This is a genomic window from Mucilaginibacter aquariorum, assembly GCF_024498135.1.
Lineage (GTDB): Bacteria > Bacteroidota > Bacteroidia > Sphingobacteriales > Sphingobacteriaceae > Mucilaginibacter > Mucilaginibacter aquariorum.
The window spans coordinates 57,672-115,342 of the sequence record NZ_JANHOH010000009.1 but is presented as its reverse complement, the minus strand read 5'-3'; the positions used below and the strand labels follow the sequence as shown (position 1 = coordinate 115,342).

38 protein-coding genes (2 of these 38 cut by a window edge) are annotated in these 57,671 nt (G+C 42.8%); 24 read left to right on the top strand and 14 right to left on the bottom strand.

Annotated elements, in window-relative coordinates:
- From NPE20_RS22325 to NPE20_RS22225, 21 genes are all read left to right on the top strand, one after another.
- Positions 1-2,154, top strand: the 3' portion of a protein-coding gene (locus NPE20_RS22325) for a SusC/RagA family TonB-linked outer membrane protein (RefSeq protein WP_256540933.1). 867 nt of this gene lie to the left of the window's left edge; only the last 2,154 of its 3,021 coding nucleotides appear in the window; its start codon lies off the left edge, out of view; its stop codon occupies positions 2,152-2,154.
- 21 nt (positions 2,155-2,175) lie between these two features.
- Positions 2,176-3,915, top strand: coding sequence for a RagB/SusD family nutrient uptake outer membrane protein (locus tag NPE20_RS22320; protein ID WP_256540932.1), 1,740 nt, complete (start codon positions 2,176-2,178; stop codon positions 3,913-3,915).
- Between the two features lie 67 nt (positions 3,916-3,982).
- Positions 3,983-6,175, top strand: coding sequence for a glycoside hydrolase family 32 protein (locus tag NPE20_RS22315; RefSeq protein ID WP_256540931.1), 2,193 nt, complete (start codon positions 3,983-3,985; stop codon positions 6,173-6,175).
- An 8-nt stretch (positions 6,176-6,183) separates the two neighbouring features.
- Positions 6,184-7,401 (top strand): glycosyl hydrolase family 28-related protein, encoded by a 1,218-nt coding sequence (locus tag NPE20_RS22310; RefSeq protein WP_256540930.1) that lies wholly within the window; start codon positions 6,184-6,186, stop codon positions 7,399-7,401.
- A gap of 51 nt (positions 7,402-7,452) precedes the next feature.
- Complete coding sequence (locus NPE20_RS22305; RefSeq protein WP_256540929.1) at positions 7,453-9,456, top strand: glycoside hydrolase family 32 protein; 2,004 nt, start codon at positions 7,453-7,455, stop codon at positions 9,454-9,456.
- Between the two features lie 473 nt (positions 9,457-9,929).
- Positions 9,930-10,523 (top strand): RNA polymerase sigma factor, encoded by a 594-nt coding sequence (locus NPE20_RS22300; protein WP_256540928.1) that lies wholly within the window; start codon positions 9,930-9,932, stop codon positions 10,521-10,523.
- Positions 10,520-10,975 (top strand): hypothetical protein, encoded by a 456-nt coding sequence (locus NPE20_RS22295; protein WP_256540927.1) that lies wholly within the window; start codon positions 10,520-10,522, stop codon positions 10,973-10,975. The genes NPE20_RS22300 and NPE20_RS22295 overlap by 4 nt, the downstream gene beginning before the upstream one ends.
- A gap of 45 nt (positions 10,976-11,020) precedes the next feature.
- The gene (locus NPE20_RS22290; protein WP_256540926.1) at positions 11,021-11,452 is read left to right on the top strand and encodes a hypothetical protein; all 432 of its coding nucleotides are present in this window, start codon (positions 11,021-11,023) and stop codon (positions 11,450-11,452) included.
- 84 nt (positions 11,453-11,536) lie between these two features.
- Positions 11,537-11,881 (top strand): hypothetical protein, encoded by a 345-nt coding sequence (locus NPE20_RS22285; RefSeq protein WP_256540925.1) that lies wholly within the window; start codon positions 11,537-11,539, stop codon positions 11,879-11,881.
- 34 nt (positions 11,882-11,915) lie between these two features.
- The gene (locus NPE20_RS22280) at positions 11,916-14,366 is read left to right on the top strand and encodes a TonB-dependent receptor (protein ID WP_256540924.1); all 2,451 of its coding nucleotides are present in this window, start codon (positions 11,916-11,918) and stop codon (positions 14,364-14,366) included.
- Positions 14,367-14,572: 206 nt separating this feature from the next.
- Positions 14,573-15,124: a hypothetical protein gene (locus NPE20_RS22275; protein ID WP_256540923.1), complete on the top strand. Its 552-nt coding sequence runs from the start codon at positions 14,573-14,575 to the stop codon at positions 15,122-15,124.
- Positions 15,125-15,269: 145 nt separating this feature from the next.
- The gene (locus NPE20_RS22270) at positions 15,270-15,830 is read left to right on the top strand and encodes a carboxymuconolactone decarboxylase family protein (protein WP_256540922.1); all 561 of its coding nucleotides are present in this window, start codon (positions 15,270-15,272) and stop codon (positions 15,828-15,830) included.
- A 30-nt stretch (positions 15,831-15,860) separates the two neighbouring features.
- Positions 15,861-18,626 carry a TonB-dependent receptor gene (locus tag NPE20_RS22265; protein ID WP_256540921.1) on the top strand — a complete coding sequence of 922 codons (2,766 nt, stop codon included), beginning with the start codon at positions 15,861-15,863 and terminating at the stop codon, positions 18,624-18,626.
- An 8-nt stretch (positions 18,627-18,634) separates the two neighbouring features.
- Positions 18,635-19,915, top strand: coding sequence for an MFS transporter (locus NPE20_RS22260; protein WP_256540920.1), 1,281 nt, complete (start codon positions 18,635-18,637; stop codon positions 19,913-19,915).
- A gap of 10 nt (positions 19,916-19,925) precedes the next feature.
- Complete coding sequence (locus tag NPE20_RS22255) at positions 19,926-20,468, top strand: carboxymuconolactone decarboxylase family protein (RefSeq protein WP_256540919.1); 543 nt, start codon at positions 19,926-19,928, stop codon at positions 20,466-20,468.
- A 3-nt stretch (positions 20,469-20,471) separates the two neighbouring features.
- A complete protein-coding gene (locus NPE20_RS22250) occupies positions 20,472-21,020 on the top strand; it encodes a carboxymuconolactone decarboxylase family protein (RefSeq protein ID WP_256540918.1) in 549 nt (182 codons plus the stop codon).
- A gap of 28 nt (positions 21,021-21,048) precedes the next feature.
- On the top strand, positions 21,049-23,286 hold the full coding sequence (locus NPE20_RS22245) for an FG-GAP-like repeat-containing protein (RefSeq protein ID WP_256540917.1): 2,238 nt from the start codon (positions 21,049-21,051) through the stop codon (positions 23,284-23,286).
- Positions 23,287-23,327: 41 nt separating this feature from the next.
- The gene (locus NPE20_RS22240; protein ID WP_256540916.1) at positions 23,328-23,705 is read left to right on the top strand and encodes a hypothetical protein; all 378 of its coding nucleotides are present in this window, start codon (positions 23,328-23,330) and stop codon (positions 23,703-23,705) included.
- Between the two features lie 165 nt (positions 23,706-23,870).
- Positions 23,871-25,088 carry a DUF3179 domain-containing (seleno)protein gene (locus NPE20_RS22235; protein ID WP_256540915.1) on the top strand — a complete coding sequence of 406 codons (1,218 nt, stop codon included), beginning with the start codon at positions 23,871-23,873 and terminating at the stop codon, positions 25,086-25,088.
- Between the two features lie 533 nt (positions 25,089-25,621).
- On the top strand, positions 25,622-27,739 hold the full coding sequence (locus NPE20_RS22230) for an alpha-L-arabinofuranosidase family protein (protein ID WP_256540914.1): 2,118 nt from the start codon (positions 25,622-25,624) through the stop codon (positions 27,737-27,739).
- A gap of 42 nt (positions 27,740-27,781) precedes the next feature.
- Complete coding sequence (locus tag NPE20_RS22225) at positions 27,782-29,356, top strand: glycoside hydrolase family 43 protein (RefSeq protein WP_256540913.1); 1,575 nt, start codon at positions 27,782-27,784, stop codon at positions 29,354-29,356.
- Between the two features lie 168 nt (positions 29,357-29,524).
- Here NPE20_RS22225 and NPE20_RS22220 read toward each other — a convergent pair whose 3' ends face one another.
- The 10 genes from NPE20_RS22220 to NPE20_RS22175 all read right to left on the bottom strand — a co-directional run bounded on the left by NPE20_RS22220 (position 29,525) and on the right by NPE20_RS22175 (position 50,178).
- A complete protein-coding gene (locus NPE20_RS22220) occupies positions 29,525-29,944 on the bottom strand; it encodes a glycoside hydrolase family 3 N-terminal domain-containing protein (RefSeq protein ID WP_256540912.1) in 420 nt (139 codons plus the stop codon).
- Positions 29,941-30,441, bottom strand: coding sequence for a glycoside hydrolase family 3 protein (locus NPE20_RS22215; protein WP_256540911.1), 501 nt, complete (start codon positions 30,439-30,441; stop codon positions 29,941-29,943). The genes NPE20_RS22220 and NPE20_RS22215 overlap by 4 nt, the downstream gene beginning before the upstream one ends.
- Complete coding sequence (galA, locus tag NPE20_RS22210; RefSeq protein WP_256540910.1) at positions 30,441-33,320, bottom strand: beta-galactosidase GalA; 2,880 nt, start codon at positions 33,318-33,320, stop codon at positions 30,441-30,443. Before galA ends, NPE20_RS22215 begins: the two co-directional genes overlap by 1 nt.
- 52 nt (positions 33,321-33,372) lie before the next feature.
- A complete protein-coding gene (locus tag NPE20_RS22205) occupies positions 33,373-34,569 on the bottom strand; it encodes a glycoside hydrolase family 5 protein (protein WP_256540909.1) in 1,197 nt (398 codons plus the stop codon).
- A 235-nt stretch (positions 34,570-34,804) separates the two neighbouring features.
- Positions 34,805-36,274: a cellulase family glycosylhydrolase gene (locus tag NPE20_RS22200; protein WP_256540908.1), complete on the bottom strand. Its 1,470-nt coding sequence runs from the start codon at positions 36,272-36,274 to the stop codon at positions 34,805-34,807.
- Between the two features lie 68 nt (positions 36,275-36,342).
- Positions 36,343-37,821, bottom strand: a complete 1,479-nt coding sequence (locus NPE20_RS22195) for a glycan-binding surface protein (protein WP_256540907.1) — start codon at positions 37,819-37,821, stop codon at positions 36,343-36,345.
- A gap of 25 nt (positions 37,822-37,846) precedes the next feature.
- A complete protein-coding gene (locus NPE20_RS22190; RefSeq protein WP_256540906.1) occupies positions 37,847-39,436 on the bottom strand; it encodes a RagB/SusD family nutrient uptake outer membrane protein in 1,590 nt (529 codons plus the stop codon).
- A 31-nt stretch (positions 39,437-39,467) separates the two neighbouring features.
- A complete protein-coding gene (locus NPE20_RS22185; protein WP_256540905.1) occupies positions 39,468-42,635 on the bottom strand; it encodes a SusC/RagA family TonB-linked outer membrane protein in 3,168 nt (1,055 codons plus the stop codon).
- Between the two features lie 662 nt (positions 42,636-43,297).
- Positions 43,298-47,497, bottom strand: a complete 4,200-nt coding sequence (locus tag NPE20_RS22180; RefSeq protein WP_256540904.1) for a hybrid sensor histidine kinase/response regulator transcription factor — start codon at positions 47,495-47,497, stop codon at positions 43,298-43,300.
- Positions 47,498-47,754: 257 nt separating this feature from the next.
- Positions 47,755-50,178 carry a glycoside hydrolase family 31 protein gene (locus NPE20_RS22175; RefSeq protein WP_256540903.1) on the bottom strand — a complete coding sequence of 808 codons (2,424 nt, stop codon included), beginning with the start codon at positions 50,176-50,178 and terminating at the stop codon, positions 47,755-47,757.
- Between the two features lie 385 nt (positions 50,179-50,563).
- On the opposite strand from NPE20_RS22175, the gene NPE20_RS22170 reads away from it, so the two are divergent.
- Positions 50,564-51,778, top strand: a complete 1,215-nt coding sequence (locus tag NPE20_RS22170; RefSeq protein ID WP_256540902.1) for an alpha/beta hydrolase-fold protein — start codon at positions 50,564-50,566, stop codon at positions 51,776-51,778.
- 118 nt (positions 51,779-51,896) lie between these two features.
- On the opposite strand, the gene NPE20_RS22165 is transcribed toward NPE20_RS22170, so the two are convergent.
- Positions 51,897-52,484 carry a hypothetical protein gene (locus tag NPE20_RS22165; protein ID WP_256540901.1) on the bottom strand — a complete coding sequence of 196 codons (588 nt, stop codon included), beginning with the start codon at positions 52,482-52,484 and terminating at the stop codon, positions 51,897-51,899.
- Positions 52,485-52,678: 194 nt separating this feature from the next.
- On the opposite strand from NPE20_RS22165, the gene NPE20_RS22160 reads away from it, so the two are divergent.
- A complete protein-coding gene (locus tag NPE20_RS22160) occupies positions 52,679-53,278 on the top strand; it encodes a Crp/Fnr family transcriptional regulator (protein WP_256540900.1) in 600 nt (199 codons plus the stop codon).
- A gap of 34 nt (positions 53,279-53,312) precedes the next feature.
- On the opposite strand, the gene NPE20_RS22155 is transcribed toward NPE20_RS22160, so the two are convergent.
- Complete coding sequence (locus tag NPE20_RS22155) at positions 53,313-53,615, bottom strand: hypothetical protein (protein WP_256540899.1); 303 nt, start codon at positions 53,613-53,615, stop codon at positions 53,313-53,315.
- A gap of 107 nt (positions 53,616-53,722) precedes the next feature.
- On the opposite strand from NPE20_RS22155, the gene NPE20_RS22150 reads away from it, so the two are divergent.
- Positions 53,723-54,307 carry a 2OG-Fe(II) oxygenase gene (locus NPE20_RS22150; RefSeq protein ID WP_256540898.1) on the top strand — a complete coding sequence of 195 codons (585 nt, stop codon included), beginning with the start codon at positions 53,723-53,725 and terminating at the stop codon, positions 54,305-54,307.
- 70 nt (positions 54,308-54,377) lie between these two features.
- Here the strand turns inward: NPE20_RS22150 and NPE20_RS22145 are convergent, their stop codons facing one another.
- Together NPE20_RS22145 and NPE20_RS22140 are read right to left on the bottom strand one after the other, a co-directional pair.
- Positions 54,378-55,826, bottom strand: coding sequence for a SusD/RagB family nutrient-binding outer membrane lipoprotein (locus NPE20_RS22145; RefSeq protein WP_256540897.1), 1,449 nt, complete (start codon positions 55,824-55,826; stop codon positions 54,378-54,380).
- A 4-nt stretch (positions 55,827-55,830) separates the two neighbouring features.
- A protein-coding gene (locus NPE20_RS22140) for a SusC/RagA family TonB-linked outer membrane protein (protein ID WP_256540896.1) crosses the window boundary here: on the bottom strand, positions 55,831-57,671 show its 3' portion. It continues 1,372 nt past the right edge of the window; only the last 1,841 of its 3,213 coding nucleotides appear in the window; its start codon lies off the right edge, out of view; its stop codon occupies positions 55,831-55,833.

The window sequence follows — 57,671 nt, the reverse complement described above, 5'->3', positions numbered from 1 at the left end:
ATTAACGCTGCCAAGACGATCAGGTCAGGCAACACCGACTGGGCAAAAGAGGTATATAACCGTGCCACGTTACAGGATTATAACGTAACCGTTGCAAAAGGTTCCGAAAATGGAAGTTCTATATTCTCACTTAATTATTTTGACCAGGATGGTTTGGTAAAATATACCAATTTTAAAAGGGTTAATGTAAGGGCGAATACAGATTACAGTTTTTTAAGCAACAGGCTGCGGATCGGTGAGAACGTCAATATCACCAACTGGCAGGAAAAACTAAAACCGGCCGGGATAGAAGAACTAACCATAGCGCAGCATCCCCTGATCCCGGTATATGACATTAACGGTGGCTACGCCGGCCCGACACAGGGCGTTGGTGATAAACCTAATCCTGTGCGCCTGCTTGATCAGCAGAAACAAAACCGGGCAAACCAATGGCGCATTTTCGGCAATATGTATATCGAAGCTGAACCGATAAAGAACCTTGTACTCCGTTCCAATTACAGTATTAACTACCGCAACGGATTCTTTTCCACGTTTGAACCCAAATGGCATGAAGGTGACAGAACCGTGGACGTGAATGCTGTAACCGCTGAAAATAACTATGACAGACAATGGATCTGGACCAACCAGGCAAGTTATCAGGTGAAGATCGGTAAACATTCCATTAACGGCTTGGCCGGCACGGAAGCAAAGGAAAACTACAATGAGTTTCTGAACGCCAGAAGGGAAAACTACCTGATCCAGGACCTGGACTACAGGTATATCAGTGCGGGTGATGGTAAACAAACTAACGGCGGTTTGGCATCGCGTACCGCTATAGAATCTTACTTCGGAAAACTAAATTATGCATTTGATGACAAATACCTGATCTCGGGTACCGTCCGCAGAGATGCATCATCACGATTTGGCAGAAACAATAACGCAGGTGTATTTCCGGGCGTTTCCGGTGCATGGCGTATTAGCCAGGAACAATTCCTGAAGAAATTCTCATTTATAAACGACTTGAAACTTCGCGCCAGCTGGGGCCAAAACGGTAACGACCTGTTGGATAACGAAGCCACCTACACCAAATATTCTACAAACCTTACTATGGGCGGTTACGATATAGGTGGTATTAACCGTGGGATCATACCCAATGGTATCATCAAGGATCGCAGCGGTAACCCGAACGTTAAGTGGGAAGTATCGACTCAGACAAACTTTGGTTTCGACCTGAGCGCGATGAACAACAAGCTGCAGGTTACCCTGGATTATTTTATTAAAGATACGAAAGACATGCTGATAGACAGGCCCTATATCGCCATCATTGGTGAAGGTGGTTCCATTGCCTATAACGGCGCGTCGCTGAATAACAAAGGTTTTGAAGGTTTGATCAGCTGGAGAGATAATGTAGGTAAGGATTTTAATTATAATATAACCTTAACCGGTTCTGTTTATAAAAACCGGGTAACAGATGTGCCTGCCGATATCTATTATACGTTCGGCGGTGGTAACGGAAGCGACAAGTCGATTGTCGGTCAGCCGCTGGGATCATGGTTGGGTTACCGTACAAATGGTCTTTACACCAGTGCAGATCAATTGAATGACGGGATTAACCAGCCGGGTAAAGGCCTGGGGAGGATCCGTTATGTTGATGTAAACGGCGATAAGGTTATCAATGACAAGGACAGGGAATGGCTGGGTTCAGATCAACCAAAATTCTTTGGAGGTTTAAATGTTTCGATGACCTACAAAGCTTTTGACTTCTCATTCTTTGTGAACGGTATGGTTCGCGATGCTTATAATAACTCGAAATTCTATACCGATTTCTTCCAGTTATGGACCGGTAACCATGGAGACAGGCTGCTTAATGCATGGACCCCATCAAATTCCAGCTCTACTATACCGGCGTTAACAGCAGTGAACCTGAACGATGAAGGCAGACTGTCGCAGTACTTTATTGAGAATGGCTCGTACTTAAAGCTGAAGAATATCCAGCTTGGTTATACTTTACCCGCTGTGGTGGCAAACAGGTTAAAATTAAGGAACCTGCGCGTTTACCTGCAGGGGCAGGACCTGATTACTATAACCGGCTACAAAGGCGCCGATCCTGAAGGACTGGGATATCCGTACCCACTGCCACGCATATTCACTGCCGGATTAAACTTTGGATTTTAATTACCACTAAAGATAATAACGATGAAAATTAAATATATATTTCTTGCGGCAGTACTATCACTAACCGCTTGTAAAAAAGACTTCCTCGACAGCAAACCACAGGGTAAGCTGAGTGATGCTGTATTGGGCTCTCCTGAAGGTATTGAAGCGCTGACTATTTCTGCATACGCCGCGCTTGCCGGTCCCGAAGGCAGTGATGGTACTTTCCTTTCTCCTACCACTAATTGGGTGTATGGCGACGTACGTGCAGAGACTGCCTATAAAGGCGGTGGCGGCATTGGTGATATTAGCGAATTCAACGCTTTTGAAACATTTCAGGGCGTGTTTTCTACAAATGGTTTATTAGACCGCAAATGGTTTAACCTGTACCGCAGCGTACAGCGCGCGAACAGTGCAATTCAGCAACTGAACAAAGTTACTGTAGAGCAGGTGCCATTAAAGAATGTCCGTTTAGGTGAGATGAAATTTCTTCGTGCGCATTTCTTTTTTGAACTGAGCAGGTTGTACAACAAGATCCCGTACTTCGACGAAAATGTGGAGCTCGAAAACTATCCTAAGATTTCCAACACGGAGTTTACCCGCGACCAGATCCTGGAGAAGATAGCCGCAGAATTCGCAGCAGCAGCCGACTTATTACCGGCGACACAACCTGAACCGGGCCGCGCTACAAAATTTGCAGCGAAAGCCTATCAGGCAAAGGTTACCCTGTACCGTGCTTATAAACAAAACAATGACAATACAGTAGCAAGCATAGATAACGGCCTGCTCAATAATGTGGTAACGCTATGTGATGAAGTGATCAACAACGGCGGCTACCAGTTATTGCCCGATTTTCAGCAATTGTCGGAAGCTGAACACGATAACAGCAAAGAATCGGTTTTCGCGGTACAATACTCGATCGCGGATGGTACTAATGCCGGACGGATCAACTGGAGCAACTTGTTAAACGCACCGAGGGGACCATATAGCGGCGACGGATTTTTCCAGCCAAGCCAGAATTTGATCAACTCTTATAAAACCGATGCAAACGGGCTTCCGCAGTTTGATACCTATAACAACTCGAACCTGATGACCGTAGCGGACGGGTTTGCAACAAATGTAGATCCCCGCCTTGACTTTTCAGTAGGCAGGTTAGGCGTTAGATGGAAAAATTACACAGGATCGCCATACCAGGAAAATTGGGCACGTGAACCGGCCACTTACGGTTATTATATGAATAAAAAAGCGCTGGTTTCGCCGGAGTCGCCATTTATGGTAAAAGGCTTTCCATGGGGAGGTTCTGCGCTTAACTTTCATATCATAAGATATGCTGATGTGCTGCTTTGGAAAGCTGAAGCGCTGATAGAACTGGGCCGGGAGATCGAGGCAGTTCCGTTGATCAACCAGGTAAGGGCCAGAACCAAACAGAGCAGCTATGTGCTTAAATGGCAAAATACCTCGTCAACCGATTATGCAGCGAAATACGATATAGCATTATATCAGCCAGGCGTAAATTGCAACTGGACCGGAGATTACGCGAGGAAGGCATTACGTTTTGAGCGTAAGCTGGAGTTTGCACTTGAAGGCGAACGCTTTTTCGACCTTGTTCGCTGGGGCGTCGCAGAAGATGTATTGAACGGGTATTTTCAAAAGGAGAAAACGCTTCGCACGTATCTGCAAAACGCAAGCTTCAAAAAGGGGAGGGACGAATATTTCCCGATCCCGCAAGCGCAGATCAATTTTTCCGGCGGATTATATAAGCAGAATCCAGGCTATTTATAACAGATAACCAATATGGCAGGCGTGGTTTTCCACGTCTGCCTTTTTTAACCTAGCATAATACTTTTCCATGAACAGAATTTACCTGGTGTTATTAAGCGTTTTATTATTGGGATCCAGCGTTGATGCATTTGCACAGCACCTTTTCCGCTTCGGGGACGCAAAGTTGAAAGACGGAATAAAAAAAGGTGCGCCTTTGACCGTACATTATCGTGCACGCAAAAGTGTACCCGAAATGGTACCTGGCCTCGCCGGCAAGGGGCTAAGAACTGATGGTTACTCAACGTCGGTTTCAATCGGGCTGTCCCCCGGGTTTTCGCATGCACCATCCGTCGCGGGATATTTCGCGTTGGAAACCTTCCCGACTGATACAGCAGGTTTTTTTTCAGTTTCCAATAAGGCTGGTGATGAATGGATAAGTGCCTGTATTGACCGCTTTGGGACACCGATGATCGGAATAGGGGCCGATGGTAAAACCAATTATTTCGCGGCTGAAAAGCGGCTTTCACGCTTCCGGTGGCTTCACATCGCATTAAACGTTCTTGAGACGAAAGCGCAGTTATGGGTGAACGGTAAACTGGTGAAAGAAACGCCTATCGCGAAGCCGGCTTACCTGATACGGGATACCGTATTTATAGGCCGGAGCAACAATGCGAAGACAATTAATATTTTCCCTGTTAACAGGATCAACGGAATAATCGACGAAGTAACGATCTCGCCGGCACCGTTTGCTTCCGGCGCTATAGTTAAGGCACAGGTAAAGGAAATGTCGACCGCGCCCAGCCTTGCAGTTTCATCTGAACGTTTCCGGGGAGATTTTAACAGGCCTAAATACCATTTGTTACCTGCCGCAAACTGGACGAATGAAACCCACGGCCTTTTTTTACACAACGGTATCTATCATATTTTCAATCAAAAAAACGGGAATAATCTTTTCCTTGGCCAGATCAACTGGGGGCATTTTACGAGCAAAGATCTGGTTACCTGGACCGAGCAGATACCTGCCATCACACCTGATAAGGATTATGACCAGAATGGTATCTGGTCAGGTCACGCCGTTAAAGACAAAGATGGCAAGCCCGTACTTATTTATACCGGCGGGGGTAAAGACGCATTCACCATTGGCCTGGCTTATCCGGCTGACAGCTCGCTGTTAAACTGGGAGAAATACAGTGGCAACCCGGTTGTCAGTTCCTCACCCGCCGGTTTTGAACGAAAGGATCTGCACGACCCCTATGTTTGGCGAGAAGGTGAAAACTGGTACATGATCATCGGTTTTGGCGAAGTGGAAGGTAAGAAGCTAAAAGGATTATTGTTGCTTTACAAATCGCCGGACCTAAAAAAATGGCAATACCTGCATCCCTTGTTTACCGGTGACCCTGATAAGGACGATTCGGGCGTGTTTTGGGAGATGCCCGTTTTCTGGAAAATGAACGGAAAGTACATTTTACTGGTGAATAAAGTTCCGCACAACCGGCGGCCCGCGGTCGCTTTATACTGGACAGGAGACTTCAAAAATGAAAAGTTTGTCCCGGATAATCCGGTACCTAAACGATTGGAGATCATCAACCGCCTTTTATCACCATCTGTAAACTTAGATGCCGACAGAAGAACAACAGCGATCGCGATCATCCCGGATGAGACAAGTGCAAAAGCAACAGAATTGGCCGGCTGGACGCATCTTTTCAGCATACCCAGGGTTTGGGAACTGAAAAATGACAGTATTTATCAATCGCCGCATCCTGCACTGGAAAAACTACGGGGCAAGCTGGACCAGCCCAAAGGCCGCAGGATCGCTGCCGGGGAAACACTTCAGCTCAGCGCTAAAAAGCATCAGCTGGAGATCAATGTGGACCTAACCCCTGAAACAGCGCGCCGTTTTGGCTTCATCGTCGGTAAAAATGCCGATGGCACTGAATTCAGCAAGATCTATTTCGATCTGGATAATAATCAGCTTGTCGTGGACCAGAGCAAATCGACTAAACGGAAGTTCTATCCGCTTCAGATACGGAAAGGGGACTATACGGCAACGCCCGGGAAGAAGATCAATTTGCACCTTTTTATTGATGGCTCTGTCATAGAGGGCTTCATCGATAACAAGGATGCTTTTACAACCCGCTTGTTCCCGATGGATGAAGCGAGCAGCATTGTAGAACTTTTTGCTGAAGAAGGTTCCTTAAAAGTCGATGATATCAAGGTTTGGGAATTAAAGTCCAGCCTCAACCAAACCAATTTAACCCTTTCCCCGTCAGGGAAACCTTAATATAAAACATGAAAAAGATCCGTCTGTACTTGCTGATCCTTGCCGTTGTACTATCGGCCGTTAGCTGTAAAAAGATTATACAAGAAAAAATTTATGTTACGGAGGATAACGAATCCAACGGTACAACGCTTCCTGAATATGTAATTACCAACTATGGGGCAAAGGGAGACGGCAAAACCGATTGCTCCGCGGTAATTAATGACCTGATCAGTAAATTACCCGCCTCCGGGGGTACGATAGTAATTCCGGAAGGTGATTTTCTGCTGAACAGTCCCATTGTGGTGAGTCGCAGTTTTGTTACCATCAGAGGCCAGAATGCCGGTATTCGCAGTAATGTGGATGTGCCGCCATCAGGCGTGATCCCTCCTGGGGGAGGCAGTAAATTGCTGCTGGGAACAGCGTCATCCGCTATAAGCGTGCCGGCAATACCGGATGTTAATGGCCGTAAAAACCGAATATCAGGTTTGATCATTAAAAACCTGCTGATTTCCGGGGGATCAGCTACCAAAGGCACTGGTATTAATATCGTTCAGGATAATGACGGTGTCCGTATTGAAGATTTTATAGGCATCAACCTGGTTACCGGTATTTTTCTGAATGCAGCCGATGCGGCGATCATCCGGTACTGCTGGATCTCGGAATGCCGTAACAGCATTGACATGCCCAACGGTATTCAGAATATGATAAGTAACTGCCAGTTAGGCGCGCAGCCCGGAGGGATCACGGTGAAGCTGACGAATCAGGAGAACTTCATCTTTAGCAGCAATCATGTTTATCCGGATGGCGATGTTAACCTGCAGGTCAATAACTCCCGCTATGGAAACATCTCTTTGAATAACTTTCAGAGTTATTATGTCGGCGTCATTGAACTTAACAATAGCGATAACAACCTTTTGAACGGGAACCTGACATGGATGAGGCTTCCGGGTGAGCAAAGCAGGCAATTGCGGGGCAAGGACAAAAACTACGGCGTCGTTAGGATAGGCGGAAACTTTAATTCGGTCAGTAACAATACCATCAACTGCGACTGGTCGGCCGCCAATAGTGATGCGGTCACCGTGCGTGCAGAATCGGGGACGAATAACAGCTTCAACAATGTCAGGATCAGTGATACCAGGAGCCCGCGTGTTTTCCTTGTCAATGCAAATTGTGAAATAGTCAATTCTGTGCCTGCATCGAAGGTTTCGGTGGAAGGTGATCCGCTGACCGTGTATATCAAATATTAACCGATGCGCAGAAGATTTTGATGATCATAAACAATAAACCCAAATAAACCTATGAAGAAAGAATTCATTATCACACTTGGCGTCTGTCTGTTATCCCTGCCGGGATTCAATTCATTATGTCAGGATCGTCCGGTTAGCGCGGCTGATACCGCGAACCTTTTCCTCGAGCCCTACAGGCCGCAATACCATTTAACCGCAAAAGCGGGCGCATTATTTGACCCTACGGACCTCATCTATTACAAAGGCGCCTATCATGTTAACAATGGAATGGCCGTAAGTACGGATTTGGTTCACTGGCGCTTGGGAAAACGTGCACGTTTATCGACGGATAAAGAAACGCAGATGTCTGGTTCGGCAGTTTATGACAAGGATAATACGAGCGGCTTTGGCAAGGATGGAAAAGGGCCTTTGGTTGCGATCTACTCCGGCTTGCAAAGAAGTAACCGCACGCAATATCAGTGTATCGCCCACTCTAATGATGACGGCAAGAGCTGGCAAATATATGAAGGCAATCCTGTCATTGACTTTAATTCAACAGAATTCCGTGACCCCCAGGTATTCTGGCATAAAGAATCAAAAAAATGGGTGATGGCGGTTGCATTGGCTGCACAGCAAAAAATCAGTTTTTACGGCTCACCTGACCTGAAACATTGGGAACACCTGAGTGATTTCGGCCCTGTCGGCGCGGTGAAAGGGGTTTGGGAATGCCCCGATCTTTTTCCATTGTTTGTTGACGGAAATAGGAAGCAAAAAAAATGGGTACTCGCCGTATCCGTTCAACCCCTGGCCGGGCAGTATTTTGTCGGTGAGTTCGACGGCAGAACATTCCGTCTGGATGATAATTTTGAACAAGATTTGGTAAAATTAAAAAGCGGGGAGGTGAAAAACACCGGGCAGGTACTGTTTGATTTTGAAAACGGTTATGCGGGCTGGAAGATAGAAGGGGATGCTTTTTCGGACAGGCCGGAAACGGGACCGGTAAATTTGCAGGGCCCGGTCATTGGTTTTGAAGGAAAGAAGTTTGTTAACAGCTTTCATAATAGCGATAAAGGGGCAGGTACCCTTATCTCTCCAGAGTTTACGATTACCAAAAAGTATATGAATTTTCTATTAGGCGGAGGAGCATATCCCCAGGACCTGCACATGGACCTGTTGGTTGACGGGAAAGCAGTGCGTACCATGAGTGGCTTAAATACGGAGGTATTATACTGGAAAACGTGGGATGTGTCCGAGTTTGCCGGTAAAAAAGCGACCGTTCAAATAGTTGATAAAGGAGATGGCGATTTTCGGCATATCCTGGTTGATCAGATCATGCTTGCAGATCAGCCTGCTGATGCCGCCTGGGAGAAGGCCCGGTGGATCGATTACGGACCGGACTTTTATGCCGTACGTTCATGGATTGATACGCCCGAAGATACCTTAACTAGAACCTGGGTGGCCTGGATAGGAAGCTGGTTATATGCACGTGAGATCCCGACGACCCCGTGGAAAGGCGGTCATACTTTTCCGCGCACAGTTTCCCTAAGCTCATTTCCAGAGGGTGTTAAATTGGTACAGCAGCCGGTCGAAGCAATAAAAGAACTGCGCACAACGCATTTTCAGCTGACGAATAAAAAGGTTTCGGGTGTATTGCCCTTGCCCAAAGCAACTGCGTTTAATAATACTTACGAACTGATAGCCGAGATCGACCTGGGTACAGCGACAGAGGCCGGGTTTACGATAGCCGGTAACGGTGATGAAAAAACAGTGCTCTCCTATGACGTAAAAAGCGGCCGACTGACGGTTGACCGTTCAAACTCCGGAAACGTTTCCTTCAGTCCTGCATTCCCGGGCAGTTATTCGGCAGATTTAAATATGGAAAACAAAAAACTAAAGCTGCATCTCCTGCTCGACAGGTCGGTGGTAGAGCTGTTCGGCAACAGGGGAGAGGTGGCTATTACCTGTCAGATATTTCCCTCTGTACAAAGCAAAGCCCTCTCATTTTATGCAAAAAACGGTAAGGCTGTTTTAACCAAATTGGATGTCTGGCAATTGAAATCGATCTGGACAAAATAAGGAAGGCTCAGCACGGGTAAGTTCAGTGTAATGGCCCGGTGTTGAACATTCTGCATAAAATATAAAAATATGAAGTCGCTGACGCCCCCTGATAACGCCTGTTGCAGGGCCGGTATAGCGCAGACTTCCTCCCTAGTAATTGGTAAGGTAATAGCTTCTGCCCATCAGAAGCATTACCTATTTTTAATAGGTCCTGAAGTATCGTCTACAGCTTTAAATCAAATTGCCGATTGATTACGCAGTATCTGTTGTCAAGTCAGCATCATCAGTAAAAATTTAAAGATTTTCAGCCAGTCCCTTTTTCCATTCTGCCAACGTGGGCAAGCCCGGCTTAAATAGGTCCAGTCTGGGATGAAAACTCTTTTACAGTTCCTGCCTAATAATAGTTTCATAGACATTTGGCGTGTAATTATCGCTGCTATGTGTTTTAAAATAATTTGCAACATAAAGTACGTTAGCCGGTCTAATCAACAGTGAGTAACCAAAAGGATGAAAAATTGAGCGACCAACGTTTGGTAACAGCGGTATTAAACGGTGATCGATATACTTTTGGTTTGATCATTAAAAAGACGGAGGGACTGGTTGCGCAAATGACCTTTAAAATGATAAGCAACCCCGGCGACCGAAAAGACATTGCCCAGGATGTTTACCTGAAGGCTTTCAAAAATCTTAGTGGCTTTAAGTTTCAATCCAAATTATCTACCTGGATCGGTCAGATCGCTTATAATACCTGCCTCCATTATCTGGAGAAAAAGAAGCTGGTGCTCATAGACAATTTTGGGGAAGACGGCGAAATTTCCGAAAACAGCTTTAACAACGATGTGAGGAATGACACTGAAGAAAAGCTGTTTAGCAAAGAACTGGCCGAGATGCTTCATACGGAGATAGAACAGCTTAAGCCACTTTACAAAACACTTATTTCCTTATATCACCAGGAGGAACTAAGCTACGCAGAGATCGCTGAGATTACTTCTCTACCGGAAGGCACAGTTAAAAATTATATTTTCAGGGCAAGAAAAACACTAAAGGAAAACATCTTATTAAAACATAAAAGGAACGAGTTATGATAACAGCACATCTTACCGATGCGGAGATACAGCTTTATGTAGCTGAACCGGAAGTGACCAGCGAACAACTGAAAATACATATCCACGACTGCGTAAACTGCCAAACGAGGGCTGCCAACTACCGGTTGCTTTTTAATGGTATTCAAGACCAGGCAAAACCACAGTTTGATTTTGACCTATCAAATCTTGTCCTGAAACAATTACCGGAGCCAAAGCGTGCATTCCCATGGACTGCAATATTAATATCAGTATTCTCTGTATCACTAATTGCCTTTTTAACGATGTTCTTCTGGTCATACATGGAGGCGGTTATTACGGGTGCATCAATGGTGCTAATGGTAACGGCAATTACCGCAGCAGTCATTATCTTAATTTTTCAGGCTGTTGAAATGGTTAAAACCCATCAAAAGCAGCTACACACACTTTTAAATGTAAAAAAATTGCAACTATAAGTTGGGTAACCGGTCTCATCAGGTATAAAAGCAAATCAAAAAACAATGAAAAAGATATTTATAACCCTTCTATTACTCCCGGGTGCTTTGGTTGCACACGCGGAGAGTAATACCAGCTTAATGAGCGACAGAGCTACTTTCGAGGAGTTTGTTCGCAATATCGTTATCCTGCTGATGATCTTTATGGTTACCAGTTTCATCCTTACGATGATCAGGCTCTTCCTGGATAATGGTCTTAAGAAGAAGATGGTAGAGATGGGCACTCCGGAAACCGTAGTTTCACAGTTGATGGCAACAGGTAAAAATGAGGTCAGGAATAGCCTCAAATGGTTTTGCGCACTTTGCGGTATTGCTGCCGGGCTTGGCATAATCGGCTGTTATCATCTCTCAGATATCTATGCACTCATGGTCATTGCATTTTGTTTATCAATAAGCTTCCTTGGTCATTTCCTCCTGGCCAGTCGACTGGATAAATAATAACACTCGTTCTGTTCAAAAAATAAAAACTCTGAAGGGTATGGGAATGCTATGCCTGCTTTGGAAACATTAACAAATCAAAAAATGAAGAAATTTATCCCGACAATTATAACCGCCCTGTTATTGATATGCTTTTGTTTTGCATTTTTTCTTCAAAATAAACGCAAGGGCGAAACGCTTCTTTCCATCAAAGACGCAAAATCCGGTTATACGTTTAAGGCTTCCTTTTACTCGGGATCGACGCCTGAAGTAACCAGGTATATGGATAGTTGCACCGCCATACTCAGAAAAGAAAATGCAAACTTCCATATAAAAATCTCAGAAGGAGATTTAACTATTACGGCAGATAAGCGATCTAACTCTGCTATCGCGACAGCTCATATTAAAAAGATGTGCCGGGGCATCAGTGATATTCTTATTCAATATTAATTCAATCCAATCCTCTATTAATTAAAACACTTTTATGAAATTATTAATCATGGCATTCTTGGCCATAGGGCTTTGCTTTGCCCCAGATTTTCTATTTGCCCAAACAATCAGCGGCAAAATATCAGGGAAAGTTGCAGATGAAAATGGCCGACCTGTTGAAGGTGCCGCGATATCCCTCATGCGGTTGAGCGATTCAATACCTGTAAAGTATGAACTTACACTTGCAGGCGGGAGTTTTAACATTGGTATAAGCAGTACCGGCTCCTTTTATTTAAAAGTTGCTTCCGTTGGCAAAATGCCTTTTCAAAGCGGCCAAATTGCAGTTGATGCCCAGCACCTGCTAATCAGTTTAAACCCGATCATCATGCAAACATCTGTCAAAAGTCTGCAAGAAGTAGTGATCACATCCAAAAAGGCATTCCTCGAGCAAAAGATCGATCGCACGGTCGTCAATGTAGATGCACTGATCAGCAATGCAGGTACGACTGCGCTGGAGGTGCTGGAGAAGTCGCCTGGAGTAAATATCGACCAGGCCGGACAGATTAGTTTTCATGGGAAATCCGGCGTAGCGATCTATATAGATGATAAACCTACTTATCTTTCAGGTAGCGATCTGGAAAACTATTTGCGCTCGATGCCCTCATCAACCTTATCGCAGATCGAACTGATGACCAATCCGCCTGCCAAATACGATGCAGCCGGAACCGCCGGTATCATCAATATCAAAACAAAGAAAACGAAAGTAAAAGGGTTTAACCTGGGGATGAGCTTTGGTTTGCGTCAAAGCCGGTACACAGCGACGAATAACAGCATGGATTTTAACTATCGGAAAGACAAGATAAATGTGTTTGGCACCTTTGCTTACACATTCAGCAATGGCTTTAACGATATAGACATTAACCGCAGCTACTTTTATAACGCGGGGCAGCCATCGGGCGCGCTTACCCAGAATTCTTACATCCGCACCAAAAGCAGCGGATACAATGCGAAACTGGGTATGGACTTGTATTCATCTGAAAATACCACCATTGGCGTGCTGTTCAACGGCATCATTCGTTTGCCGGATCAATTCAATAACAGCAAAGGTCAGTTATTTAATGTTGCCGGCCAGCCGGATTCATCCATTATATCAAAAAACAAGGAGCAGGGTAAGTTCAAAAATAGCAGTGTTAATCTAAATTACAAGCATACCTTTAAAAAAGATGGACCTGAGCTTACCGCCAATCTGGATTACCTGGCTTTTGCGACGGATAATAATCAAACTTTTTTAAACCAAAGCCAAGCAACAACCGGTTCTGTATCTGTGGATCAGCTTAATGGCAACCTTCCTGCCGATATTCATATCTATTCGGCCAAGGCGGACTACAGTCAGCCATTGGCCGGTGGCTGGAAACTGGAATCCGGTGTAAAAAGCAGCTATACCAATACTAATAATCAAGCTAATTATTTCAACATAGTAAACGGAAGTGCAATTACGGACAATGACAAGACCAACCACTTTTTATACAAGGAAGCCATCAACGCTGGTTATGTCAATTTAAATAAGGATTTTAAAAGATTAAGCATACAGGCCGGTCTCCGCATAGAAAATACAGATTCCCGTGGACACCAGTTGGGCAACACACAAAAGCCCGACTCTGCTTTTAACCGGAATTATACAGGATTGTTCCCAACTCTTTATCTTCTGTATAAATTGGATACACTGGGTGATCACCAGGTAAAAATGACCTACGGACGCCGGATTGAGCGGCCTTACTATCAGGACTTAAATCCCTTTATTTCTCCGCTGGATAAATATACCTTCTATATCGGTAACCCTTACCTGCTGCCCTCTTATTCGGGGAACGTTGAGTTAGGTTATATTTATAAAGATAGGATTTCAGTAACCATAACCTATACTGACATCCGCGATAGGTCGACAGAAACTATAGAAATCCGTAACGGCTATTATTATAGCCGCCCGGGAAATATTGGTAGCACAAAATTGTATGCTTTGAATGCAGATGCAAGTTTCGATCCGGCCAGCTGGTTCAGCCTGGAGTTAAGCGGGGACTTATGGCAGCTTCGACAGTCAAGCGATTTTTATACAGGTACCTTAAAAAGCCACAGCACCAGTTTCTCGGGGCAGGCAATGCTGCAGTTCAAGCTCAATAAAGGATGGACTTTGCAAACCGACGGTAAGTATCAAAGCAAACAGACCGATGCCCAGTTTACGTTGGCTGCTAAAGGCCGCCTGAATATAGCGGTCTCTAAGACGCTGTCTCCACGCGCTACGCTTAAACTCAGTGTCAATGATATTTTAAATACGAACATTAACCAGGGTGCCATCAACAATCTGTATCAAACGAATGCCAGCTTTCGAACACTGAAAGATTCACGTGCCGTATTGCTTACCTTGAGCATGCGCTTCGGAAAAGCAGTAAAGGATCAGCGTAAGCATAATCAAACAGGTGCAGGCGAGGAAAGCGACCGGGTGAAAAACTAAGTTGTCAATCCGGTTCAAAAAATACACTTATGATATTATTAAGATACTTTCCGACCGCTTTTAAATTATTGTAGGCGGTTGCAATTTAATATAGAATCTAATAAAGTTGAGGTCGATAACTATTTTAGATTAACAAATATTAATTTGGTTTTGGATGTTAAACTATTATTCTTTAGGTTTATACATCCAATTATAATACCCCTAACTTGAAAAAAGTTTGTGCAATAGCTATGCTTGCTGTGCTCATGTTTAACATGGGTGGGTATATGTTATTGTTTCAATATTTCATCAACGAGTCTGACCAGTTTGCAAACGAACAGATAGGCAAGGGGTATTATAAGCCCGAAGAACTGGTAGAGATCAAAATCCCTGTGCGCATGCCTTATGTGCAGGAACAACGCCAGTACGAGAACATTTCCGGCCAGATTCAGCTAAAGGGTAATTGCTACAACTACGTTGCCCTAAAAATGACCCGCGATACCATGTATGTGAAGTGTATACCTAACTATACCAAAACCAAACTGGTTAACGATAACGTTATCACCGCTAAAGAAATAAGTGATAGTCCGCTGGCTAAAAAAAACCATACCCCACCCGTTAAGAAAACCGGGATAGATAACGAATACAATTACACAATTGCTTTATTTGACCTTGCAGTACCCGCCAGGGCATTGCATACATCATTTATATACAAAGCATCTATGATGCCTAATATTTACCTTTCTGCTTTAGGCCAACCGCCCGATCTTACTGCATAACATTTAATCATAATTCACGGAGGATGTAATTGGGCATGGGCTTAAGCCCGCGCTTTAATTTATTTCTGCAATTTCCGGCTCCATGTTTGGCCGGCAACTGCTTATATCCTATCCTTCTATCCGTTTTATTTATTGAATATTTTTTATGCCTTACATAGCACTTGAAGATCATTTGCCGGGCATTACCGGCCTGTTAGAATACAGCAAAGGTACTGCACAACCTATCCGCGATCTGACACAATTTTTATTGCGCGGCCCTTCCACGCTTACCGAAGCCGAGCGCGAACTTATTGCCACCGTTGTATCGTATGGTAACGAATGCACATTTTGCACAACCGCCCATACTGCAGCCGCCGATCTGTTATCAGGCGAAAGCCAAACGGCCGAGAAGGTAAAACAGAATATCGATACCGCCCCTGTTAGCAAAAAAATGAAAGCATTATTAACTATTGCTTCGCTTACCAGGCAAAGCGGTAAAAGTGTAACAAGCGATATCGTTCAGAAAGCGAAAGATGCCGGCGCAACCGATATCGAGATACATGATACCGTATTAATTGCCGCGCTGTTTTGCCTATACAACAGGTATGTTGATGGCTTGGGCACCGCTTTACCTGCCGATCCGGCTTACTACAACGTTTTGGCCGATAGGCTTGTTAACCATGGCTACACCCGCTTACCGCAGGGCTATAACCATTTAAAGAAATAAAAATCCCCTAACAATCAAACTCAACTCACAGTGAAAAAACTTATACTAATCATCCTATTGCTGGCATCCGTGCATGTATTTGCGCAGGATGTTAGAATATCTGGCACGGTAAAAGATGCCGACGGTAACCCGGTTAGCAATGCCAACGTTAACGTTAAAAATAAAAATGTGGGTACAACCACAAACTCAAGCGGATTGTTCACATTACACGCTAAAAACCTGCGACTGCCTTTTACTATCGTGATATCGGGCATAGGTTACGAGCAGCAGGAAGTACAAATTACTTCCGCGTCGCAAACCGTTAATGCGTCGTTGCCGGTAAAAACCACCATGCTAAACGAAGTGGTTACATCGGCAACCCGTGTAAGTCAAAGCAGTCTGCAATCGCCGGTGAGTGTCGAAAAAATGGGCCAAAGGGCAATAAAGGAAAACCCCTCGTTCACATTTTACGATGGCTTGCAAAGCCTTAAAGGCATGGAGGCCGTTACCAGCAGTTTAACCTACAAACAGGTAAATACCCGCGGCTTTAACAGCACAGGTAATTCCCGCTTTTTACAACTGGTTGATGGCGTAGATAACCAAACCCCGGGATTGAACTTTTCCGTTGGTAACCTTTTTGGTGCTTCAGATCTGGACATCGAGTCGGCCGAGGTTATACCCGGTGCCGCGTCGGCGCTTTATGGCCCGGTTGCTTTTAACGGGTTGTTATCTATCAAAACAAAAGATCCCTTTAAATACCAGGGCTTAGCCGTTCAGCTAAAAACAGGTATAAACCACGTTGGCGAAACAGGCAGCAGCGCTAAAAGCTTGAGTGATTTTGCCCTGCGTTACGCCAAATCCTTTAACAACCGTTTTGCCTTTAAACTGAATGCATCATACTTAACAGGTACAGACTGGTACGCTAATGATTATACCGATATAAGTGCGTCGACCCCGGTTGGCCAGCGTGGTCCCAATAACCCGGGCCGCGATGCGCTAAACATTTACGGCGATGAGGTTTCAAAACCATTACCCGGCATTGGCCTGGTATCGCGTACCGGCTACGAAGAAAAAGACCTGATGAACTACGATGTTTACAGTCTGAAATTAAACGGCGCTTTACATTACAAGATAAATAATGATATTGAGGCTATTTACCAATACAATTACGGCCGCGGTACTGCCAGCTATACCGGCAGCAGCAGGTTCGATCTGAATAATTTTGTACTGCAAACGCACCGCTTAGAGTTAAAAGGCAGCAACTTTTTTGTCCGCAGTTATGTGGTTGGCGAAAACTCGCACGACTCTTACAACACCCGTTCGCTGGCACAATTTATTAACCGCGATTGGGTACAGGATTTGAACGGAAATGTTGTTTCACCGGCTGATGCCGATGCAACCTGGTTTAACCGTTATTCGGCAGCATTTAATGGTACTGTTAACGGTGTTACACCCAACAGTGCTACAGCTGCCCGCACATTTGCAGATCAGGGCAGATTTTTGCCGGGCACAGCAGCGTTCGATAAGGCTAAAGATGCATCTATCCATAATTATGGTTTAAGTGGCGCAGGTGTATTCAGCAACAGTAAATTTTACCATACCGATGGCCAGTACGATTTTACAAAAGCCATAAAGGTGTTTGAGTTGCTGGCTGGTGGTAGTTTCCGTAAATATTCCATGTTTACCAACGGCAGCTTGTTTGATGATAAAACCAGCAAGATAAAAATTAATGAGTACGGCACCTTTTTACAGGCTGGTAAAAAACTACTTGATGATAACCTTAAACTAACCGCCTCTATCCGTTACGATAAAAACGAAAATTTTAAAGGCAGTTTTACCCCACGTTTCTCGGCAGTATATACAGTAGCTCAAACTCACAACTTTAGGGCATCGTACCAAACAGGTTTCCGTAACCCAACCCCTGTTGATCAGTTTATTCACCTGAATGTTGGGCCAATTACCATACTGGGTGGAGCCCCTAAAAATAGCGCTGATCTAAATGTGTATCAAAACTCATTTACATCAGCATCAGCTAATGCATTTCAGGCAGCTGTTGGAACTGCCATTGCCGGCGGTACACCGCCACCTACGGCAATCGCACAAAATAAAGACATCCTTATAAAATCAAATGTGCCTTACATTAAGCCTGAGCAGCAAAAAGCGTTTGAGTTAGGTTATAAAAGCCTGATAAATGATAAGCTTTTGGTTGATGTAAACTACTATTACAGCAGCTATACCAATTTTATATTAAATACAGTTGTGTTAAATCCTCAAAGCCCTGTGTTAGGGGCTGATGGTAAAGTGAACCCTGCAGCAGCCGGTGATCTTGGTGCAGGTAATTTCCATTTGTACCAATTATACACCAACGCTACTGATAAAGTATCTGCACAGGGTGCAAGTATGGGCTTAACTTATTTGTTAAGCAGAGGTTACATAGCAGGCGCCAACGGAACACTATCTGTGTTTAATTTGGGTACGGCAAACATTAACAACATTGCCCAGTACAACACTCCAAAATGGAGCACCAACGCAACTTTTGGCAATCCCAACGTATCTAAAGGCTTTGGTTTTAATGTAGCATGGCACTGGCAAAGCGCTTTTGACTGGTATGGTACCTTCAACGGTGTAAGGCCTGGTCGTATCAATGCCTACTCTATGGTTGATGCGCAGATCAACAAGAAACTGCCGCGTGCCAATACCACTATTAAATTGGGTGGCAGCAACATATTTAACAAATACATTTCACAAGCATACGGCTCACCGGCCGTGGGCGCTATTTATTACGTAGCCCTTGTGTTTGATAGTCCATTAAAATAACATATACCATGAGCACAATAACAGTTGACAACCAGATGGTATCAATACAAAAAACAAGCACTACCTACCTTACATTGCTATTTATATTATGCTTTGTTAGCAGCGTATTTGGCGGGGCAGTTTCAACGCTTATGTCGGTTTATCTCCCTGTAGTAGTAAAAGAACTACAGGGGGATATTGCACCCGACCAGGTTAACTATGTAAGCGGATATATCAATGCCCTGTTTATATTTGGCTGGGCCATTGGCGGGTTTAGCTGGGGTCTTATAAGTGATAAAATTGGGCGTAAAAAGGCGCTGCTTTACTCAATTGCCTGCTATGGCATATTTACCGTTTTAACGGGTGTAATGCCGCAGTGGCCTGGTATAATGCTATGCCGTTTTATGAGCGGCTTTGGTGTTGGCGGCGAGCTGGTAATAGCATTTACTCTTATCAGCGAGGTTTGGCCTGCAAAAAGTAAAGCGGTTGTTACCGGTATCCTTTCTATTGCCTTCCCTGTCGGGATCTTTTCGGCAGGGGCTATCAACTACATCGTTTCATCATGGCGCGAGGGTTTTTTTGTGGGCATTGTGCCTATAGCAATGGCTATAACAGGCATGTTCATTGTCAAAGAATCAGGGATATGGATCAATCATCGCCAAAACAAAACGGCCGACAGATCTAATGCATTATTCTCACCGCACACCCGCCGCGAGGTTATTGTAGGCTCCTTAATGTTTGGCACCATGCTGATAGGCCTTTGGGCAATATTCTCGTGGATGCCTACCTGGATCCAAAGCCTCATAGCTACCGATGCGCCAAAACAACGTGGTTTAAGTATGATGTTTTTGGGTATGGGTGGGTTAACAGGCGGCTTCTTTTCGGGCTGGTTGGTAAACCTGATGGGCTTAAGAAAATCCATGCTTTTATGCTTTGCGGTTTGCACGGTAATGTCTTTTGTGCTGTTTAAAACCAACGGTACATTTTCTCCTGTAATTTATGCTGAAATAGCCATCATGGCTTTGTTTTTTGGGGCGAGCCAGGGCGTGTTATCAGCCTATATCCCGCAATTATTCCACACAAGCATCAGGGCAACGGCAACAGGCTTTTGTTTCAATGTAGGTCGTTTATTTACCGCGACAGCAGTGCTGTTTATAGGTGTGCTGGTATCAACATTAGGTGGTTATGGCAATGCCATATTCATTTTTTCGCTGGTGTTTGTAGTAGGGTTGATAGTGGTTTTGGTTACAGGCGATAAAAAAGGAAAAGCTGCGGTAAGTGAAGTTAATATTTTATCAGATAATAATTAAAAACTAAGATATGGCACATATAAATGTTCCCGAAGGCGTACCCGGTATCCGGTCGCTGGTCATGTTCAGGCCCGAAACAGGTAAGTATCTTTATGAGCTTGCCGAGGTTTTATTGCGTGGCGAATCCCCTTTATCGCAAGCCGACCGGGAGCTGATAGCGGCTTATGTATCATTGCGTAACGATTGCATGTTTTGCATGAGCAGCCATGCTGCTGCTGCGCGCTGCCTTTATGGTGAAGACGATACTACGGTTGATGATGTTTTAAAAGACATGAACCAAGCCAGCATCAGCCCCAAAATGAAAGCCTTGTTAAACATTGCCGGCAAGGTGCAAATATTAGGTAAAGAGGTAAAAACTGAAGATATTGAAGCTGCCCGTGCCGAAGGTGCAACAGATAAGGAGTTACACGACACGGTATTGATAGCGGCATCATTCAGCATGTTTAACCGCTATGTAGACGGGCTGGCCAGTTTAACCCCAACAGATCCGGAAGCTTACAAAGAAATGGGGAAACGTATGGTGCAGGGTTATGCTTTACCTAAAACACAATAAAATATGGCACATATTGAATTAAATAACGACCTGCCCGGCATACGCGGCCTAATGGCCTACCGGCCAGAAACAGAAAAGGCGCTAAATGCATTAGCCGATGTGCTTTTGCGCGATGATAATAACACACTTACCCGTGGCGAGCGCGAGTTAATAGGTACTTACGTATCCTATTTAAACGATTGCTTTTTTTGCCAGAATGTACACGGCGCTTTAGCCGGCCACTATTTAAGCTGCGATATCGACCAGATAGATGCCATAAAAAATGATTTCTACACGGCCGATCTATCGCCAAAAATGAAGGGCCTGCTGGCTATTGCAGCAAGCGTACAAAAGGGCGGTAAAAATGTAACAACCGGGCAAATAGAAGCAGCCCGGAACGCAGGTGCAACGGATACCGAGATACATGATGCCGTGTTAATAGCCGCAGCCTTTTGCATGTTTAACCGCTATGTGGATGGACTAAACACATGGGCACCGCAAGACAGACAGTTTTATGTTAATCGCGCACCGCAGCGCGCGCAGGAAGGCTATCAGTCGAGCGTGTATAAATAAATTATCTACCTATGAAAACAATACTACCATGAAATTAAAAATCATCATCCTTACGCTTGTGGTGTTTGCAGCGCTTGGGTTTACGCTGGCAATAAACAGGCAATCATCTTCTCATAAAGATATGATTGCCATACTGAAAGCGATCAACCAAAAAAATACCAATATGCAAAACCCGTTTAATGCCGAACCTAAAATTGCATACCTGGATTCGTTTGTAAAAGCAAATCCTTCGTCGCAGGATCGGGATCTGCTCTCTATAAAAGGTTCATTGCTGTTAGAGGTCGGTAAAGAACAGGAAGCTGTAAAGCAATTCGAGAAGATCATGAATGAGATAGACTTTATGACCACCGACGAGGTGTTGGATAAGGCGGCCATTGCTTACATGCGTTTAGGCGAACGCAGCAACTGTATGCTAAATCACACCAGCTCGTCATGTATATTCCCCATAAAGGATGACGGGGTGCATATGATCAAAACCGGCTCGAGCAAAGCTATTGAAGCATATAAAACGCTTTTAAAGATAAACCCGGATGACCTGGAATCGCGATGGCTGATCAACATCGCTTATATGACGCTGGGGCAATACCCCCAAAATGTACCCGCTGAGGTTTTACTCCCCGGGCTTAATGAAACGAATGTGACGGACGTTAAGCCTTTTAAAGATGTAGCCAAAAGTTTGGGGCTTAATGTTAACGGCAGGGCAGGCGGCGTTGTTGTTGATGATTTTAATAATGACGGATACCTGGATATTATAACCTCGGCATGGGACCTGAGCGACCCGATGCATTTTTTTGAGAATAACAGGAACGGCACGTTTAGTGATGTTACCGGACGAAGCAACTTAACGGGCATTAAGGGTGGATTAAATATCCAGCAAACAGATTATAACAACGATGGCAATATAGATCTGTTTGTGCTGCGCGGTGCATGGCTTGATAAAGGTTTTGGCGATCAGCCAAGCTCTTTGCTGCGCAATAACGGCGATGGAACTTTCAGGGATGTTACCAAAGAAAGTGGCCTGCTGTATTTTCATCCGACACAGGCAGCCACCTGGGCCGATTTTAATAATGATGGCTGGCTGGATGTTTTTATAGGTACAGAAAGCTCTAATGGCAATATAAATACCTCCCCATCATACTGCATGCTGTACCTCAACAACCACAATGGTACATTTACCGATGTTGCAAAGGCTGCACATTGTGATATAAGCGCCTTTGTAAAAGGTATTACATCAGCCGATTATGATAACGATGGCTGGATGGATGTATTTATATCTACCATGAATGGCAAAAAGTACCTGCTAAAAAATAAAGGTAAAAAAGGGACGGCTATTGATTTTGAAGATGTGACTGAGCTGGCGGGTATAGCTACAAATACCGAACGCACCTTCACTACATGGTTTTATGATTATAACAATGACGGCTGGCAGGATATAGTTGTATGCGATTATAAATTTGAGCATGCCCTGTCATACTACACCGCTGCAGAAGCTTTAGGAAAACCCGTACCCGACGCGGGCAATGTATTTTTATATAGAAATGATCATAACGGGAAATTTACCAACGTAACCAGAGAGGCCGGCCTTGATAAAGTGGTTTACAGCATGGGGGGCAATTTTGGCGATATTGATAATGATGGCTATCTGGATATGTATTTTGGTACAGGTAACCCCGATTTTAAATCATTGGTGCCTAATAAATTCTTTAAAAATATAGAAGGCAAAAGGTTTGAGGATATTACCACGGCATCGCGTATGGGTAACCTGCAAAAGGGGCATGGGGTTGCTTTTGCCGACCTGAGGAATAATGGCAGGCAAGATATATTTATTGAAATGGGTGGTGCGTATATCGGCGACTCATACACCAGCTCGTTGTATTTAAACCCCAACAATAACAACAACAATTGGATAAGCCTGAAGCTGGAGGGTGTAAAAGCAAATAAAGCGGCAATTGGCAGCCATATAAAATTAACATTTACAGAGAACGGCGTAAAAAGATCTGTTTATAAGGATGTTAATTCGGGCGGGAGCTTTGGGTCATCGCCATTAAAACAGGAAATGGGTATTGGCAAAGCCACCGTTATTGACGAAATTGAGATAAAATGGGCCGGTAGCAATGCCGTACAGCGTTTTAGAAATGTATTGCCTAATCGGTTCCTGCAAATAACAGAGGGTAATAACAACTATAAAGTAAACAAATTAGCTAAATTAACTTTCATAGATAAGCAAGATCCGCTTTGTATACCTATGGCTGCAAATCTTAAATAAAATCAGTACATTTAAATATCTAACAATCAAACAACTAAAGCATGAAAAAACTAATGATGTTATGCGGCCTTATCATAGGCTTTGCAGCAGCGGTAAGTGCCCAAACAGCTACCGTTAAATCTTCAGAAAAAGCAAAAGAATTGCAAAAACAATTAAAACTCACCGATAAACAAACAGAAAAAATATCGGCCATCTATCAGGAATCAACACAAAAATTTGAAAAGATAAAAAAAGATGAACACGGCGATAATGCAAAAATGATGGTTGCCATAAAGCCATTGCGTACCGAAACCATCAAAAAAATAAAAGCGGAGTTAACCCCCGTGCAAAAAGCTAAATATGATAAGCTTTTAACAAATAAAGCTAAACCGGGCGGTCTTGCCTGGGGCGAAGGCTGGAGCTCACCCGCGTCAGAATAAGTAATCAATTTTAGGTAGTAACACAGCCCGGTTAACGGCATGTTACTACTTAATTATAATCCTTAATTTACAGCAATACCAATTTTGCCGTAAATTTTAACTATTGTAACCTGTATTATGATCTCAATGCAAAATGAACCTGTACCTGGGGTAAAAAGTCTATACGTGAAAAATACTTTGAGTAAAAGCCTTGCGGTGTCGTATCTTTTTTGGGGAGGTGTTATCTTATTATTATTACCCGGTTTGGTTCATGCTTACCTACTGATGCCTTTCCCCGGAAGCCAGAACTTAAACGCCATTACCGTATCTTATTATCTTGAAAAAGTAGTAACACCTTTACGCATTGTAGGGGCGCTGTTAATTGTTTGGTATGCGATTTTTTATTTCAACAACAACTCCCGCCGAGGTAAGATAGTAAAAGCCTCTTTGTTAGGGCTCGGATTTATCAGCCTTTATTTTACCGATTTTAAATTCCAGGCCGAGAGGATGTTTGAAGAGCCACAAACCATTAAATTCGCCAATTTTATAAACAACAGCGTACCCGAAAGTACGGTGATCATAGGTGTAGTAAGCAATGGGGTAGCAAAGGCTTATCCGTTAAATTATTTGGGCTATCATCATAAAATACAGGATAATGTGGGCACCCAACCAGTATTGGTTACTTATTGCACCATGTGCCGCAGCGGCAGGGTATATAATCCGGTTGTTAACGGCATAAGGCAAAACTTCAGGTTGGTGGGGGCAAGGCACTATAATGCTGTAATTGAAGATGAAACAACAAAAACGTGGTGGTACCAGGCTAATGGCAAAGCGGCTGTTGGCCAATTAAAAGGGAGCCAGTTGGATGAGATTCCTTATGAACAATCTACTTTGGCTGCGTGGATAAATAAGCATCCCGGCTCGCTTATATTACAGCCCGATCATCATTACCTGAGCGACTATAACGATCTTAAAAATTACGACAAGATCCAGGCCGTAGATAAAGACAGCACACTGAAGAACAAAGACTCCCTGATGCGCAAAAGCTGGGTAGTTGGCCTTGTTATAAACGGGCAGGCAAAAGCTTACGATTGGAGGCGCTTGTTTAAAAAACGCTTCGTAAACGACAGCTTTAACCAAACAAACCTATTGCTTACTTTAGAGAAGGATAGCCTTACTTATCACAGCTTTAACACTAACGTAAACGGGAAGGTATTGCATTTTAACCTGGATAAATCTGGTCAGCTAACCGATGTGGAGACCGCCTCACTATGGGATTGGGATGGCCTTTCAATATCAGGAGTGCTTAAAGGTAGCAGGTTAGTTAAAATACAGTCGTATCAGGAGTACTGGCATTCCTGGAAACATTTTCATCCAAATACTTTGATCTGGAAAGAGCTTTGATAAGGCAGAAAGTTAACCTGCGTCGCTAACAAACACCAAATATGTAGATTGTGGATAGGATGGTTAAACTCTCAATGATTTTGGCGTGATAACGTTGTGTTTTCGAATATTTATAATGATCGCTAAGTTCCTTTTTAAGTCGTTCCAATCGCTTAATCGATCCTATAAAAAGAAGGTTCGAGATTTACCCAACCTCCGTTTCATCAAACATCTTCAATTCGCTTAAAACGTACATTTGTTCGATGAATCGGTTCGAATTCTGCCCAGCCTGGGGAGCCATAATGGGCAAGCACGAAAAATCGGTTGCTTGTCCGTCTTTTTTACATTGTAACATACTGTTAGTCTGATAGAATAAGTTGGAACAAAAAGTCAACCTTAGCGGTTCGATGTTGTAGCTTTTCAAACGAGCATGGTATTTTAAACATTTGTACCCTATTAGTTAACATTTGTACCCGTTGATTTAATTCTAACTTCTATAATTTTACCCCTCAAAATAAGTGTAAAAAAAACAATTAATAATATAAACTTTCACGATGAGAAAATTATTAGCCATTTCAAGTTTGTGCCTGTATCTTTTTACTGCAACAAGCCTGAAAGCGCAAAACCCTAAGCTTACGCTTGATTTAACTAGACCCGGCGCAAACGTAAGTCCGCAACTGTATGGGTTGATGACCGAAGAGATCAACCATTCGTACGATGGAGGTTTATACGCCGAACTGATCAGGAACAGGATATTTAAGGACAACCCAAATACGCCCGAAGCATGGAGCGTGATCAGGGAAGGTGGCGCGAAAGCCACAATTCAATTAGTTGCCGCAAACCCCAACCATGTACCGGCAGATGAGCGGCGCCATGCAATTAATGGCGCGTTAAGCACTTGTTTAAGATTATTAGTTGATACCAGCGGTGTTAGGGCTGGTATTGCCAATGAAGGTTATTGGGGCATACCTGTTTTACCGAATACAACTTATAAGGCCTCTTTTTATATTAAGGGTGCGGAAAGCAAGCCAATGCCCCCTGAGCAGTGGGCCCCCGCGCCTACAACTCCTGTTCCGGTAATTGCTGATAACACTGCCGGGCCTATAACCGTAAGTATAGAAAGCAATGACGGTAAAACGGTATACGCTTCGGGGACTGTTAATTTAGTAAAAAGCGCCTTTTGGAAAAAATATGAACTTAAATTAACAACAAGCGCTAATGTTAAACCAACATCTAACGCCCGTTTTGTTATTTCAACAAACCGTACCGGGGTTTATTATTTTAACCTCGTCTCTTTATTCCCGCCAACTTATCATAACCGCCCAAATGGGAACCGGATAGATATAATGAAGTTATTGGCTGATATGAAACCCCGTTTTTTACGCTTTCCCGGCGGGAATTTCCTTGAAGGCCCAAAATTGACCGATGCATTTCCGTGGAAGACTACTTTGGGACCGCTTGAGGGGCGCCCCGGCCATACCGGCTCATGGGGTTACCGTCCCACTGACGGGATGGGCTTACTTGAATTTTTAGAGTGGTGCGAAGACCTTAAAATGGAACCGCTGCTTGCCGTTCATGCCGGCTATTCACTTGACGGCGACCATGTAGACGCAGGCCCGCTTTTAAAGCCATTTGTAGATGATGCGCTGGATGAAATTGAATATGTTATGGGCGATGTACATACGTACTGGGGTGCTAAGCGTGCGGCAGATGGACACCCGGCGCCTTTTAAACTTAGCTATGTGGAGATTGGTAACGAAGACGGATTTGACGCGTCTGGCAGTTACGACGGACGTTTTGCCCAATTTTATGATGGCATTAAAGCCAAATACCCTAACCTTCACTGTATTGCAACTATTGGCGGTAAGGATTGGCTTGGGACAAGGGGTAAATTAACAATCCGCAAGCCCGAAATTGTAGATGAACATTATTACCGCAATGCTTGGGAAATGGAAGAAGATGCGGCACATTATGATAACTACGACCGCAAAGGATATAAAGTGTTTGTAGGTGAGTGGGCAACGCGTGAAGGCGAACCCACCACCAATTTGAATGCTGCCCTGGGCGATGCTGCATGGATGACGGGCATGGAACGAAATTCAGACGTGGTCATCTTATCGTGTTACGCGCCATTATTTGTAAATGTAAATAAAGCCACGGCAACTGCGCCAAAGGCCTGGCAATGGGACTCGGACCTGATAGGTTACGATGCTTTAAAAAGCTTTGGTTCACCATCGTATTATGTGCAAAAGATGTTTAACAGCTATATTGGTAATAAGGTGGTTCCTATGACAGGCACCAATATCCCTACCCAAACCAGGCCTGCTACCAAGCAGGACAGCGCGGCGAACAAAATGCCCCAACCTATACCAGCCATGTTTTATGTAGCTACCCGGGACACCAAAACCGGAAAACTATTTCTTAAAGTAGTAAACGCAACAGGAAAGCCGCAGCAGGTTGATATTGATTTAAAGGGGGCTGGAAAGCTTTCTCCCGAAGGTACTATCGTGGTAATAAAGGGCGATAAACCCGAAGACACGAATACGATCAGCGATCCGGTAAAAATAGTTCCGGTTACCTCTAAAATAAAGGTGGCCAGCGCTAAATTTACAAGGACTTTCGACCCATATTCAGTAAGCGTGCTTCAAATAAGTACGTTACTAAATAATTAAAACCGGTTAAGAATACCAGTACAAAAAAAACCAAATGTGAATATGAGAAATGCGATTTACAGGTTATGGATGACGGCCTTAATTATCACGCTTATAGCGCCGTGTTTATACGCACAAAAAGCCACTAATCCCATTATTTATGCAGATGTACCGGACATATCAATAGTACGTGCAGGCAATAGCTATTACATGAGCAGCACAACAATGCACATGAGTCCCGGTGTGCCAATTATGAAGTCGAACGACCTGGTGACCTGGAAGACGGTGGGTTATGCATATGATACTTTAGCTAATGTTGACGCAACGAATCTCATAAATGGCAAAAACATGTATGGGGAGGGTTCGTGGGCAAGTTCCATTCGTTTCCATAATGGCACCTATTATGTAAGCACATTTGCGTCAACCACAGGCAAAACTCACATCTATTCTACAAAGGATATCGAAAAAGGCCCATGGAAAGCGGCGTCGTTTACCCCCGTACTGGGCGATAACTCCTTGTTTTTTGATGATGACGGAAAGGTTTATATGATTAGCGGGGGCGGGAAGTTGAGGTTGGTTGAACTGAAAGACGACCTTTCGGGCATAAAACCGGGCGGAAGGGATGAAACCATTATTGAAAATGCAAGTTTGCCATCAGGCGCTACCGGTCTTCCCGCCGAAGGCTCCCAACTTTTTAAGATCCGCGGCAAATATTACCTTTTCAATATTACATGGCCAAAGGGCGGCATACGCACCGTTATAATACACCGGGCAGATAAAATCACCGGCCCGTATGAAGGACGAATTGGCCTGCAGGATCTGGGCGTAGCACAAGGTGGATTGGTTGAAGCGCCAAACGGGGCCTGGTATTCTTATTTGTTCCGTGATTATGGCTCGGTGGGTCGTATTCCCTATTTGGTCCCTGTAAAGTGGGAGGATGGATGGCCTGTTTTGGGCACCAACGGCAAAGTGCCCGATACACTCGACCTGCCGGCCGGTAAAGGTTTGATCCCGGGCATTGTCGCTTCAGACGATTTTACCCGTAAAAAAGGTGAACGTGCATTACCACTGGTTTGGCAATGGAACCATAACCCGGATAATAGTTTGTGGTCTGTTACAGCGCGGAAAGGGCATTTACGACTCACCACCGGCAGGATTGATACCAATTTCCTGACGGCACGAAATTCATTGACACAACGCACTATCGGCCCGGTATGCTCCGGGACAGTTTCGCTCGACATTTCTAATATGAAAGATGGTGATTTTGCGGGTTTGGGCCTTCTACAACAAAATTACGGGTTGGCTGGCGTAAAAATAACCGGGGATAGCAAAGCTATCCTAATGATCAATGCAAGCACCGGAAAACCTGTAGAAGCACAAAAAATCCCCTTAAACCAAAAGGTAGTATACTTTAAGGCGGAATGCAATTTTACGAACAGAAAAGACGTGGCAAATTTTTTTTATAGCCTTGACGGGAAAACGTGGATACCATTGGGCACACAATTAAAAATGGCCTATACCTTCCCGCACTTCATGGGCTATCGTTTTGCTTTATTTAATTATGCTACAAAAAATATAGGTGGGGCGGCTGACTTTGACTTTTTTCATATAACAGGTTCCATCTCCCCGGGAAAATAAAGCTTATTAAATTAACGAACGCAAAAATTAGAAATTAGAAAATATATCTTACTGTTATTATGCTTAGCAAGAATTTTTAATTCTATTTGCGCGGCTCATTCATTTGGTGATACCGATGAACCGGGTAGGGCCGGAATAAGGTATCAGCGGCATAACGGTTTCATTCGCTCACTTAAACTGCCACCAGTCAAAGTCTAACAGGTTCTCACCACGGTCCGCTTGACCCATTTCAATGTCCAGCCCATTGTTGGCGGCAGCAACTGTATGATGCGTCCCGGCCCAATCCGAAATAACAACTCCTTTAAAGCCCCATTCATTTTTTAGCACCTTATTTAATAATAAATCATTCTCAAAACACCAGTAACCATTCAGCTTATTGTAGGCCGACATAATGGTGTAGGCATTCCCTTGCTGTATAGCTGCTTTAAATGCCGGGAAATAAATTTCGCGCAATGCCCTTTCATCAACAATGGTGTTTACGCTATCGCGATTAAGTTCCTGGTTATTTGCGGCAAAATGTTTTATACAAGCTGCTACATGCTGGCTTTGAATTCCTTTTACAGATTGAACAGCCAATTGGCTGTTCAAATAAGGATCTTCCGAATAATATTCATAGGTCGGCCGCAAAGCGGCATCCTGCAAATATTGAATGCAGGTGGAAGCATTATATCCTTTTTACGGGCATTGGCTTCCTCTCCTATAACTATTCCATATCTGTTTGCCATTACAGGATTCCAGGTGGCCGCTACTGCCGAGCCATTTGGTAAAAACGTGGCAGAATCGGTTGTCCAGTTAGCCGATGCCCAATCAAAGCGCTTTATTTCTTCACGCACGCCTAATGGCCCGTCATCGCAGGTAAGTTCAGGGATACCTAAACAGGGTACGCCAGCCGAAGAAAATAAAGCATTGCCATGAAGCATCCCTATTTTTTCTTCCAGTGTCATTTTGCTAACAATACCGTTGATCTTAACTTTAAGGGCCGCTTCGCTTTTGGTTTGTGCCGAAACCTTGCTGATTAAAAAAGCGCTATAATACAAGCAATTGTTTATTTCATAAATATTATTTCTTGGATTTATTTTTAACATTACTTAGCTACAATCTGCGCAGCCGATTCTTTTAACCCCGCCGATGTTGCTTTTAAAACTATAGTTCCGCGCTGCCCTGTTGATTGTACGATAACCTGGGCATGCCCGCTAAACAATTTTCGTTTATATGGAGCTGCGGGGTAAAGCAGCTGGATTAAACCTGGATCGGTGTTAACGCTGGCCCAAATATTTGCCTTGAGTAACGGTGTGGCTACAACAGCAATAGTATTGTTGCCGGGGTGCAGCAATGCGGCTTCAAGTTTAAATTCAGTGTTCCTGGCACTTTCTTTAATTTCATGCCCTATCTCTTTACCGTTGATATAAATGCTTTGTACCTTGCCTATATTTTTATTAAAAAAGGTAGCGGTGGCGGTGGCTCCATCATCCGGCATAATGAAACCGGCCCTGTAAACTATCGCTTTCACCTTTCGGCCAAATTCATCATCCCTGGCATCTTTAAATGCATTTTGCCAACCGCTATCGTCATAATCTGTCGCTATTTCGGCTTTTACATTTAAATCATCTACAAATTTTTCCTTTAAATTGCCAATACTTACCAGGTTAACCCGCTCTACATATTGATCGGGCTCAAGCGAAGTTTGATTTCCGTTGCCTACGCCTATAATTTTACCCGGTCCCTCGATTGAAAAGCCAGCCTCATTTTCGGCCGTTGGTACGCCCATAGCGTTTTTATCAGTAGCCTGTACGGTAATTACGGCAATATCCTTTCCATCGGCTTTTATTGCCGCCCTATCCGCCTGTAATTTAATTTGAGCAGGTGCCAAAGTGGTTTTAACAATATCGTTGCCTGCTTTCGCACCTTTTTTGTAGCCTATGGCTTCCAACGTTCCTGGCTCATATTTTACCTGCCATTCCAGGTGTCCGTTTGGTTCCATCGTTTTTTTACCGAGGCTTTTTTTATTCAGAAAAAGTTCAACTTCGTCGCAATTACTATAAGCGCATACCCTTATTTCCTGGCCTTCTTTACCTTGCCAGTTCCAGTGTGGCAGCAGGTGTACTACGGTTTTATCCGTCCACCATGATTTTAAATAATAGTAATCGTCTTTAGGAAAGCCACAGGCATCAACCATGCCAAAATAAGATACTACCGAAGGCCATCCAAATGGTGTAGGCTCGCCGCGGTAATCAAAACCCGTCCATATGAACATACCCGCCAGGTAAGGCCGCGCCGCATAATGTTTCCAGCCTTGCTCCAGGCTATAAAAAAAGTCGTTTTGCTTTCTGTCGTATGCAACAAGTTGCTGCTTGCCCATATCATCCTCATAAATCCCTCTTGAAGCTACTGTAGATCCTTCTTCGGTACCCCAGCTAAACTGGTTGGGGTACTTTTTATGTTGTTCGTCGGTATTTTTACTTGCTACATAATTATAGCCCAGCACATCTATTACTGTTGATATTCCATTGCCAATGCCACCACTTATGGCAGCTGTAATATAACGGCTCGAATCGACAGATTTGGCAAAGGCCTGCATTGTAGCGGCTATACGCGCCCCGGTAATATTACCTTCAATGCCCCACTCTTCGTTCCCTATTGACCAGCTGATGATACTGGGGTGGTTTCGATCTCGCAGGATCATCCTTTTCAGGTCATTTAGCTCTGTAGATGCTACGCCCATTAAGCGATTTTCATCTATAACCAGCATACCCAGCTTATCGCAGGCATCCAGCAATTCGGGCGTTGGCGGATGATGTGAACAGCGATAGGCATTGCAACCCATACCTTTTAAAGTACGGATCCGAAACTCCTGTAAAGCATCGGGCATGGCAGCACCTACACCGGCATGATCCTGATGATTATTGGTTCCCTTTATTTTAACGTGTTTGCCATTCAGAAAAAAACCTTCGTTGGCATCAAACCTGATGGTGCGAATTCCAAATCTTGTTGTATAACTGTCGGTAACAGTGCCATTCTCTTCAACGGTAGTAACCAACCGGTGCAGGATGGGGGTTTCTATCGACCATAGTTTGGGATTAGTTACAGGTAAAACGCTTTTAACATCCTGCGATGTAAAAGGTTTCAAAGTAAGCCCTGTCGCTTTGCCGGTAGCAAGCGTTTTACCATCGGAATCAACAATAGTTTGCGTTACGCTAAAACTCCTTGCTTTTTTATCGCTGTTAATAATAGCGGCCGTTGCAGTAACATCGGCAATATTATTGTTCACCCGGGTTGTAACAAATGTTCCGTTAGCAGCAATATGCAACTGGTCGGTTTTATTGAGCCAAACATGTCGGTATATACCTGCGCCTTCATAAAACCAGCCTTCTTCCATGGTTGCATCAGCCCGTACCGCTATAACATTATTGCCACCATAATTTAAATATTCAGAAATATCGTACTCAAAACTATTATACCCACTTGGCTCGGTACCCAGGTAATGCCCGTTGACCCAAACTATGCTGTTACGAAAAACACCGTCGAAAGCTATGGATATGTGCCTACCCAGATCGGTAGCCGGAATAACAAAAGTTTTCCGATACCAACCTACGCTGGCATCAGGAAAGTTACGGCCTATTGCCTTCGATCCGTGACTTACGCTAGCCTTAGGACTAAAAGACTGTTCAACAGCCCAATCATGCGGAAGGTTAATTTTACGCCATCCCCTATCATCAAATTCTGGCGATGCAGCGCCGTCGCCGTAGCCGGTTTTAGCGAAATAAGAGAACCCTCCCGTTCCGTTATAATAATCCTTTGCCGGATCATAAGGATGCCCTAATGCAAAACGCCAGCCATTATCTATACAAGCGTGTTCGCGTTTCGATGACGCCGCCGAAGGTTGCGCATATGTGGTTGTTTTTACCGCTGTTAGTAACAGGATACAAAACACCCCTTTTATTATATATATATATTTATTTTTCATTGTCAATTAACCTGCAATGGCAAGTCCGATAATCCTAAAATGTGGTTTTTATTTATTTGGCGCCTGCGTTAAGGGCTACTATTGTACGCTGATCTTTCACTGAATAATTTTGCCTGTTCAAAGCACCACCTGTGTCCCAAAAAAATGGCAGCATCCCGTTGGCTTTCGCTTGTTTTGTTATATAAGTTAGCCAATAATCCACAGCATCGTTGTGTGTTGCCAGGTCTAAAGGCAAGTGCTTGCCGTTGTTGCGCCTGTAAGCCCCATACTCGCCCAGTAAAACGGGAATGCCTTTGTCGATAAATTTTGTCTTCATCTTATTGAACGTGGCATTTACAGCACTCTCTTCACCCCAGGTGGCATTGCGGCCGGGTTCTATTTTAGCATGGTGGCCTGCCCCCCAATAATAAAACATTTTACCCCAGTCGGTATCGCCGTCCATCAGGCAAAATTGATAGGGAGAGTAATAATGTACCTCCACCATCATCCGTGCTGCTACCTGGTCCCGGGGAAGAGCTGTCATCAGATCGTTGGTTTTATCAATATCTGTTGTTGGCCCCTGAACCACCAGCACCCTGTAGCTATTCTTACCCCCGGTAGACCGGACGGCATTTACGAAGGTTTGATGATAGCTATTTAACACCTCCATTTGAATAGCATTCTCTACAGAAGGTTCGTTGGCGCTGGCAAACATTAAATGTTCATCAAAATCGCGCATTGTGGTCGCAATTTGCTCCCAAAATGCTTTTTGTTTAGCATTGATAGAATCTTGCTTAGCCGGGGTACAATTGCTTTCAAGCCAACCTCCATCCCAATGGATGTTAAGTAAAACATACATATTATTTTTTACGCAATATCCTACCACATCTTTAACTCTGCCCAGCCAGGCAGGATCTATCTGTTCTGTAGTTTTGTTGATAATATGATGCCAGTCCCAGGCGCAAGGCAGGCGGATAGCATTAAAACCCTGTTGCTTTACGGATTTTATATAATCCTCCGTAATCACCGGACTACCCCAACCTGTTTCACCCCCCGGGGCTTCAAAGGTATTGCCGATGTTCCAACCTAATTTGATTTTAGCAGCGAGTTGAACAGCATTACTTCTCATTCCTGTTGTGTCGGGTATTTTGGGTGATGTATTATACGATGGATATAAATGCCCAATAACAGTTGTATCTATAATTGTTGTGCCGTTGGCCACAGCGTTCTTGCTATATACTGTTACACTTATAAAAAATAAGCCAGCCAAAATAAATTTGAGGGGTTTCAAGATGAAAATAATGGGTTCACTGTAAAGGTTCATTTATATAAAAAGAGGTAATTGAAATTATTTTAATTTGAGATCTAAAAAATCACACAATGCTGAAGCCCGGAAATAGGGCTCCAACATTATGATTCCACATTAACTATTATATTTATTAAACAAGTTGCTAGTTATGGTATTATTTTATTAGGTGTAAAAGCTAACACAAACACATTGCTTTTTACTTATATCCTAATTTAATGGCGTCTATCATACGCTGATCTTTTACCGCATTATTCGCTCTGTCTAAAGAAAAACCTATCTCCCACCAGAAGGGCATAAGGCCGTTCGCTTTAGCCGTTTTGGTCGCAAAAGTCGCCCAGTCATCCACAGACTTGTTATGCTTATCCATATCCTTAGGAAGATACTCGCTTTTGGTGACGGCGGGAGTCCTTCTCCATGATGCATATTCACCCAGCACCACAGGGATACCTTTATCAACAAACTTTTTCATCTGTCCGTATTCAGCAATGAGCGCATCCTCTTCTCCAAAGGTGGCGTTGCGATCCGGCTCAATAGTAGAATGATTCCCGGCCCCCCAGTAGTAAGCCATTTTGCCCCAGCTTGCATCTCCATCGGTTAGTAAATTAAATGTAGAAGGTGTGTAGCTATGTACCTCAAGCATTAAACGATTAGGTACCAGGTCGTGAGGCATAGTAGTCATCAGATCAGAAGTTTTATAACTGTCAGTGCTAGGCCCCTGCACAACCAGCACCCGGTTACTGTTCCTGCCCCCGGTAGAGCGAACGGCCTTGATGAATGTTTCGTGATAACCCATAAGTATGGCCATCTGCCCGGCATTGTCAACCGCAGGTTCATTAGCGCCGGCAAATATTAGGTGCTCATCAAAATCACGCATGGTTGTGGCAATCTGCTCCCAAATTGCCTTTTGCATCGCATTGACGGAGTCTTGCTTTAACGCATTGACATTATTTTCCAGCCAGCCACTATCACCATGAGCATTCAGTATCACGTACACATCATTAGCCACACACCATCCAACCACTTCTTTCACCCGCGCAAGCCATGCAGGGTCAATTTTTGCCTTGCTCTTATCGCTTAAATGGGTCCAAACCCAGTTACAGGGAAGCCTTACAGCTTTGACACCTAAACTTTTTACAAATTTTATATACGATTCGGTAATTTTACTGTTCACCCACTCACCTTCGACCGGGGATTCCATGGTATTGCCAAAATTTATTCCCATTCCCGTACTCATTTTTGCCGCCAGTTGCACGGCATTGCTGCTCATTCCGGTCATGTCTGGCGCTATCGGAAATGTGTTATAACTTTGATATATAGTGGGGGCCTGAGAAACTATCAACCTTCTTGCCTGGCCGTTGGAAGAACTTATGAATAAAATACCAGAGCGTTTTGCCCCTGTAGCATTTTGCGATAATGTGGTTAAATGAATAACAGTGCTACCGCTTTGGCCTGATGTTGTACTTAATTGCAACCACGAATAAGCAGGGTTTTCGATGCTCCAATCGGCATTGACTGCAACGGTTATGTCCTGGCTTCCACCATCCCCTGTAAAATTTATGGTGGGTACACTAACTGTTAGTTGCGGGGCCGGATTTTTCGTTTTTTTACAGGAGAATAAAGATATAACTGTAATAAGATATATCAATATTTTAAAAGAGTACTTCATCTTCATTTTTCTTAATTTTTTAATTAGTTTAAAAAGCACCACAGCGGTATGCTGCCGTGGGCTTTAGTTTATTTAATTTTTACAACTCTCAAATTATCAACAGCGCCATAAAAGCTGGCTACCGAAGTGCCATAGTTATGTATATACATTATGCACGAGGTGTTTCCGGAATCGCCTGTTAAATCGGCAATTTTGGTTAATGAGGCACCCATACCCTCGCCAAGCACAGGATCTGATTTACGGAACGATGTTAAAGGAATAGTTACTGTTACCCACCCTTTTGTAAGGTACGGCGCCGTGGTAGTAGCACTTTTTTGCCATGGTTCCCACCGGGCTATATAGCCATTTACTCCACTTACAATATCAACTGTAGTACCATTCCAAGCTTTTGGAATATTCACTTCAAATTTAAATGCCCAATGGCTAACGGTATCTGTAATATTGGCTTGGGGCACCCACTGTGCTGCATTCATGGGTATGTTAGTAGTCCAGGGCCATCCATCATTGTTGGCCAACCCACTGATATCCAATACAAAATAAGTGCTTGAATTGCCAGAGAAATTAGGATTACCTTTAGTTTGTTGGCCGGCACCCCAGTATTGCCAATTAAAATTACTATCCCAATTTGATATGGAGCCTGTTGCTACATCGTTTACCTTATAAACGGTAGTAGCAGTGCCAAACTCTGTAGTAACAGATACCGGCCCGCTTTGCGTTAGCGTTGGCAAAACAAACCCAACATAATTCCCGCTTTTTGATGATTTATAAGAAGTAATTGCAGTACCAGCGTAAGTTAACGATTGAAGGTTTTTAAGATAGGTACCATAAATATAAACCGAATCACCCGGGTTGGCATTTTCATTGGAAACGCCTGCTATGACCGGGGTAGCAATTATTTTAAAATTCACTACACCGCTTTTGGTGGTTACCGACACCTGATCATTGGTCGTCGCAGCCGGCATTAAAAACCCAATAGAAGTCCCGTTAGTGTCTAATTTAAACGACTGGATTGCAGTACCCCTATACGAAAAGCGCTGAACTAAAAACAGATTTGCACCAAAAACATAAACAGAATCACCCGGCTCGGCATAGATATTGGAAACTGCCGCGATAGTAGGTACTGCCGGGCCCAATTTAAAAGAAAACGTTGTTGAGCCTCCTTTTGTTTTATACTGTAAAGTGTAAAGCTTGGTAGTATCAATAGTCGAAAAATTGATATTTGGTATTCGTACTACCGCGCTGTTAGGCGCAAATAAAGCAAGGTTAAAACTGGTTGGAACCCCGTCAAAACTAATTTCTGTTGCATTTTGCAAATTCTGCCCGATTATAACCACATATCGGCCTGTTCCTCCGGAAAGGTTAGGATCAGTTTCAGGATTACCAGTACTCAAAAGAGTATCCTTAGGTGACGGATTATACAACCTTACGCTTGTAATGACAGGAGGCATAATGTTGTTATCACTATTTTTTTTACAAGCGGGCAATAAAGCCACTATTATTAATAGAAGTGGCAAAAAACACAAGCGGGCATCTAAAATTTTTTTCATAATAATATATTTTAACTATGTTAAATTAATAGTAAGGCACCGGTGGCTGTGCCAATTTAGGGTCGCTGGTCAACTCAGATGACGGAATTGGCAACGTAAATGAAGCGATGGTTGCCGGAAGCGTAGATGGTAGGGCAGTAGTATCCCTCGTGGCTATTTTCGTTTTAGGGTCATAAGTAAACGAAATACGACCGTGAGTGAGATCCTGATTATTAAGAAACTGCACAGCATTACTCGGATCATAATAAGAATACCTAACAAGGTCTATCCAATATTGTCCTTCAAAAGCAAGTTCAACCCTTCGCTCCGTACGCAGTAAAGTCGGGGTTATCGCGGTCACAATATCCACGCCGGCCCTTGCCCGCACTTTATTAAAATAAATTAGGGCGTCACCATCGCTTGTAGTAGTATTATTGCCTAAAATAGCTTCGGCATATACCAAATACACATCGGCCAATCTAAGAATTGCATTATGTTCAGGGGATGACCACATATCCATTGTTGGCGCATTGTTATCTTTTTCGTTGCCAATAATGTGTTTTTTCAGGCCGGTACCTGTAGCCTTATAACCACCACCTGCTTGATTCAATTCGGGATAAAGATCTCCGTTGAGCATAATAGTGGCTTTGCGCCTTACCGTATCCTTAGCAGAATACATCCGGTATAAATCATATGTTGGTTGTAAGCCTTGCCACCCACCTTGTTGTTGAGGAAGAATAGTGTTGCTTGGTGAAAAATAACCTTGCATAGCATTGCCATTTCCATAACCTACCCCTGCGGCCCATTGAAGCGCGAATAATGACTCAGGGTTATCGTTGTTTTGCACCTTGAAAAGATCATAATAGTTGGGCAGCAAATCTAAATTGCTATTTTTACACACGTTGCCCGCATACTTTTTGGCACTGTCCAACAAGGCCTGATCGCGGCTGCCGCTTTTACCTAAACCCGCCATCGTCAAATATACCTTGCCCAGCATCCCCTGCGCCGACCAGGTAGTTACCCGGCCTTTTTCATTTGTTTTGGGAAGATTTTGCGCTGCGTAAGTCAGGTCATTAGCAACGAATTTATAGACATCCGAAACAATGTTGCGATTAAGCAGCGGATCTTTTATCAGTTTACTGTTATCTTCAATAATTGGCACTGCACCCCAGTATACCGCCAAATGATAATAAGCTACAGCACGAATAAATTTCGCCTCACCTATGGCGGCATTTTTGTCTGCTGCCGAAATGGACGGAGACGCCTGTTGTTGTATGGCATTGATAACGCCATTACACTGCCCGATAACATTGTACAACCCAACCCAACCATTTGTAACAAGGTTATTTTGCGCGGTAATAGTGCGTGTAAAAAGCTGTACTAATTCGGGACTATACTGATAACTGCCGGTGCCGCTCAATACGTCGCCAAGCGGTATCAAGGCCCCATTGTTCCATTGCCACCACATCGCACCGCCGTAAAGGCCTGCGGTAGCCAGTCGTAAATCGGAGGTGGTTTTATAAAACTTAGTAGCACTGATCTGCGAATTGGACGGACGGTCCAAAAAATTCTTTTTACATCCCGCCACTGCTGCCGCACACAGCAGGATGATGATGATTTTGTGAATTGATTTCATAAACATATATTTTTAATCGGTGATCGTTTTATTATTTCAAGGTTATGTTTGCACCAATAGTAAATACTCTTGGCTGCGGATAATAACCGCTGTCCCAACCTGCCTGAAGCGGGTCCCACGAACCAATTTCAGGATCCATGCCTTTATATTTTGTGATTATAAATACATTGGATACATTGGCATACACCCTAACAGAACGCACAGATATTTTTGATAAAAGACTTTCTGGTATCCGATAACCCAAGGTGATATTTTTGCACCGCAGGAATGAACCATCCTCGATAAACAAACTGTTAGGTCGGTTATTGCTATTGGTATTATCATTTCTCAAGCCTACAACCGTTGTATTTGGGTTGGTAACATATACATTGTTAACATCGGTTGCAGAGCCGCTGGGATCTACCAGAGCCAATTTCGCATAGTTTAGTACCGATGTGAAAAAAGTGGTATGATTTCCCGGATCGGTTTGCTGTATAGCCATTTGATTGAACACCTTGTTGCCATAACTGCCGCTGAAGAAAATATTCAGATCAAAGTTTTTGTAGTTAAATGTATTATTGATACCATACTGGAATTTGGGGGTCGGGGAGCCCAAAAAGGTTTGATCTTTTGAGTCGATAACACCGTCGCCATTCAAATCCTTGAACATACGGTCGCCGTACCAGATCCCCCCGCCTGCCGCAGAAATCGGATAAGGGTTACCGTTGGGATCAGTAGGCCGGGCATGGTTTTGAAAATCTGCCGGAGTTGCAAATATCCCATCAAATACATAGCCATAAAATTCGCCAATGGGCTGGCCCACCATCGTTTTTTCAACTATATCGTTAATTACATAAGATTTCTTGCTTAGGTTAGCATCAGCTCCACCTGCACCTAAGTAGGTCACTTTATTAATATTGCGCGATAGCGTTAAACCAGTTTTCCAACTAAAGTTTTTAGAATTAATGTTGGTAGAATTGATTTGGATGTCAAACCCTTTGTTGCTTAGCGAGCCGACATTGGCAAAAGGCGCTTGCATGGATCCCGGCCCGTAACCCGCCACAGTACCAGAGTATCCTGGTAGCGGTACCTGTAATAAAAGGCCGTGTGTTTCGCGGTCGTAAGCTTCAAGTGTAAAACTTAACCGACCGTTAAACAATGTAGCATCAATACCTGCACTGTAATAATCAGTTTTTTCCCACGTTACCGCCGCGTTTGCCAAATTGTTTTGAAACTGAGCTATACCTGATATACCATTGGATATTGTTTGAAGCTGGGTTACAAAAGTATTGCCCGGTATGCCCTGGTTGTTGGTAAGCCCGTAACCGAGTCTTAATTTTAGTTCATTTATAGCTTTAACATTTTTCAAAAACGACTCATTATTGATTTTCCAGGCAAACCCACCCGAATAGGTAGTAACCCTCCGATTGTAGGCCGGAAAATTTGAAGAACCATCGTTCCGTATATTGCCGGTGAGCAGGTATTTATCATTCCATGAAAAATTGATACGGCCGAAATAGGATTCCTGTGCAGAGCCGCCAGTAGGGTTTGATTGTGAATTATCGCCGGAGTTTGTGGCCGTGGTACCATCTCCCGCACTAATAGCCTGCACATTGTCTGAAGGAAAATTCCTTCGAGCACCGCTAACGTTTTGAAAAGTGCTCTCCTGCGATTCATGCCCTGCTAAAGCATCGATATGAAATTTTTTGAAATTATGGTTATAAGTTAGAAAATTACGTATTACTAAGTAAAAATTTTGGCCGGCGTAAGAGGAGCCGGAGTTAGGGCTTACATTACCTTTACCAAAACTATAAACCGGCGAATACTTATCTTCTGTATTAAAATCGAAATTACCAGACAGCTCATTTCGCAGCGATAGGTCTTTAGTAAATTGTATTTCGGCATACACATTGCCAAATACCTGATTTCTCTTTTTTAGGTCTTTGACAATTTTCGCCAATGCCACCGGGTTGGCAACGGGTTCTACCACCCCGCCGGTGTTGGTAACCCCGCCCCAGGAGCCGTCAGAGTTGGTCACCGGAACATCCGGGGTAAGGCTTAGCGCGGTGCCAATTACATTACTGGCGGTTGAATTTACATTTTCATCAACATGAGCCAACTGAAGGCTGGTGCCTATTTTTAGCCAATTAGTGGTTTTATTGTCTAAATTTAGCCTTACCGAGTATCTTTTAAAATCAGATCCAAGGGCTATCCCTTCCTGGTTAAAATACGAGGTTGATAGTAAATATCGCGTTCTGTCATCCCCGCCGCTTACAGTAAGTGTGTGATTCATCTGCGGAGCCTTCCGGAATAATTCTTTTTGCCAGTCGGTACCGGGGCCCAGATATTGAGGATTGGCAAATTCGGGCCTGGTATCAAAGCCCCAGGCAACGGCCCGGGCATTAATTAAAGTAGCAAGCTGTGGCAAATTTACTGTGGGGAGTCGCTTGGGTAATTCCTGGTAACCGGCATAGAAATCGTAAGTTATCTGCGGTGCCCCGGCTTTGCCCCTTTTTGTAGTGATAACAACTACGCCATTGGTTGCCTGCGAACCGTATATGGCCGTTGCCGAAGCATCTTTCAATACATCTATTGATTCAATTTCGGCAGGGTTGATGGTATTTAATGGATTAGAACCAGTACCGGGATTACCGACCGGTGGAATAATAATACCATCTATAACGTACAATGGCGAATTAGAGCCGCTTATTGACGACACGCCACGTATTTGAATAGATACCCCGCCACCAGGCTGGCCCGATACCTGTTGAACCACTACACCTGCAACTTTACCCTGCAAGGCCTGGTCAAAAGTAGTTGGTTGGGTTTGGCGCAAATCGTTGCCCGATATTGAGCTTATTGCACCGGTAACATCCCGCCTGCGCTGCCTGGCATAACCAATAACCACAACTTCGTTCAGTTTACCCGATGTAGGGTTTAACGAAACATTAATTGTACCGGCTTCCTTAACTGCTATTTCCTGAGACGAGTAACCTAAAAAGCTAAAAACCAGCATATCGCCCGGTTTCGCCATTACTGAATAACTACCGTCAGCATTAGATAAAGTTCCGTCTGTTGTACCTTTAACTTTAATAGTTACTCCAGGCATTGGCTGAGAGTCGTCGGCACTTGTAACTTTTCCGCCAACTTTTAATGTTTGTGCATGCCCCGAAACATAAAGCAGCATGCCAGTGATAAATAATGAAATAAAGCGTTTCATTCTTTTTTGTAAAGTTTTTTCCATCTTAATAAAAGAATTTTGAGGTTTTTCTTAATAATCGGTTCATTGGTTTTTAATTGAGGTTAATTGGTCTTAGCTTCTAGTCATATTTTATTTAATATTAGGGGTAAACAAATGCCCAAAAACAACCTTAAAATTTGCCTCGCTGCTGGTTTTAGTACACTTGTACCTACCACAACAAACACTAAAAATTTGTACAGCAAAGCCGCTTGTTTAGCCAGGAAATAATTAAAATCGGTTCTCTTTATAATCGGTTGAATTGAATATTGTTAAAGAAGCAAACTCAATGAAGCCTTACTTTTTTAATTTATATTCTGGGGATGAAGCTATTGTATGCTATAAAAAGGAAGGTGGTAGAGTTGAGCAAAAATATAGACCAAATGTACAAACCATGCATTGCATTGAATATGAGTTAGTTACATATATAATTGCGCTAAAGTGAGCCTGTTTTTGGGCACATTTCCCGTGATATTGACGCTGTAGAATATTAGTTGGCCAAAACCGCAATAGGATAATCAGGCGATGTTTAGATAAGAAGTTATGAAATGCCTGATGGACGATTAGCCCAGGCCACGAGTGTTTGTAACAACCTATTTACAATTGCCAGTATAATTTAAAACTATTGCGGTCGTTTTATAAAATCACAATTCTGCACTCTCCGTTTCAGACATTTTTTTTTGGCGAATGGAATTTACATATGCTGACGGCAGAACATTATATTCTTCCTTAAATAGCTTAGTGAAATATTTAGGGGTATTAAAGCCCACTTCATAGCAGATCTGACTAATGGTCATCTGGCTGTTCTCAAGTAAATACACCGCTTTTTTTAATCTTATGGCACGGATAAACTCAACAGGTGATTTACCGGTAAGCATCAAAACCTTATTATAAAGCGATCCACGGCTCATGTTCATCTTGCGGCTTAATTCTTCCACTGAAAGGCTATCGTTTGAAATATTAAGTTCTATATATTCTACAATACTCCTTAACAGTTTCTCATCTTCATTTTGTAAAGGCGTTTCCTGCAATTGCACGTCCATTTGTTTTTTGTATGTCCGTTTATAGGTATCCCGCAGGGTCAGGATATTTTTGATTTTTGAAAGAAGTATTTCGAAATTAAATGGTTTTGTCATGTAATCATTCGCACCAATTTCCAAACCTTTCATTTGCTCCGCTTCACCCGTTAATGCGGTTAGCAAAACAAGAGGAATGTGCGATGTGCGCTTATCACTTTTTAATTTTTTGCACAATTCAATTCCTGTCATCTCGGGCATACTAATATCACTTACAATGATATCAGGATGCTGTGAGAGCGCCTTTTGCCACCCTTCTCTTCCGTTCGAGGCTTCAATTAAAAAAAATATGTCCTTTAAATTGTCTTTCAGATAAAAACGAAAGTCATCGTTATCTTCAACCAATAGCACCACTGGCTTTTTGCCTGCCTGCTGCTGTTTGACTATCGTTTTACTTTCAATATTGCTAACCTCGTTCAGGTTTTCAATATCAGCTTCATCTTCGGCTAATATATCCGCTTCCGGACCGGTATAAATAACGAGCGGCAGTTTGATGATAAAACAACTGCCATGATCGGGCTCACTTTCGATAGTTATTTCTCCTCCATGCATCTTCACAAACTCACGTGTTATCGCAAGGCCAATACCACTGCCCTGATTAATCATAGACTCGGGGACATCGTTCTGAAAAAAACGTTCGAAAATTTTACTATGTTTTTCATACGGAATGCCTATACCTGTATCTATCACTTTAATTTCAAAAAAGGCGTCGCTACCCTCCACCTTATCCATATTGAGCAGGACACTTACCTGCCCACCGGCAGGAGTAAATTTAAAGGCATTTGATATCAGGTTAAACAATATCCTTTCTATCTTATCATGATCAAAACTTACAAACATTGAATCAACCGTAGTATCAAACACAAAATCAATCTTTTTTTCATCGGCAATATCTGTAAATGATAAGCTTATCTCACTAATGAATTTCACAATATCTCCGGGCTTGCTATGCAGTTTCAGCTCCTGAACCTCCATCTTACGAAAATCAAGCAGCTGATTTACCAGGTTTAACAATCGCCTGGCATTTTTTCTGACCATGTTCAACTGTTGTTTCTGTTCCAGGTCAGCACGAGTAAGCATTTTATCAACCGGCGCCATGATCAATGACAGCGGCGTCCTGAACTCGTGACTTACATTTGTTAAAAATTTAATTTTTAGTTGATCGAGTTCCTGCATGCGCTTAACCTCTTGCCGCTCCTGCTCAATTAATAACTTGGCCTCCTGCTTTTCCTTTTCAGCTGCAAATTGTCTTCTTATCTTGTTTATCCCCCTATGTCGGATAAATAAAAGAATACCCATAAATAATACCGAGTAAATGATGTAGGCGAGAGTCGATTTCCAGAATGGCGGCAGTACTTTAATTCTTAAAGAAATATTATCCGGATTCCACACACCCTCTGAATTTGAGGCCCGTACCTTAAAAACGTAATCGCCCTGATCCAGGTTGGTGTAGCTGGCTTTTCGGGTTCTGTTATCTGCGTTTACCCACCCTTTGTCAAAACCCTCCAGCATATACTGATGTCTTACTTTACTCGGGTTAATAAACTCAGGGGCGGCAAACTCTATGGAAAAAACATTTTCGCTGTGTTTGAGTGTTATATCGCGTGTTACTGCTATAGCTTTCGTTAATACCACATGACCATTAACAGCTTCATTGGCCGATATACTTTTGTTGAACAACTGAAAATCAGTAAAAACCAATTGCAGCTTATTGGTAACGGGTTCTATACTTGCAGGATCAAAAATATTAAAGCCATCGCCGCCTCCAAAGATCAGTTCGCCACGATGTGTCTTTAGCACTGAATTTATATTAAATTCCCGGCCCTGCAAGCCATCCGTTTCGTCAAAGTTTTTGAAGTGAAAGTTAAACGTATTTGCTGTTGGTGTTAAGGTGACCCGGCTAAGACCATTTGAGGTGCTCAACCATATCGCACCCTTGTTGTCCTCTACTACATTCGATATGGAATTAGCGGGGAGCCCATTTTTTTTTGTGAGTGAGGTAAATTTGCTTGTTTTAGGATTTAAAATACTCACTCCGCCTTCCGTCCCTATCCATATCAAACCGCGGCTATCTTCACTAATACTATTTACCGCATTATCAATTAAACTATTTACGCCGTTACTATTTGGGATATAGTGGATTACCCGCCCGTTATTTTTCATTATAACATCTACCCCTAAATAGCCTCCTATCCATAAATTGCCCTTCTTATCCTCAAAAATTGAGGATATCATAGCGCATCTTATATCAGACTGTTTAAAGGGGTGATAAAATATTTTCTTTGAGCGATCGAAAATTTCAAGCCCCCCGTCAAACGTTCCTATCCATAAGCGGTTTGAGGAATCTTCCAGGATACTCCATACCCTGTCATCAGCAATACTGGTGGCTACTTTATCATCGTGTTTATAATGGGTAAAGGTTTTTCCGTCAAAGCAATCCAGTCCGCCAAAATAAGTACCGATCCACAACTTTTGGTCATGGTCAATATATAAGTTAACAATGATATCATTACTTAGGCTATTGGGGTTTCCGGGATCGTGTTTATACTGCGTAAACTTACCTGTTTCGCGGTTAAAATAAATCAGGCCTCCGCCATTGGTGCCTATCCATAAGTTCCCCAGCTTATCTTCAACAAATTTGTCAACATCATTGAAACTCAAACTGGCGGGATCTGACGCAAAATGCCGGTAAAGCGGGAACTTGATAATACTTTTATGATAATAACTTATTCCTTTTTTAAACGTACCGGCCCACATAATACCCAAATTATCCTTGTAGAGCATTGTACTGTTTTGCGCTAATGATGTGAGGTCATCTTCCCGGTTTAGCAGATAAGTAACTTTGAAATTTTTTTTATCCAGTATATTTATGCCCCCATGGTCAGTGGCGATCCATATCAAGCCGTCATCGGCCTGAATAATTCTGTTAACAACATTCGTTTTTAACTTTGCTCCTGCTGACTCCTTATCAATGTGCCGGAAAGCGCCTGTTGAAGGGCTGTAATAAGATATACCAGACTCAACATATAATGAAGAAAACCACAAATCATTATCCCGATCGACCGTAAGAGAATAATGCCCGTTTTTATCATTGGTCACTTTTTTAAAAACATCTGTGTGATAACTGATTTTATTAAGCTTAATATCAAGCATCTCCACTATGCCATTACTGTAAACTATCCATATATTATCTTTACCATCAAGAGTAATATTTGAAATGGAGTTTGAGTATAAAGAAGGGGTGGCGTTATTACTATGATAATAACGCCTTGTTTGCTTGCTTACGGAATTATATCGGTAGATACCTGAATCAGGATACAAAAACCAAAAATCTGCCGCACCGGTTCGCAGTACGTTAGCAACGTTCGGGTAAACTGGAAGTTTCAAAGGGCGCAGCAACAATGACATATCGTTATTAAACTGCTCAGTTTCGGGATCATAAAAACAATACCCAAGGCGGGTTAGTACCCATATCTTTTTATCCGGGCCTTCATAAATCTGGTTAATAAAATCATCACGAACAGAATTTTTATCGTTACTGTCATGCTTAAATACCTTGAAGTTATAGCCATCAAATCGGTTGAGGCCCGAGGCAGTACCAAACCACATAAAGCCTTTCGAATCTTTAAATATACAATTGACCTGATTGTGTGATAGTCCATCACCTATATTACGGTGCGAGAAACGATACTGAGTGCTTTGCCCAAAAGTATTGGCACATATCAAAATCCATGTAACTACAAGAAGATAATAAAACTTTAAACGCATTGATATCAGTATTGGAGGAATCCGGAATCAACAGAATTTATAACCAGTACACTAAGGTAATATAAATGCGACATAATATAGTTACGAATCATTAATAATAAAGCCGTTTTTCCAATTTCGCAATCGATTGCCGTATTTAACCAAAGATGCGCCCTGTTCTTACACAGAGCGCATCTTTGCTTTCAATACCACAATGGCTTATGATCTCGCTTTAGATTGAGAACAGCTGTATTAAACGGTGTGCTTAAACAGTCTTTTCATAATTTCACCACTACCGCACGGCCGTTGTATACAACTCTTTTATCAGCCTTGACAGCCACTAAAGGCCCCGATCCGTGTTTACCGTCAACTACAACAACATTGAAAATACGGTGCCTTAGCATACCTGAAAATTTTCCTTTTGTATCTGAAATTCTAAGTTCTTTCAATTTGTCATTCCATACGAATGTAAAAGTGGCATAATGCCCTTTCTCATAATTGTAATTATCGTTTTCATCTTCATAAAATTTAAATGCCCCATCGGCACCGGGATAAATACGAAGTTCTATATTGCTGTTCTGTTTTTGGGTAGCATACTCAACATTGGGGCCCATTGGTATAATAGAACCGGCCTTTACATATAAAGGCAATATCTCAATAGGTGCAGCCGCGCTGATGGTTTGTCCTCCCGCAAGTACTTCGCCGGTCCAGAAATCATACCATTTACTGGCGGCAGGCAGGTACACCTGGCGGACTTTCGTTTTTTTATCAGCATCGGGCGATGTGTATAGTTGCTCAGTAACCGGATTTACCATAAACGCAGGACCAAACATATACTGATCAGGTATACCGTAAACTTTTGCATCGTTCCTGAAATCAAAAGTAAGGGCGCGCATTATGGTATAGTTATCCGTTGTTACACGGCCCGCCAACGAGTATATATAAGGCAGCAAGCGATAGCGTAGCTTATCAAAGTTAAGCAAGATGGCTTTGGTGTTATCATCCCAGTTTTTGCTGAATAGGGCACGCTCACCTTTACCATGTATGCGGAAAATGGGACTAAATGCGCCAAACTGAAACCAGCGGGTAAACAGCTCCCTTTTATCGGGCTGCGACCAATCAGCAGCTTTCCAGTGGAAGTGGTAGCCACCAATATCAGAAGTCCAGTAAGGCAGGCCAGACGCGCAGGCATTTATGCCCTGTGGCACCTGGTTTTTAAAGTCCTTAAAAGTACACTCAATATCACCTGACCATAAGGTTGATGCATTGCGCTGCTCGCCAGCAAACGACTGCCTTACCAAAAAGAAGGCGCGCTTGCCGGGAATATCCCTGCGCCAGCCTTCGTAAACGCCCTTGGTATGCTGTAAGGAGTAGGTGTTAAAATAATCAATCCCTTTACCAATACTAAAATTGCTTCGTCGGCGGGCATCCTGCAATGCGCCGTTATCTGGCTCGCACTGATCTATCCACCATGCATCCCATCCATAACGTTTAATCAGGCTGTCGCGCGCCTGATCCCAGTAAAGCTTGCGGGCTTTAGGATTGTGGGCATCATAATATGTATCAAAAGTATGGGTAACTATATTATCCCAGGTAATATCGGTTAATCCGCCCATTTTTTCCAGCGCATCATAGTTAGGCGTACCTTTGCCAAATACCGGCCATATAGATATCATGGCATGGATGTTTGCTTTATGCAGTTCATCTACCAGTTGTTTGGGATGCGGGTAACGCTCAGTTTTCATCACGTGCGATCCGATAGGCAATGGATCCCAGTAATACCAATCCTGCACTATCGCATCAACCGGAATATGGTTGTCGCGGTAATTATTCTTTACGCCAATGATCTCATCTTCGCTCATATACTTATCCTGCGATTGAAACAGACCAAAAGCCCATTTGCCAAACATAGGCGCACGGCCGGTAGCTGTACGGTACAGATCAATAATATGGTCAAAGTTTGGACCATAAAAAAAGTAGTAATCAACTTCCCTGCCGCTTTCTGATACGTATTTGAATTTGGTGTTGTCGGCTTCGGCACCGTAAAAATTTGATGCCGAGTAATTATCCCAAAGCAAACCATAACCCCTGGTTGATAGCAATACCGGGATAGCGCCGGTAAGATATTTGATCAGCAGCTCCTGATTACGGCCTTTGTAATTGATTGACAGAGAATCAAGCGGATGGCAGCCTAATCCATACAAGGCCTCATTTTGGGGCGATATAAATTGCGTGCTTACATTATAAGTATTGATACCTGCAATAGAAGCCGGGGTTATTGTTTTGTTATCGCTGTCTTCAGCAGTGATGATGTTCCCTTTTAAGTCGGTATAGGTAATGGCGTTGGTGCTCTTGTTAACTTTTACCTTTAATTTGTTTGTTGTAATGATTACCTCGGCTTTGCTTTCGGCAACCTGATAGGCCGGGTGTATCCTCCAGTTGTTATTAACCACCAATGAAGGCTTTGTTTCAAACGCATTAAATATGGTGTATTTTATTTCAATGATATCATCCCGGTGTACCAATACCTTCATCAGGCCTTTATCTAACAAAAAGGTAATGCCGTCAGCACCTTTTTTGTATGATTTAACGGCCGCTTTTGCAGCAGATATATCTATAATTAAAATCATGAATAGGGCGATCATCGTCCTGAATAAGGTGTGTTTTAATAGTTCGTGTTTAAGTACAGTCTGCTTTAACATTATTTTTTGTTTAAAATGAATACCGTGTTATATATGTTTTTTAATTAATTGGTTTATTTTCTTAATGGAGGGCAAAAAACAACGGTAATTACGTCCCAAGCTTGGGTCATGATAATCTGTTACCATTACTTCTTAAATGTCCTTCGGTTTATTGGTACGGGGTCGTAAATTTATAGATGAGAAAAATGGATGAACGGGTACAAAAGTGAATAAATAGGGCCTGAAATGTTGAAATTGTCAAAAAATATCGCGCCAACCTGTATTCGCTGTTGCGCCGGATAAAAGGCTTGTAGACTTACGAATATTTATAAAGCAAATTTGATATTTACAAAAATTGTGAACTGTTATGCAACGCTGTCAAAAAATAGGTGTCTAATAAACATCTATGAGATATTTTTTATATTCTATTGCCTTTTTATTAATTTCAGTTTGCGCCAATGCGCAGGAAAATAGTCCCTTTACTTCTGGAATCGAGGAATCGATTCCTTCAAAGATATTAGGACAAGAGCGTAAAGTTTGGATACATATTCCTAATAGTAACGGAGGAAATACAATTAAAGACAGGGGACATTACCCTGTAATTTATTTGTTGGACGGAAGTGATAATTTTAACTCCGTTGTAAGTATTACAGAGCATATGGCCGAATCAAGCCTTTGTCCGCCGATGATTGTGGTTGGGATCGTACATTCAAACAGAGTAAGCGAATTAACAACTGGTACAGATAAGGAGCTGCCCGGAGTTATTGGCGGTGGTGAAAAGTTTATGTCTTTTATAGAGAAAGAACTTATTCCTTATATCGACGCAACCTATCCAACCACAACATATAAAACATTTATTGGCCATTCCCTAGGGGGCCTAACGGTTATTAATACTTTGCTGCATAAACCGACTTTATTTAATTCATATGCTTCTCTCGAGGGATCTTTATGGTGGGATAATCAAAAAATTTTAAAAGAAGCAAAAACGATTTTGCCTGCTCAAAATTATAAAGGAAAAACATTGTTTATTGCCATTGCCAATCGTATGGAAAGAGGGGTAGACACACTTAGCGTTCAAAAAGACACAAGCGGATCCACAGAACTTATTCGCAGCAATTTAGCATTTATTAAAGACCTTTCTAAAAACAAAAAAAACCAATTGCGTTTCAAATACAAGTATTATGAAGATGACGATCACCCGTCTGTAAGATTGATCGGAGAATATGATGCGCTTCGATTTATCTTTGATTTCTACAAGCTTAAAATTTACAACAGCGAGCTAAAAAATCCTGATTTTAAATTGGATTCAGTATTGGTAGCGCATTACAAGAATGTTTCTGAACAAATGGGGTACATTGTTAAACCCGACGAAAGTCAAATTAATAACCTTGGATACCAAATGTTGCGCACGAACCAATTAGCAAAGGCAGAAAAACTATTCAAGCTCAATATAACCAACAATCCCGGTAGTGGTAATTGTTATGATTCAATTGGTGATTTATACCTTATTACCGGCAATAAAACTAAAGCTATAGAGAGCTTCAAAAAAGCGCTAACGCTGAAAGCGATTCCAGAAAGTAAAGAAAAATTGGATAAGCTGTTGAATGAAAGCAAAAAATAAATAAATGTCGAAGATTTTCAATCAGGCTATTTGAGTTCCGTCAGCCTCAGGAGCAAAGCCCCGCATGTTCGCGGGGCTTTTTTGTTTCATGAATTTATTGTTATATCCTGTATTCAGCTTATGCAGAAGCAGCCTGTTTAACTGTTTTAGACAGGCTGAATGCTGCAAGCAAATAATAGAAGGCACCGAAGGCGGCATATCCCGCCAAACTTGTAATTCCCTTTGTAGGGTCGTGTGCCAGAATGATAAAGGAAGTACCTCCAATTATAGACTGGGCGCCGCTGATGATCATAGGCCACTGACCGCCTAAAAATTTCCTGCGCCGTAACCCTAATATTAGTTGGATCAATCCTGTTCCAATTGCCCAGGTACCAAAAACTATCAATGCTTCGGGAACGCCTTTCTGTAAAGCGATGCCTACAGCTATTGTAGTGATGCTACTGATCACAGCATTTACATACTGTGGTGTTTTAGAAGGGCTGCTGTGATTGGCGCGGATATCCAGAAAGGTGCCCACTACATCCCAGGCAGGGTAAATGATTAGCAAAACGCTGGCAATGCCCATAGATGTTTTTGCAAAAAGAGCGATAAGAATAACCCATATCACCGAAAAAGCGGCGCGTGTAAAATAAAGCTTGCGTAATGATCTGGCAGTTTCAACGGACTGTCCGTTTACTACTGTATTCGATTGAGAAATTGATGTCATGATATAAATTTTAAGTTTTTGTTAGTCCAAAGGTCTAAAGTATTGCATGGCACGTTTTTCACTTAAGTTAAAATGCGGGTGAAGATTACGCTGCAATTACAGTTCTGTTGCATTGTTAAATTTCACTTAAGTGAAAGTCCTTGTATTATATTCAGGCTATATTTGAGGTATAGTTCAATTTATACAATGATCAAATGACCGATAAAAATGATATCGTCTTTAAGCACCTGCGGGATTTTGCCCCGTTGAATGATAAAGATATTAGCGCCAGCCAGCCATATTGGAAACCGCGAAAGATCAATAAAGGGGATTTTTTCAATATGCAAAGCATGGTTTGCAATGATCTCGGGCTGATCGTTAAAGGGATCTTCCGGATCTATTACCATGACCCTGACACAAAGGAAGATAAGAATATTTTCTTTTTCTCGGAGAATCAGTTTGTCGTTTCTTTCAGAAGCTTTGTATCACGCAACCCCTGTTGGTATTTTATCGAAGCGATGGAGGATTCAGAAATTTTCTTCATTTCTTATCAAGACCTTAACAATCTTTATGAAACCCATCCCAACTGGGGCAAATTTGGCAGGTTGCTGGCCGAATTGTTTTTTTCTGTTGCGCAAACGCGTACCGAAGAGTTCATTTTTTTCTCGCACGAACAACGCTATATCAGGTTGCTGGAAGAGCATCCGGATATTGTTGAGCGTATCCCTGCTTATCATATCTCGTCGTATTTGGGTATTACAAATCCTTCACTAAGCCGGATAAGGAAGCGTATCGAAAGAAAAAAGGCTGAATGAAATTTTTTGCGCAAGGTATCAGATAAATAATATACTATAATTTATTCCCCTTAATCAGTACTACTGATTCTATTGACTGTTCCTTAAGGTGAATGAATTTTTTCCTGTCCTCGTCATTCATGAAATTTTCAAGGTCCTGTTCACTTGTAAATTCAACCAGGTGAATTTCATAGGGTTGTTTAACGCTGCTTTCAATAATAGCTTTTTCATCCGGCCTTACCCTTAAAAGTAGTTGCCCGTTATACTTCGAAATAATAGGGATGGCAATATCCTCAAATTGATGGAAAATGGCTTCTTGCCCTTCCTTGATGTAAATAAGCTGCGTTATGTATAGCATAATAATTCTTTTATCAATATAAAGCTATGAAAACAAAAGGATTAGCCTTATAAACCATATCAAGATATAAGTGCTTAGTGCGGAATTTAAGTGTACCTTACATCAATTTGGAAATCATCTTCAACGAACTCATTGATAGCTACCTGGCTACCAATGTAGGTACGGTTAAAAACTTTCTCAGCCAGGCATTATCCGCACATTTAGTAAACAACATTAGCACGCTTTATGCGGGCGATAAGCTACTTGCCGCCGGTACCGGGAATAAACGGCTGGTAAATCATGATAAACTGATACGCAGTGATAAAATTTACTGGCTCGACCGTATACATAACGATGTTCATGAAAACGATTTTTTCGATTTAATGGATCGCTTCGTTAGTCACCTCAATAGCAGCTGTTACGCTGGTATTACGGGTTACGAGTTTCATTATACACTTTACGAAAAGGGGAGTTTTTATAAACGCCATATAGACAATTTTAAGCAGAATGGCACAAGGGCATTCTCTATGATCATTTATCTAAACACCGAGGTTGACGGCGGGGCTTTACGCATCTACCAGGGGAATGGATCGCAGGATATTTCACCAGATGCGGGTAAAAGCGTGTTTTTTAAAAGCACCGAACTAGAGCATGAGGTTTTGGTTACCCAGCTGCCAAGGATGAGTATTACAGGGTGGCTAAAAGTTGGTTAACCCGGGGGGTATTAATTACTGCTAATAATTATGAAAATCGGCCATGCATTTCTGCATGGCCGATAAAAAGTTAATTTACATCAAACCAGAGTTTGGTTGTCAGCGCATCGGCACCCTGACTGGCTACCGCAGCATTATAACTCGCTCCGTTTAACGATTGCTCCGTTCCCGGATAAATGAACCTGACAGGAATTTTCCCTCCAAGTGTACCTGCAACGGCCGGTTGCAGCTGCGGATAATCCAGCCTGCGCCACTCAGCAAAAGCTTCCAGCCCCTGGCCAAACAGCGCTATCCATTTCTGATCGCCGATAGATTTTTTGTAGTTTGACGGATCGTACTGTACAGCGGGTGATGCCAGGTAGGTGTTAACCGCGGCATCGGTAATTCCATACTGTTTTAACGAAGCCGCAATTGCCTGCTTGTATAAATCTGCCGCGTCTTCGGCGGTAAAGCCGCGTGCGGCAGCCTCCGCTCTGTCAAACAATACTTCGGCGTAACTAATGATCACCGCGGGGGCGTTCGGCGCTAAAAAGTATGTGCCCGGTTTAGACGTTTTTGTGAAGCCATAAGCACTCGCATCGCCTACTAACAAACCATTAGGTAACCCTACATAAGTTTTAGGAGTTGCATCTTTTGTGGGGCTGGCATATATAGGTAAGCGGGGGTCATTAAGCTCAAATAACTTATCTACTATAGTTTTGCTGATACGGTAATCATCACGGGTATCAAACAAATTGCTTATTGGGTTTTGATTGGGGGATGTGGAATATACCAGCTGGGCAATCTCGCTGTTATCGCTGATGTAACCACTTCCTTCTGCCTGTATCTCTGCTAAAACCTGTTTTGATTTTTCAGGCTCGCGGTCGGCTATACGCAAAGCGATACGTAAACGTAAAGAGTTGGCAAATTTTTTCCATAAGCCAATAGGGTTAGCTTTACCACCATAAATAATATCGCCGCCAATTGCGGGGCCTGACGTATTTAAAGATGCCTGTGCAGATTTCAGATCCTCTAATAAAGCAAAATATACGTCTTTTTGCTTATCATAAGCAGGTGTAAGGTATTCTTTAATGTTTGTTGCCTGTGTATATGGAACATCGCCATAAGCATCTGTTAATAAAGAAAAAACCCATGATCGTAACACCAGCGCCACACCTTTATAATTGGGGTTTGATTGTTCATCAGCTAACTTAATTAACTGATTAAGATTAATTACTCCCTTGGTATAAGCCGTATTCCATAAGTCCTGAAAAGAGGTATTTGTATATATATACCTGTCAGGATCGGTATACTGTATTTTAGACCAGTTTTGCACAAACAGTAAACTCGCATCCATATTATTGGATGTACCCCAATAGGTATCGGCAATATTTTTTGTTATGCCTGTTAACAGATAATCTGGCTGGGCGGTTTCTGATGCATTTGGATTTCGGTTGATCTCTTCCAGATTTTTTTTGCAGGCTGTTACAGATAGTAGTAATGCACCTGACAATATGATAGTTGAATATTTAAATTTCATGATTTTAGAATTTAAGATTGATGTTAAACCCAATGTTACGTACAGTTGGCAGCGTTAGATCTTCCAAACCCTGTGCGTTACCGGTATTGAAAGCGGTTTCCGGATCGATGTTAGGGACATTTTTATGAATGATCCAAAGGTTACGGCCCACTAATGATACCGTTGCCGACTGCAGCCCAACACCTTTAACCCATTGAGAAGGGAAAGTGTAGCCAATTTTAACTTCACGGAGTTTAACGTATGATGCGCTGTAAATAAAGGCTTCATCAACATTGGTAAAGCCTTTGTAGTACGATTGAGCCGGTACAATGGTAGTATTAGCTGTTCCATCCGCCTTTACTCCTTTAAAAACCATCCCGTCGTCGTAAACGGTTTCGCCTGTGGGTGCACCTGCACCTGCGCTCACCTGAACTGCCGGCAAGGATGAGTTATTGTTAGGGTAGTAATAACTTAACCCACCGTTTGCTGTGCCGCGGCCGGGTAGGGTAGACGCTAATACCCCGGTATAAGTGCCGGTGCGGTTAGTATTAGAGTAAATAGAACCACCAATTCGCGCATCAACTAAAAAGCTTACGTTTATATTTTTGTAGGTAACACTGTTATTGATACTTCCCAACCAATCCGGAGTAAATTTCCCCAAATACTTTTTGGTTGTATTAACAATAGGAGTTCCATTAGGGCCAATAATTATTTGGCCGGATGCATCGCGAGTATAGGAAGTACCGGAAAGGGTACCATAAGGCTGACCAACCGCTGCCAATACATCAACAGTACGGTTGGAGCCTAAGATATAACTTTGAAGATTTCCTTCGTCATAAAGTGATATGACTTTGCTCTTATTGCGGGAGTAGTTTATAGTAACATCCCAGCTAAGATCATGCGTTTTAACAGGCGCTATACCCAACTGCACTTCAAGGCCTTTGTTATTAATGCTGCCACCATTTATTAGCTTGGTGCTGTAGCCGGTAGACCCACTAACAAGCACGGCCAATATCTGGTTAATACTGTTGGTATTATAAGCACTCACATCAAGACGCAACCTGTTATTAAAAAAGCCTGCTTCTATACCAGCTTCTGTAGATGTTGTAGTTTCGGGTTTAAGATTTGGATTCAAATCTATTGGGTTTATTGTTTGTTGCGGGTTTGCAATAGGCCCTTGTGGCGTATTTAAAACAAACGGAGCAGCAAAATTGTAAGTATTGATGAGTTGATATGGTGTCGCCGCTTTACCAACTTTTGACCACCCACCCCTTAGTTTTAAATAGCTTAATACGTCACTCTTTAAGTCCAGCGCTTCCGAGAGCACTAAACTTCCGTTAACCGATGGATAGAAGTAAGATAAGTTGGCCACAGGCAGGGTTGACGACCAGTCGTTACGCCCTGTTACATTTAAGAAGGCGTAATTCCGGAACCCAATTTGTGCCGATGCGAAGTAGCTATAGGTTTTTAGCTTGCCATAATAGTTAGATGATACCAGCGGGTCGCGCGAGTTACTTAAAGTATATAAGCCAGCTACTGCCAGTTTAGGCGCTATCTGATCATTTTGCTCATTCAAAATGGTACTGATGTTACCTCCTATAAAGCCATCGAATGAAAAGTCTTGATTTAGCTTTTTAGTATATTGTAAACGTGCTTCGGTATTGGTCTCGTTAACGGTATAGGCATCTTCTTCATACGATCCAAATGGGGTTCCGTTGGTACCGTACGAAACTTTGATCTTGCGCCTGTCGGTATAATAGTCGGTACCTGTACGGAAGTTAGCAGACAAACCGCCGATGATCTTATAGTTTAGCTCCACGCTTCCAATGATCCTGTTTTTGTGCTGGGCAACAGTATTTTCATAAG

Bases quoted from the DNA above. Each gene is read 5' to 3' on its own strand.
- NPE20_RS22320 (WP_256540932.1), top strand. From the start codon at position 2,176: ATGAAAATTAAATATATATTTCTTGCGGCAGTACTATCACTAACCGCT.
- NPE20_RS22315 (WP_256540931.1), top strand. From the start codon at position 3,983: ATGAACAGAATTTACCTGGTGTTATTAAGCGTTTTATTATTGGGATCC.
- NPE20_RS22310 (WP_256540930.1), top strand. From the start codon at position 6,184: ATGAAAAAGATCCGTCTGTACTTGCTGATCCTTGCCGTTGTACTATCG.
- NPE20_RS22305 (WP_256540929.1), top strand. From the start codon at position 7,453: ATGAAGAAAGAATTCATTATCACACTTGGCGTCTGTCTGTTATCCCTG.
- NPE20_RS22295 (WP_256540927.1), top strand. From the start codon at position 10,520: ATGATAACAGCACATCTTACCGATGCGGAGATACAGCTTTATGTAGCT.
- NPE20_RS22290 (WP_256540926.1), top strand. From the start codon at position 11,021: ATGAAAAAGATATTTATAACCCTTCTATTACTCCCGGGTGCTTTGGTT.
- NPE20_RS22285 (WP_256540925.1), top strand. From the start codon at position 11,537: ATGAAGAAATTTATCCCGACAATTATAACCGCCCTGTTATTGATATGC.
- NPE20_RS22280 (WP_256540924.1), top strand. From the start codon at position 11,916: ATGAAATTATTAATCATGGCATTCTTGGCCATAGGGCTTTGCTTTGCC.
- NPE20_RS22270 (WP_256540922.1), top strand. From the start codon at position 15,270: ATGCCTTACATAGCACTTGAAGATCATTTGCCGGGCATTACCGGCCTG.
- NPE20_RS22260 (WP_256540920.1), top strand. From the start codon at position 18,635: ATGAGCACAATAACAGTTGACAACCAGATGGTATCAATACAAAAAACA.
- NPE20_RS22255 (WP_256540919.1), top strand. From the start codon at position 19,926: ATGGCACATATAAATGTTCCCGAAGGCGTACCCGGTATCCGGTCGCTG.
- NPE20_RS22250 (WP_256540918.1), top strand. From the start codon at position 20,472: ATGGCACATATTGAATTAAATAACGACCTGCCCGGCATACGCGGCCTA.
- NPE20_RS22245 (WP_256540917.1), top strand. From the start codon at position 21,049: ATGAAATTAAAAATCATCATCCTTACGCTTGTGGTGTTTGCAGCGCTT.
- NPE20_RS22240 (WP_256540916.1), top strand. From the start codon at position 23,328: ATGAAAAAACTAATGATGTTATGCGGCCTTATCATAGGCTTTGCAGCA.
- NPE20_RS22230 (WP_256540914.1), top strand. From the start codon at position 25,622: ATGAGAAAATTATTAGCCATTTCAAGTTTGTGCCTGTATCTTTTTACT.
- NPE20_RS22225 (WP_256540913.1), top strand. From the start codon at position 27,782: ATGAGAAATGCGATTTACAGGTTATGGATGACGGCCTTAATTATCACG.
- NPE20_RS22215 (WP_256540911.1), bottom strand. From the start codon at position 30,441: ATGTTAAAAATAAATCCAAGAAATAATATTTATGAAATAAACAATTGC.
- galA (WP_256540910.1), bottom strand. From the start codon at position 33,320: ATGAAAAATAAATATATATATATAATAAAAGGGGTGTTTTGTATCCTG.
- NPE20_RS22200 (WP_256540908.1), bottom strand. From the start codon at position 36,274: ATGAAGTACTCTTTTAAAATATTGATATATCTTATTACAGTTATATCT.
- NPE20_RS22195 (WP_256540907.1), bottom strand. From the start codon at position 37,821: ATGAAAAAAATTTTAGATGCCCGCTTGTGTTTTTTGCCACTTCTATTA.
- NPE20_RS22190 (WP_256540906.1), bottom strand. From the start codon at position 39,436: ATGAAATCAATTCACAAAATCATCATCATCCTGCTGTGTGCGGCAGCA.
- NPE20_RS22185 (WP_256540905.1), bottom strand. From the start codon at position 42,635: ATGAAACGCTTTATTTCATTATTTATCACTGGCATGCTGCTTTATGTT.
- NPE20_RS22180 (WP_256540904.1), bottom strand. From the start codon at position 47,497: ATGCGTTTAAAGTTTTATTATCTTCTTGTAGTTACATGGATTTTGATA.
- NPE20_RS22175 (WP_256540903.1), bottom strand. From the start codon at position 50,178: ATGTTAAAGCAGACTGTACTTAAACACGAACTATTAAAACACACCTTA.
- NPE20_RS22170 (WP_256540902.1), top strand. From the start codon at position 50,564: ATGAGATATTTTTTATATTCTATTGCCTTTTTATTAATTTCAGTTTGC.
- NPE20_RS22165 (WP_256540901.1), bottom strand. From the start codon at position 52,484: ATGACATCAATTTCTCAATCGAATACAGTAGTAAACGGACAGTCCGTT.
- NPE20_RS22160 (WP_256540900.1), top strand. From the start codon at position 52,679: ATGACCGATAAAAATGATATCGTCTTTAAGCACCTGCGGGATTTTGCC.
- NPE20_RS22155 (WP_256540899.1), bottom strand. From the start codon at position 53,615: ATGCTATACATAACGCAGCTTATTTACATCAAGGAAGGGCAAGAAGCC.
- NPE20_RS22145 (WP_256540897.1), bottom strand. From the start codon at position 55,826: ATGAAATTTAAATATTCAACTATCATATTGTCAGGTGCATTACTACTA.